56 protein-coding genes, 1 tRNA gene and 2 pseudogenes (1 of these 59 only partly in view) are annotated in these 56,370 nt (G+C 63.0%); 34 read left to right on the forward strand and 25 right to left on the reverse strand.

The annotated features are described in order from the left end of the window. Together EL22_RS09485 and EL22_RS09495 are read right to left on the reverse strand one after the other, a co-directional pair. Positions 1–309, reverse strand: a 309-nt coding sequence (locus EL22_RS09485; protein WP_304413705.1) for a 4Fe-4S ferredoxin N-terminal domain-containing protein, incomplete at its 3' end; no start/stop codon positions are given. A gap of 688 nt (positions 310–997) precedes the next feature. After that, complete coding sequence (locus EL22_RS09495; RefSeq protein WP_082146742.1) at positions 998–1,762, reverse strand: uracil-DNA glycosylase family protein; 765 nt, start codon at positions 1,760–1,762, stop codon at positions 998–1,000. On the opposite strand from EL22_RS09495, the gene EL22_RS09500 reads away from it, so the two are divergent. Together EL22_RS09500 and ileS are read left to right on the forward strand one after the other, a co-directional pair. Then, positions 1,761–1,988, forward strand: a complete 228-nt coding sequence (locus EL22_RS09500; RefSeq protein WP_050051281.1) for a hypothetical protein — start codon at positions 1,761–1,763, stop codon at positions 1,986–1,988. The genes EL22_RS09495 and EL22_RS09500 overlap by 2 nt on opposite strands. Positions 1,989–2,079: 91 nt before the next feature. Next, entirely contained in the window at positions 2,080–5,337 is a 3,258-nt protein-coding gene (gene ileS, locus EL22_RS09505; RefSeq protein WP_050051282.1) for an isoleucine--tRNA ligase, read from the forward strand. Between the two features lie 247 nt (positions 5,338–5,584). On the opposite strand, the gene EL22_RS09510 is transcribed toward ileS, so the two are convergent. From EL22_RS09510 to EL22_RS09525, 4 genes are all read right to left on the reverse strand, one after another. Further along, positions 5,585–6,649, reverse strand: coding sequence for a hypothetical protein (locus tag EL22_RS09510; protein ID WP_050051283.1), 1,065 nt, complete (start codon positions 6,647–6,649; stop codon positions 5,585–5,587). Positions 6,650–6,737: 88 nt separating this feature from the next. Continuing rightward, entirely contained in the window at positions 6,738–7,586 is an 849-nt protein-coding gene (locus EL22_RS09515) for a ribose-phosphate diphosphokinase (protein ID WP_050051284.1), read from the reverse strand. 98 nt (positions 7,587–7,684) lie between these two features. Further along, a complete protein-coding gene (locus tag EL22_RS09520) occupies positions 7,685–8,251 on the reverse strand; it encodes a hypothetical protein (protein WP_050051285.1) in 567 nt (188 codons plus the stop codon). A 48-nt stretch (positions 8,252–8,299) separates the two neighbouring features. Continuing rightward, positions 8,300–9,214, reverse strand: coding sequence for a hypothetical protein (locus tag EL22_RS09525; protein WP_050051353.1), 915 nt, complete (start codon positions 9,212–9,214; stop codon positions 8,300–8,302). A gap of 158 nt (positions 9,215–9,372) precedes the next feature. On the opposite strand from EL22_RS09525, the pseudogene glmM reads away from it, so the two are divergent. Next, positions 9,373–10,736: pseudogene (glmM, locus tag EL22_RS09530) on the forward strand (phosphoglucosamine mutase). 23 nt (positions 10,737–10,759) lie between these two features. Here the strand turns inward: glmM and EL22_RS09535 are convergent. The 4 genes from EL22_RS09535 to hisI all read right to left on the reverse strand — a co-directional run bounded on the left by EL22_RS09535 (position 10,760) and on the right by hisI (position 13,528). Beyond that, the gene (locus EL22_RS09535; RefSeq protein WP_050051286.1) at positions 10,760–11,254 is read right to left on the reverse strand and encodes an HPP family protein; all 495 of its coding nucleotides are present in this window, start codon (positions 11,252–11,254) and stop codon (positions 10,760–10,762) included. A gap of 168 nt (positions 11,255–11,422) precedes the next feature. Then, on the reverse strand, positions 11,423–11,824 hold the full coding sequence (locus tag EL22_RS09540) for a universal stress protein (protein WP_050051287.1): 402 nt from the start codon (positions 11,822–11,824) through the stop codon (positions 11,423–11,425). A gap of 75 nt (positions 11,825–11,899) precedes the next feature. Continuing rightward, a complete protein-coding gene (locus EL22_RS09545; protein ID WP_050051288.1) occupies positions 11,900–13,051 on the reverse strand; it encodes a hypothetical protein in 1,152 nt (383 codons plus the stop codon). 108 nt (positions 13,052–13,159) lie between these two features. Beyond that, a complete protein-coding gene (gene hisI / locus EL22_RS09550; RefSeq protein ID WP_050051289.1) occupies positions 13,160–13,528 on the reverse strand; it encodes a phosphoribosyl-AMP cyclohydrolase in 369 nt (122 codons plus the stop codon). 214 nt (positions 13,529–13,742) lie between these two features. Between hisI and EL22_RS09560 the strand changes: the two genes are divergently transcribed. Together EL22_RS09560 and EL22_RS09565 are read left to right on the forward strand one after the other, a co-directional pair. Then, positions 13,743–14,735, forward strand: coding sequence for an MsnO8 family LLM class oxidoreductase (locus EL22_RS09560; protein ID WP_082146743.1), 993 nt, complete (start codon positions 13,743–13,745; stop codon positions 14,733–14,735). Positions 14,736–14,876: 141 nt separating this feature from the next. Then, the gene (locus tag EL22_RS09565; protein WP_050051291.1) at positions 14,877–15,884 is read left to right on the forward strand and encodes a hypothetical protein; all 1,008 of its coding nucleotides are present in this window, start codon (positions 14,877–14,879) and stop codon (positions 15,882–15,884) included. Positions 15,885–15,951: 67 nt separating this feature from the next. Here EL22_RS09565 and EL22_RS09570 read toward each other — a convergent pair whose 3' ends face one another. Further along, positions 15,952–16,707, reverse strand: coding sequence for a hypothetical protein (locus EL22_RS09570; protein ID WP_231587920.1), 756 nt, complete (start codon positions 16,705–16,707; stop codon positions 15,952–15,954). 152 nt (positions 16,708–16,859) lie between these two features. On the opposite strand from EL22_RS09570, the gene EL22_RS09575 reads away from it, so the two are divergent. The 5 genes from EL22_RS09575 to EL22_RS09590 all read left to right on the forward strand — a co-directional run bounded on the left by EL22_RS09575 (position 16,860) and on the right by EL22_RS09590 (position 21,660). Beyond that, the gene (locus EL22_RS09575; protein WP_050051292.1) at positions 16,860–18,143 is read left to right on the forward strand and encodes a DUF563 domain-containing protein; all 1,284 of its coding nucleotides are present in this window, start codon (positions 16,860–16,862) and stop codon (positions 18,141–18,143) included. A 27-nt stretch (positions 18,144–18,170) separates the two neighbouring features. Next, positions 18,171–18,344, forward strand: a complete 174-nt coding sequence (locus tag EL22_RS17160; protein WP_156184090.1) for a hypothetical protein — start codon at positions 18,171–18,173, stop codon at positions 18,342–18,344. Beyond that, positions 18,341–19,786, forward strand: a complete 1,446-nt coding sequence (locus EL22_RS09580) for a lipopolysaccharide biosynthesis protein (RefSeq protein WP_050051293.1) — start codon at positions 18,341–18,343, stop codon at positions 19,784–19,786. The genes EL22_RS17160 and EL22_RS09580 overlap by 4 nt, the downstream gene beginning before the upstream one ends. 315 nt (positions 19,787–20,101) lie before the next feature. Then, complete coding sequence (locus EL22_RS09585) at positions 20,102–20,839, forward strand: fumarylacetoacetate hydrolase family protein (RefSeq protein ID WP_050051355.1); 738 nt, start codon at positions 20,102–20,104, stop codon at positions 20,837–20,839. 62 nt (positions 20,840–20,901) lie between these two features. Beyond that, positions 20,902–21,660 (forward strand): MBL fold metallo-hydrolase, encoded by a 759-nt coding sequence (locus EL22_RS09590; protein ID WP_050051294.1) that lies wholly within the window; start codon positions 20,902–20,904, stop codon positions 21,658–21,660. 36 nt (positions 21,661–21,696) lie between these two features. Here the strand turns inward: EL22_RS09590 and EL22_RS09595 are convergent, their stop codons facing one another. Next, entirely contained in the window at positions 21,697–22,131 is a 435-nt protein-coding gene (locus tag EL22_RS09595) for a hypothetical protein (RefSeq protein ID WP_050051295.1), read from the reverse strand. A gap of 166 nt (positions 22,132–22,297) precedes the next feature. Between EL22_RS09595 and EL22_RS09600 the strand changes: the two genes are divergently transcribed. Next, on the forward strand, positions 22,298–23,152 hold the full coding sequence (locus tag EL22_RS09600) for a polysaccharide deacetylase (RefSeq protein ID WP_231587921.1): 855 nt from the start codon (positions 22,298–22,300) through the stop codon (positions 23,150–23,152). Between the two features lie 25 nt (positions 23,153–23,177). Here EL22_RS09600 and EL22_RS09605 read toward each other — a convergent pair whose 3' ends face one another. The 3 genes and pseudogenes from EL22_RS09605 to EL22_RS09615 form a co-directional block, all read right to left on the reverse strand. Further along, positions 23,178–24,269, reverse strand: a complete 1,092-nt coding sequence (locus EL22_RS09605; protein WP_050051296.1) for a DNA topoisomerase IV subunit A — start codon at positions 24,267–24,269, stop codon at positions 23,178–23,180. After that, positions 24,266–26,722: a DNA topoisomerase VI subunit B gene (locus tag EL22_RS09610; protein WP_050051297.1), complete on the reverse strand. Its 2,457-nt coding sequence runs from the start codon at positions 26,720–26,722 to the stop codon at positions 24,266–24,268. The genes EL22_RS09605 and EL22_RS09610 overlap by 4 nt, the downstream gene beginning before the upstream one ends. A gap of 152 nt (positions 26,723–26,874) precedes the next feature. Continuing rightward, a pseudogene (locus EL22_RS09615) lies at positions 26,875–27,350 on the reverse strand (universal stress protein). A gap of 195 nt (positions 27,351–27,545) precedes the next feature. Here EL22_RS09615 and EL22_RS09620 point away from each other — a divergent pair. Together EL22_RS09620 and EL22_RS09625 are read left to right on the forward strand one after the other, a co-directional pair. Further along, positions 27,546–30,362: an AAA domain-containing protein gene (locus tag EL22_RS09620; RefSeq protein WP_050051298.1), complete on the forward strand. Its 2,817-nt coding sequence runs from the start codon at positions 27,546–27,548 to the stop codon at positions 30,360–30,362. A gap of 145 nt (positions 30,363–30,507) precedes the next feature. Then, entirely contained in the window at positions 30,508–31,761 is a 1,254-nt protein-coding gene (locus EL22_RS09625) for a glycosyltransferase family 2 protein (protein ID WP_050051299.1), read from the forward strand. Positions 31,762–31,823: 62 nt separating this feature from the next. Here EL22_RS09625 and EL22_RS17165 read toward each other — a convergent pair whose 3' ends face one another. Then, positions 31,824–31,997, reverse strand: coding sequence for a hypothetical protein (locus tag EL22_RS17165; RefSeq protein WP_156184091.1), 174 nt, complete (start codon positions 31,995–31,997; stop codon positions 31,824–31,826). 243 nt (positions 31,998–32,240) lie between these two features. Between EL22_RS17165 and EL22_RS09630 the strand changes: the two genes are divergently transcribed. The 3 genes from EL22_RS09630 (at position 32,241) to EL22_RS09640 (ending at position 34,391) form a co-directional block, all read left to right on the forward strand. Then, positions 32,241–33,419 carry an ATP-binding protein gene (locus EL22_RS09630; protein ID WP_050051300.1) on the forward strand — a complete coding sequence of 393 codons (1,179 nt, stop codon included), beginning with the start codon at positions 32,241–32,243 and terminating at the stop codon, positions 33,417–33,419. A gap of 78 nt (positions 33,420–33,497) precedes the next feature. Then, positions 33,498–33,836, forward strand: a complete 339-nt coding sequence (locus EL22_RS09635) for a DsrE family protein (RefSeq protein WP_050051301.1) — start codon at positions 33,498–33,500, stop codon at positions 33,834–33,836. Positions 33,837–33,965: 129 nt separating this feature from the next. Then, on the forward strand, positions 33,966–34,391 hold the full coding sequence (locus EL22_RS09640; RefSeq protein ID WP_231587922.1) for a CBS domain-containing protein: 426 nt from the start codon (positions 33,966–33,968) through the stop codon (positions 34,389–34,391). Here EL22_RS09640 and EL22_RS09645 read toward each other — a convergent pair whose 3' ends face one another. The 3 genes from EL22_RS09645 to EL22_RS09655 all read right to left on the reverse strand — a co-directional run bounded on the left by EL22_RS09645 (position 34,392) and on the right by EL22_RS09655 (position 38,047). Continuing rightward, a complete protein-coding gene (locus tag EL22_RS09645) occupies positions 34,392–35,633 on the reverse strand; it encodes a hypothetical protein (protein ID WP_050051303.1) in 1,242 nt (413 codons plus the stop codon). It abuts the gene before it with no gap. Between the two features lie 418 nt (positions 35,634–36,051). Then, complete coding sequence (locus EL22_RS09650; RefSeq protein ID WP_197075881.1) at positions 36,052–37,836, reverse strand: helix-turn-helix domain-containing protein; 1,785 nt, start codon at positions 37,834–37,836, stop codon at positions 36,052–36,054. Next, complete coding sequence (locus EL22_RS09655; RefSeq protein WP_050051305.1) at positions 37,829–38,047, reverse strand: hypothetical protein; 219 nt, start codon at positions 38,045–38,047, stop codon at positions 37,829–37,831. Before EL22_RS09655 ends, EL22_RS09650 begins: the two co-directional genes overlap by 8 nt. Positions 38,048–38,443: 396 nt before the next feature. Here EL22_RS09655 and EL22_RS09665 point away from each other — a divergent pair, with 396 nt between their 5' ends. Genes EL22_RS09665 through EL22_RS09680 form a run of 5 tightly spaced genes read left to right on the forward strand, consistent with a single transcriptional unit; the run spans position 38,444 to position 40,026 of the window. Next, entirely contained in the window at positions 38,444–38,977 is a 534-nt protein-coding gene (locus EL22_RS09665) for a hypothetical protein (protein WP_050051307.1), read from the forward strand. Then, positions 38,977–39,402, forward strand: coding sequence for a hypothetical protein (locus EL22_RS09670; protein ID WP_050051308.1), 426 nt, complete (start codon positions 38,977–38,979; stop codon positions 39,400–39,402). Before EL22_RS09665 ends, EL22_RS09670 begins: the two co-directional genes overlap by 1 nt. Beyond that, entirely contained in the window at positions 39,402–39,689 is a 288-nt protein-coding gene (locus EL22_RS09675) for a hypothetical protein (RefSeq protein WP_050051309.1), read from the forward strand. The genes EL22_RS09670 and EL22_RS09675 overlap by 1 nt, the downstream gene beginning before the upstream one ends. After that, positions 39,690–39,836 carry a hypothetical protein gene (locus EL22_RS17170; protein WP_156184093.1) on the forward strand — a complete coding sequence of 49 codons (147 nt, stop codon included), beginning with the start codon at positions 39,690–39,692 and terminating at the stop codon, positions 39,834–39,836. Next, on the forward strand, positions 39,829–40,026 hold the full coding sequence (locus EL22_RS09680) for a hypothetical protein (protein WP_050051310.1): 198 nt from the start codon (positions 39,829–39,831) through the stop codon (positions 40,024–40,026). Before EL22_RS17170 ends, EL22_RS09680 begins: the two co-directional genes overlap by 8 nt. 242 nt (positions 40,027–40,268) lie before the next feature. On the opposite strand, the gene EL22_RS09685 is transcribed toward EL22_RS09680, so the two are convergent. Continuing rightward, a complete protein-coding gene (locus EL22_RS09685; RefSeq protein WP_197075882.1) occupies positions 40,269–40,418 on the reverse strand; it encodes a hypothetical protein in 150 nt (49 codons plus the stop codon). Positions 40,419–40,675: 257 nt separating this feature from the next. Between EL22_RS09685 and EL22_RS09690 the strand changes: the two genes are divergently transcribed. Continuing rightward, positions 40,676–41,452, forward strand: coding sequence for a 23S rRNA (uridine(2552)-2'-O)-methyltransferase (locus tag EL22_RS09690; protein WP_050051311.1), 777 nt, complete (start codon positions 40,676–40,678; stop codon positions 41,450–41,452). A gap of 47 nt (positions 41,453–41,499) precedes the next feature. Here the strand turns inward: EL22_RS09690 and EL22_RS09695 are convergent, their stop codons facing one another. Further along, positions 41,500–41,676 carry a ribbon-helix-helix domain-containing protein gene (locus EL22_RS09695; protein ID WP_050051312.1) on the reverse strand — a complete coding sequence of 59 codons (177 nt, stop codon included), beginning with the start codon at positions 41,674–41,676 and terminating at the stop codon, positions 41,500–41,502. Positions 41,677–41,807: 131 nt separating this feature from the next. Next, the gene (locus EL22_RS09700) at positions 41,808–44,144 is read right to left on the reverse strand and encodes a twin-arginine translocase subunit TatC (RefSeq protein ID WP_050051313.1); all 2,337 of its coding nucleotides are present in this window, start codon (positions 44,142–44,144) and stop codon (positions 41,808–41,810) included. 175 nt (positions 44,145–44,319) lie between these two features. Between EL22_RS09700 and EL22_RS09705 the strand changes: the two genes are divergently transcribed. Then, complete coding sequence (locus tag EL22_RS09705; protein ID WP_050051314.1) at positions 44,320–45,222, forward strand: twin-arginine translocase subunit TatC; 903 nt, start codon at positions 44,320–44,322, stop codon at positions 45,220–45,222. 963 nt (positions 45,223–46,185) lie between these two features. Here the strand turns inward: EL22_RS09705 and EL22_RS18460 are convergent. Then, complete coding sequence (locus tag EL22_RS18460) at positions 46,186–46,497, reverse strand: winged helix-turn-helix domain-containing protein (RefSeq protein WP_050051315.1); 312 nt, start codon at positions 46,495–46,497, stop codon at positions 46,186–46,188. A 209-nt stretch (positions 46,498–46,706) separates the two neighbouring features. Between EL22_RS18460 and EL22_RS17175 the strand changes: the two genes are divergently transcribed. Genes EL22_RS17175 through EL22_RS09725 form a run of 4 tightly spaced genes read left to right on the forward strand, consistent with a single transcriptional unit; the run spans position 46,707 to position 49,238 of the window. Next, positions 46,707–47,303 carry a hypothetical protein gene (locus EL22_RS17175; protein WP_156184094.1) on the forward strand — a complete coding sequence of 199 codons (597 nt, stop codon included), beginning with the start codon at positions 46,707–46,709 and terminating at the stop codon, positions 47,301–47,303. Then, positions 47,300–47,470, forward strand: coding sequence for a hypothetical protein (locus EL22_RS17180; protein ID WP_156184095.1), 171 nt, complete (start codon positions 47,300–47,302; stop codon positions 47,468–47,470). Before EL22_RS17175 ends, EL22_RS17180 begins: the two co-directional genes overlap by 4 nt. Then, positions 47,467–48,234 carry a DNA cytosine methyltransferase gene (locus EL22_RS09720; protein ID WP_082146746.1) on the forward strand — a complete coding sequence of 256 codons (768 nt, stop codon included), beginning with the start codon at positions 47,467–47,469 and terminating at the stop codon, positions 48,232–48,234. Before EL22_RS17180 ends, EL22_RS09720 begins: the two co-directional genes overlap by 4 nt. Continuing rightward, positions 48,231–49,238, forward strand: a complete 1,008-nt coding sequence (locus tag EL22_RS09725) for a site-specific integrase (RefSeq protein WP_050051317.1) — start codon at positions 48,231–48,233, stop codon at positions 49,236–49,238. Before EL22_RS09720 ends, EL22_RS09725 begins: the two co-directional genes overlap by 4 nt. A gap of 114 nt (positions 49,239–49,352) precedes the next feature. Here EL22_RS09725 and EL22_RS09730 read toward each other — a convergent pair. Beyond that, positions 49,353–49,424: transfer RNA gene (locus tag EL22_RS09730), tRNA-Ala, on the reverse strand. A 311-nt stretch (positions 49,425–49,735) separates the two neighbouring features. On the opposite strand from EL22_RS09730, the gene EL22_RS09735 reads away from it, so the two are divergent. Genes EL22_RS09735 through EL22_RS09750 form a run of 4 tightly spaced genes read left to right on the forward strand, consistent with a single transcriptional unit; the run spans position 49,736 to position 52,417 of the window. Beyond that, entirely contained in the window at positions 49,736–50,203 is a 468-nt protein-coding gene (locus EL22_RS09735) for a 30S ribosomal protein S15 (protein ID WP_050051318.1), read from the forward strand. A gap of 6 nt (positions 50,204–50,209) precedes the next feature. After that, complete coding sequence (locus EL22_RS09740; RefSeq protein WP_050051319.1) at positions 50,210–51,451, forward strand: hypothetical protein; 1,242 nt, start codon at positions 50,210–50,212, stop codon at positions 51,449–51,451. Positions 51,452–51,470: 19 nt separating this feature from the next. After that, positions 51,471–51,779: a KEOPS complex subunit Pcc1 gene (locus EL22_RS09745; protein WP_050051320.1), complete on the forward strand. Its 309-nt coding sequence runs from the start codon at positions 51,471–51,473 to the stop codon at positions 51,777–51,779. Continuing rightward, complete coding sequence (locus EL22_RS09750) at positions 51,776–52,417, forward strand: 30S ribosomal protein S3ae (RefSeq protein WP_050051321.1); 642 nt, start codon at positions 51,776–51,778, stop codon at positions 52,415–52,417. The genes EL22_RS09745 and EL22_RS09750 overlap by 4 nt, the downstream gene beginning before the upstream one ends. 65 nt (positions 52,418–52,482) lie before the next feature. Here EL22_RS09750 and EL22_RS09755 read toward each other — a convergent pair whose 3' ends face one another. Further along, the gene (locus EL22_RS09755; protein ID WP_050051357.1) at positions 52,483–52,926 is read right to left on the reverse strand and encodes a plastocyanin/azurin family copper-binding protein; all 444 of its coding nucleotides are present in this window, start codon (positions 52,924–52,926) and stop codon (positions 52,483–52,485) included. 120 nt (positions 52,927–53,046) lie between these two features. Between EL22_RS09755 and EL22_RS09760 the strand changes: the two genes are divergently transcribed. From EL22_RS09760 to EL22_RS09770, 3 genes are all read left to right on the forward strand, one after another. Continuing rightward, the gene (locus tag EL22_RS09760; protein ID WP_050051322.1) at positions 53,047–53,802 is read left to right on the forward strand and encodes a protein sorting system archaetidylserine synthase; all 756 of its coding nucleotides are present in this window, start codon (positions 53,047–53,049) and stop codon (positions 53,800–53,802) included. A gap of 149 nt (positions 53,803–53,951) precedes the next feature. After that, the gene (locus EL22_RS09765; RefSeq protein ID WP_050051323.1) at positions 53,952–55,421 is read left to right on the forward strand and encodes a HEAT repeat domain-containing protein; all 1,470 of its coding nucleotides are present in this window, start codon (positions 53,952–53,954) and stop codon (positions 55,419–55,421) included. Between the two features lie 134 nt (positions 55,422–55,555). Next, on the forward strand, positions 55,556–56,370 hold the beginning of the coding sequence (locus EL22_RS09770; RefSeq protein WP_082146747.1) for a phosphatidylserine/phosphatidylglycerophosphate/cardiolipin synthase family protein. 1,183 nt of this gene lie beyond the right edge of the window; the window shows 815 of its 1,998 coding nt (coding positions 1–815); its start codon is at positions 55,556–55,558; the stop codon falls past the right edge of the window.

Raw genomic sequence — 56,370 nt, forward strand, 5'->3', positions numbered from 1 at the left:
CGCGCTCGGATCCAGGGCTTTCGCGAGTCCGCCACTGCCCTCGTCGCCGGACTCCATCTCGGCCAGCGCCGCCTCGGTGGGTCGATCGTCCTGGCCGAACTCCGCCATCACGTCCTCGTGATACCGCTCGTGGAACTCCGCTTCGGAGAGCGTTCCCTTGGTGACCGCCATCGCGTCGCGGGCCATCTCCATGCCGAGATCGACGTCGTACTCGGTCTCCTCGAGTAATTCCTCGAGTTCGCGTTCCCACTCCTCGCCAAGCGGGCCGCGGTCGACTCGCCGTCGTTTCGAGGCGACTGCATCACTCAGCCGACCAGCAACCGGCGAGCGACGTGAACCCGCGCGTTCTCCTCGAGCGTGCACTCAGCGCGGATGGGCGGTACACGGAACCGTTTCTTCGAGTAACAGCGTATTACGACCAGTTCCTCGGTGAGAACGTCCCGTTCGTGTAACCGTTTCACGAGTAATACAAAATTATCGTTCGAACCGCTCGAGGCAGATATATTAGAATTCGTGAATTGATGTGGAAAGTATACTGAACGAACGTTCCAATCGAAGCGTACGTAAGTTTATTTTATACATTTTTCCTTGGAAAGGTTTACTCAGACGATGGATCTTCCGCCGATGGAACGTCGATGGAATCTTCGTACACGATCGAATCGTTTGCAGAAATCTCGAGGAACAGTGTGTACGAATCACGCTCGTAATTGACGACCTGTAACTGATCTATTTGGGTATCGGTCCTCGATTCGGCGCGACCGAGACACCCGGTAAGTGCGAACGGAGAACATGTAGTCGCCCAGCAGAGAAATTGACGACGCGACCGTGCGAACATACGTGATGTCGATATAGTATAAATATACACTTTCCGAAAACTCTGGCAATAGAGGGGGACAATCACCCATCTATCAGAAGCGTCAAATCGTGTCACGAGGAACTCTCGGCTCGACTTCGCCGACGCGTTACCGAGTTAGCCGGTGCGAATTGTATCACACATTCACTCGAGCACGTCCGCGAGCGTCTCCCGAATCGCCTCGAGATACGCCGCGGGTTCGTAGCCGAGCCGGCCGACCCAGACGTCCTGGTACGACGGGTGCAGTATCGGCACCAGCCAGACGTCGAGTCCGTCATAGCGAATCGGCTCGAGAACGGTCTCGAGGAAGCCCTCGAGCGATCTCCCCTCCGCTTCGAGCACCGTCGCCGTCGCGTGTTTGCCGGTCGCGAGCACCGCGTCGGGGTCGACCGTCTCGAGTTCGGTCAGCAGGTGGGTGCGACAGGTCGCTCGCTCCTCGTCGGTCGGCTCCCGGTTAGTTGTCGGGTCGTCCGAATCCGCGGGAAAGCACTTGACCGCGTTCGTGAAATAGGCGTCCTCGCCGTAGCCGATTCGCTCGAGCATCGACCGAATCCGCCGTCCCGAGTGCCTCGAGGTGTAGGCTTTCCCCGTCCAGTTGCCGCCCCGCCAGCGATCGGTGTCGGGGTCGCCGAAGCCGGGTGCCTCCCCGACCACGACGATGTCCGCCTCGAGACTGCCCGTTCCCCACGAGATGCGCTCGCGGGAGTCGACCAGCGCCGGACAGCGCGCGCACTCGGCCTCGAGGACGTTTCGCCGCTTCGGAAACTCGGGATCCGTCCCGGAACTCGGATCGGGCACGCTCGAGGCGAGGCGGCGCTCGAATTTGACGCCTTCGCTCGACTCTCGCGGCGTTCGCTCGCCGATCCGATAGACAAGTTTACAGTCGCCCGGTGGGTAAGGGATCTCCATGAACGCAGAACTGGGGGTCGAACTCGTTACGCTGGTACTCTACACGATCGGCGCCGGCGTCCTCACCGCGGGCGGCATCGTCGTCGAGTACGCGAGTTTTCAACACATCGGTGCCGGCGAGGGAACGCTCGCGCTGTGGCTCGCCGCGATCGGCTTCGTGATGCTCTATGCGGGTATCTACGGCATCGGATATCAGAAATTGCTCGCGAACCTGATCCGAAACTGAGTTCGCCGCCACGTCGAGGCGTCCCGGAGTCGCTCTATGGCCGACCTGCGATATCGATTCCTCTTTACTTCCCCAGCGAATTAACACAGCCATGAGCAGGTTCGGCGAGGTCGACGACCAGTACGACCCCGAGGCGGTCGAGCAGCGGGTCTTCGAGTACTGGGACGACGTCGACGCCTACGAGCAAACGGTCGAGCATCGCGCGGACGGCGAGTCGTTTTTCTTCGTCGACGGGCCGCCGTACACCTCCGGGTCCGCCCACATGGGGACGACCTGGAACAAGTCACTGAAAGACGTCTACATCCGCTACCTTCGGATGTGCGGCTACGACGTGACGGACCGGCCGGGCTACGACATGCACGGCCTCCCGATCGAAACCCAGGTCGAGGAAAATCTCGGGTTCGAGAACAAAAAGGACATCGAGGAGTTCGGCGAGGAGAACTTCATCGACGCCTGCAAGGAGTACGCAGAAGAGCAACTCGAGGGACTTCAGGAGGACTTCAAGTCCTTCGGCGTCTGGATGGACTGGGACGATCCCTACAAGACCCTCTCGCCGGAGTACATGGAAGCCGCCTGGTGGGGCTTTTCGAAGGCCGCAGACCGCGGACTCGTCGAGAAGGGCCACCGCTCGATCTCGCAGTGTCCGCGCTGTGAAACCGCCATCGCGAACAACGAAGTCGAGTACGAGGACGTCGAGGACCCCTCGATCTACGTCAAATTCGACCTTGAGGACCGCGAGGGATCGATCGTCATCTGGACGACGACTCCGTGGACCATCCCCGCGAACACCTTCGTCGCCGTCGACGAGGACGGCGACTACGTCGGGGTTCGCGCATGGAAAGACGGCGAGCGCGAGGCGCGAAGCGCCTCGGATGGGTCGAGCGGCGATGAGCCGCGAGACGGGGAACTGCTGTACCTCGCCGAGGCCAAACACGAGGAAGTCCTCAAGGAGGGCCGCTACGAGGACTACGAGGTCGTCGAGGAACTGACCGGCGAGGAGCTGCTCGGCTGGTCCTACGAGCACCCGCTCGCAGAGGAGGTCCCCGATCACGTCGACGTCGAGGGCGCGCTCGAGGTCTACGCCGGCGACTACGTCGACACCCACGGCGACGGTACGGGGCTCGTCCACTCCGCACCGGGTCACGGCGAGGAGGACTTCGAGCGCGGGACGGAACTCGACCTGCCAGTCTTCTGTCCGGTCGGCGGCGACGGCGTCTACACCGACGAGGCGGGCAAATACGAGGGTCAGTTCGTCAAAGACGCAGACGAGGAGATCATCGCCGACCTCGAGGATGCGGGCGCGATGCTGTCGTCGGGGCACGTCCACCACAGCTACGGTCACTGCTGGCGATGTGACACGGGCATCCTCCAGATCGTCACCGAGCAGTGGTTCATCACGATCACCGACGTCAAAGACGAACTCCTCGAGAACGTCGAGGACAGCGAGTGGCATCCAGACTGGGCGCGGGATAACCGCTTCCGGGACTTCGTCGAGGACGCCCCGGACTGGAATGTCTCCCGGCAGCGCTACTGGGGGATTCCGCTCCCCGTCTGGACGCCCGAGGGACGGGACGACGACGAGGACATGATCGTTGTCTCCACGCGCGAGGAACTCGCAGAACGCGTCGATCAGGATGTCGACGCCGAGGCGGTCGACCTCCACAAGGACACCGTCGACGACCTGACGATCACCGAGGACGGCACGACCTACACCCGCGTTCCGGACGTGTTCGATGTCTGGCTCGACTCCTCGGTCGCCTCGTGGGGCACCCTAAACTACCCCGGCGAGGAGGAGCAATTCGACGAGCTCTGGCCCGCCGACTTCATTCTCGAGGCCCACGACCAGACGCGGGGCTGGTTCTGGTCCCAGCTCGGAATGGGCACGGCGGCGATGGGTGAGGTGCCCTACGACGAGGTTCTCATGCACGGCCACGCGCTCGACGAAGACGGCCGCAAGATGTCCAAGTCGGTCGGCAACGTCGTCGAGCCCGACGAGGCCATCGACCGCCACGGTTCGGACGCGATGCGGCTGTTCTTGCTCTCGGCGAACCCGCAGGGCGAGGACATGCGCTTCTCGTGGGACGAGATGGCGACTCTGGAAAACCAGCTTCGGACCCTCTGGAACGTCTTCCGGTTCCCGCTGCCGTACATGCGCTTGGACGAGTTCGATCCCACCGAGAGCGACCTCGAATCGCTCGAAGACGACCTCGAACTGGTCGACGAGTGGGTCCTCGCGCGCCTGCAGTCGACCAAAGCTGAGATGACCGAAGCCTTCGAGGAGTTCCGGCAGGACCGCGCGCTCGATGCGCTGCTCGAGTTCGTCGTCGACGACGTCTCTCGGTTCTACATTCAGGCGGTCCGTGAGCGGATGTGGGAGGAAGACGACAGCACCTCGAAAGAGGCCGCCTACGCGACGATCTACCGCGTCCTCCGGGAGACGGTCGCGCTTCTCGCGCCCTACGCACCGTTCGTCACCGAGGAAATCTACGGCACGCTCACCGGCGACGATGAGCACGACACGGTCCACATGTGCGACTGGCCCGCGGTCGAGGAAACTTGGAGAGATTCGGAACTCGAGACCGACGTCGCGCTCTTGCGCGCCATCGAGGAGGCGGGTGCGAACGCCCGCCAGCAGGCCGGTCGAAAGCTCCGCTGGCCGATCACGCGCGTCGTAGTCGCCGCGGACGACGAACGCGTCGTCGAGGCCGTGTCCCGCCACACCAACCTGCTCGAGGACCGGCTCAACTCCCGTGAGGTCGAACTCATCGAACCGGGCGAGCAGTGGGGCGAACTGGCCTACAGCGCCGAAGCCGACATGAGCGAACTCGGCCCCGCCTTCGGCGGGCGCGCCGGCGAGGTCATGACCGCGCTCAACGAGGCTCGCGTCGAAGAGCCGACCCTCGAGAGCCTCGAGTCGGCGGTCGACGACGCTCTCGAAGACGGCGAGGAGATAACCGACGAGATGGTCTCGTTCGTCACCGAAACCCCAGACGACATCGCCGGCACCGCGTTCGGCCTCGACGGCGACGACCGCGGCGTCGTCTACGTCGACGCCTCGCTCACCGAAGACATCGAGAGCGAAGGCTACGCTCGAGAGGTCGTCCGCCGGGTTCAGGAGATGCGCAAGGAACTGGATCTGGATGTCGAAGAGCGCATCGCGCTCGACCTCGAGATCGAAGACGACCGCGTCGCCGACCTCGTCGCCGACCACGACGAGTTGATCCGCGAGGAAGTCCGCGCCGACGAACGCGGGTCGCTCGAGGACGGCTACCGAAAGGAGTGGGATGTCGAAGGTGTTACGATGGAGATCGCGATCGAGTCGCTGTCGGTCGCGGAAGCCTCGGATTAGAACTGCCGAGCGGTGCGAGGCAGCTTTTTAGACCAGGTTTTTCGAGGAGTGGTGAGCGATAGCGAACCCGACGAGAAAAAGGTGGATGCCGAGATCGCGATCGCGTCGCTGTCGGTCGCGGAAGCCTCGGACTGATCGCCGTCGCGTGGAGGAACGCGACGGCTACCCGTCGCCGTTCTGTTGCGCATCGGACCGTTTCAAAACACGATTGTTCTTGCTCGAGATCGTTCGCGTCTTCGATCGCCCGTTAGCGATCGTCGGCGCCGCTCGCGAGGAAGGATCCGTGGGCCGTCCACAGCTTCTCTGTCTCGACGGAGGCGTCGACGACGAACGTCCAGCCGTCACGGTAGACGCCCTCGTTCTCGAGCGACCCCGATCCCGAGGTCGCCTGGCTGACGACGTCTACGACGGTGTCGACCGAGAGTCGGTCCGGATCGGCGACGATGCCGTACCGGAGCCGACTTCGCGTCGGGCCCGCCTGCAGGGCGACGCCGGTGGCCCGTGCGGCCCGAACCGCGGACCGAAATGCCTCCGGCGCGTCGGCCAGTCGATCACACAGCGCTTTTCGCGTCGCCGAATCCAGCGACGCACACGCGACGGCGTGTCCGGAGAGCAGGGACGGGAGCGAGCCGTACATCTCGTTCAGGTAGAGAGTCGCTTCGCTCGAGCGCGACCGGTCGTCGGCGACGAGCGCCGCGTCGACGTGGGTTCGGGCGTTGGCGGACTCGCTTCCGTACCCGACAGCGAGTGCCGAGTCGTCGAGACCGATAGCGTACGGCTCGTCCTCGGCGGCAAGCCGATCGGCCGTGGTCGGGTCGTCGGTGGTGGGCGTCGTAGTGGTACTCGAGCCGGTTCCCGTCAAACTCTGCGGGGCGCCGCCGGTCTCCATCCGGTGGTGGCCCCCGTTCGTGCCGACCTCGTGTAAGCCGTACGCCCTGGCTTCCGTTCTGATCGCTCGCCTGTCGAACGAGCCGGTTGCGACGGCACAGCCGCCGGTGATCGTTTCGCCGTCGAGCGCCGCACTCGCGCTGACGCGTTCGACGTCCGCGAGCGAGACCGACGAGTAGCGCCGACGGAGTTCCTCGAACGGGGCTCTGGCGGCCTCGGGAAGGCCGGTGATGTCCAGTACCGATCGATCGACGCTTGCGATAGTCGTCGTTTCGGCGTCGGCGATCGCCCCGGCGTCGTATCCGTACTGGGTTTCCAACGCCGCCGACCGCTCGTTCGGTGCGGCACCGGCTGTCCCGCTGGCGATGGCTCCGACGCCAGCGACTGCGAGGCCGTGACGGAGCAGCGACCGTTTCGATAGCATCGGTCGGGATAAGACGCGACTCTCTTATAAGTATGCTGTCGGATTTTCTCGACGAGAAACTACTCGAATCGCCTGCTATAGCCGTGCGTTACAGTTCCTCGGCGATCGCCGGCGCGACCGAGACCGAACTGACTGGTCGTTCGACCGTGTCAGTTCCGTAGATCGCCTCGACGCCCGCACTCGAGAGCTTCGTATAGGCGTTGTGGACCAAAAGCGGGTGGACGCAGGTGACGAACACGCGCTCGACGCCGCGCTCGGAGAGGACCGCGACGGCCTCGCTCATCGTCGACCCCGTCGCGATGATATCGTCCGTGACGACGACGTCCCGACCGGCGACCTCGACGTCGCTCGGGGTGATTTCGACCTCGGTTCCCGAGCGCCGCGTCTTCTCGAAGTAGTCCGTCTTGCCCGTACCGTAGGCGTCCCGGACCGTCTCGGCGAGGGCTATCGCCCCGGCGTCCGGCGAGAGGAACACGGGATCCTCGAGCGCGTCGGGCAACGGCTCTGCGAGGCGTCCCGCGGCATCGACCGCGGTCGCAGCCGGTTCGAAAAACTCGCAGACGTCGCGCTCGTGGGGGTTGACCGTCAACACGCGATCGGCGCCCGTCGAGATAGCTCGAGCGACCGCTCGAGCGGAGATCGGGTGTCCCGCCTCGAACGCGTCGTCCTGTCGGCCGTATCCCATGTAGGGGAGTACCGTGACGACTTCCTCGGCTCCCGCTTCGCGGACGGCGTCCTGCAGTTGCAGGAGTTCGACGTGCGCGTCGTTCGAGACGGTCGATGCGACGATGACTGCGCGCTCCCCGTCGAACTCCGGCACCGCGGCGAGCGTTTCGCCGTCCGGAAACCGGTCGTAGGTGGCGGTTGCGAGCGGTTCGTCGAGAGCGCGGGCGAGCGAGGCGGCGAGCGACTGCGAGGCGGATCCGCTGACGATCATACTCGCAGAGTCTGCCCGCTTGCTAAACCCGTTTTCGTTCTCCGTCTGATCTGTTCAGCGTCTCTGACCGTTCAGCGATGTAGCGGTCGTGCGTGTCCTCACTCCGCTTCGGTCGCGTCGTCGGCGTCGTCGTCGCCCAACCCGCAGGGGCCGCCGGAGGTTCCGCTCGCCATCGTCACACCGCTGTCGCCCCTGACGCTGATAAACAGGTTGAAACAGTCCGGATCGTTCCAGTCGGCCGGCGTCACTTCGCGCACCGATTCGCCGTCGAGACGCGCGACGACGCTGAACGAGCCGGGCTCGCTGGGCCAGTTCCGCTCGAGGGTCGTGCTCTCGCCGCTGGTCTCGAGGCTCTCGGTGGTCCAGTCTTCGATTTCGCCGTCGAACTCGACGATGACGTCGACCGTGTGGCTCGTCTCGTCCAAGTTTTCGACGGTGATGTCCCCGAGTATAGTGCCGGTCTGTGCAGCCGATCCCGATTCGTCTGTCCCACCATCGGGTCCGCCATTTTCGTCTCCACTGTTTTCGTCGCCGGTCGTTTCGTTCCCACCGTCGTCTGTCGCTCCATCGGGGTCGCCGTCGCCCGATCCCATGCACCCGGCGATCGCACCCACCGCCGTCGTACTCGCGACGGCCAGCATCTGCCGTCGTGTTCGATCTCCCATCGATCCATCCTATAAATTCCGTCACAGTAAGCCTTCGTCAGACGCGCGTCACACGTCGCCGTCGGCTTCGACCGGTGGGATCGCGATTCCCGTTACGCCGGTGACGCCGAGGACGTGAGGCCGCCAGCCGGTGTCGTCGGCCGCGAAAACCGTCCCGTCGCTCGAGACCGCGTAGACGGTGTCGCCGTAGCCGAACCCGACGATCGTATCGCTCGAGGTCGCGGGTCCGCCGCTGTCGTCCGATCCACTTGCGGTCGCCCACTCCTCGTCCCGGGCCCACTCTCCCGCCTCGTCATCGCCGGCCACGTATTCGTAGACGACTCCGTCGGAGACCGCGTGCGCCCGCTCTAAGTGTCCCGGCTCGCTGGCCGGATCGGCCGCGACGATTTCCGTGGAGCCGGGTCGAATCTCCATCCATCCGTTGCCGAGTTTGTACAGCCCCGACTCGGTCGCCGCGAGCGGGACCCCGGCGGCGGAGATGTCGCGAACGTCGCTCAGTCCCGCGTGATCGAGCCCGCCATCGTGGACGCGGTAGACGCCGCGGCCGGTTCCGAGCAGGTCACCGTCCATTGCCTGAACGTCGGCCTCGAGAGTGTCGGCCAGCGTCTCCCAGCCCTCGGCGTCTCTCCCACTGCCTCCGACGCAGCGCGCGACGCGACCGTCGGGCCCGACAGCGAGGAGCGTCTTTCCGTGGTAGCTCGCGGCCACAGCGGGGCCGAATCCGGTCTCGGCGAACGACTCGGGATCGGTCGGATCGGCCACCAGCACGTCCTCGTCGGTCGCGACGGCGATCAAACTGGGGCCGGCGGCAACGTCTCGCGTCTCCGATCGCTGACAGAGCGAGAACTCGCCGACGGCGCTGTCCGAGAGTTTCACGTGGACGAGCCCCATCGAACTCCCGACGTAGGCGTTGACTGCGCCCTCGCTGTCGCCGTAGACACGTTTTTCGTCGATCGTACTCATACTCGAGTCCTCGTCCGGGAACGTCGAAAACATTCTGCTTGGCGACGGCGCGTCGTCCATTCTACGTGGCGATGGGGCTGTGGTTGACTCGGCTGTGTGAAGCCCGATGGGCGCACCGTCCGGAACCACTTTGAGGCGTCCGTGCACAGTGTTCGTCGATGAAAGTGTTCGGATCGAGCGGGACCCGGGGCGTCGCCAACGAGGAACTGACGCCGGAGTTCGTCCTGCGCGTCGCCAAAGCGGCGGGAACAGCCTGGGACGTCGACCGGATCGCGATCGCTCGAGACACGCGCCACACCGGTCGGATGCTCGCCGATGCGGCCGCAAGCGGCATCGTCAGCACCGGGATCGACGTCGATCGACTGGGGGTTGTGCCGACGCCCGGCGCGCAGTTTTACGCCGAGCGCGAGGGCGTTCCGACGATCGTCATCACGGCCTCGCACAACCCGCCGCAGTACAACGGCGTCAAACTCGTCGGTAGCGACGGCGTCGAACTGGCGATCGACGACCTAGAGCGCATCGAGGAGGCGTTGCTCGCCGAGTCGTTCGACGTCGCGGCGTGGGACGAAACCGGCCGAAGTCGCGATGTCGACGGCGTGCGACGGGACTACATCGACGAACTGCGCTCGGCCGTCGATCGCGAGCGAATCGCCGACGGCGACTTGACCGTCGCCCTCGACCCGGGCCACGGCGCGGGCTCGCTCGTCAGCCCCGAGTTCTTCCGCGATCTCGGTTGTCGCGTTATCACCGTGAACGGACAGGCCGACGGCCATTTCCCCGGCCGCGACCCCGAACCGGTCCCCGACAACCTCGAGGACCTCGGCCGGCTCGTTCGCGCGACCGACGCCGACGTCGGGATCGCCCACGACGGCGACGCCGACCGGGCTATCTTCTTCGACGAAACCGGCGAGTACGTCGAGGGCGACGCAACGCTCGCGGCGCTCGCCGCGGCCGAACTCGAGCCCGGCGATACGACCGTCTCCGCGGTCAACGTCTCCCAGCGGCTGGTCGACGTGGTCAACGAAATCGGCGCGTCGATCGAACTCACGCCGATCGGTTCGACAAACATCATCACACGAATCGAGGAACTCGAGGAAAACGGTCGGCGCGTGCCGGTCGCCGGCGAAGGAAACGGCGGCATCTTCTTCCCCGGATTCCGCCTCTCGCGGGACGGGGCCTTCACGGCCGCGCGATTCCTCGAACTCGTCGCCGATCGGTCGGTGAGCGACATCATCGAACCCTACGGCGGCTACGCCAACGTGCGACGCAACATCGAGTACGATTCGACGGCCGAACGCGACGCGATGATCGACGCGGCGGCGAACCAGGCCAAAACCTCCGACGCGGAGCTCAACACGCGCGACGGCTACCGACTCGATCACGGCGACGCTGGGTACTCGCCCGCCCCTCCGGCACCGAACCGCTCGTCCGGATCTACGCGGAGGCCCGCGACTCGAGTCGCGCCGAGGAACTCGCGGGCGATATGTACCGGGCGCTGGCCGAGGCGAAAAACGACGCCTGATCCTCGCCACCCGCTTTTCTTCCTCACACACGGCGCGCTCCCCACCGTTCCGTCGCGAGCAACAGCCGGTGGGTGAGAACGAGGACGACCACGGCGAGTAGTATCAACGCGCCCTCGAGCACCGTCGGCAGTAGCCCGAGCGCGACGATCAGCGTGGTCGCACAGGCCGGCGGATGGCGGGTCTTCGTCGCGAGCATCCCCCCGGCAGTCAGCGTCGTCGCGAGCACGCCGCTGGCTGCGAGTCGCAGCCCTCCGACCGATCCCGGATCCATCGCCGCGGTCATCGCGATACCGCTCGCGAGCAGGTGGTAGGCACCCAGGCCGGCGAGGACGCCGATCGCGTGCCCGCCGATCACGCGCCGGGGCGAAGTCGCGTCGCTCTCCTCGAAAAGCGCCAGCACGAACGCCGTGGGGCCGAGACTCGGGAACAGCATCGAGAGTCCAGAGACCCACGCCAACGCGGCCGTCGTCGTGATGAGAAGCCCCGTGTGGAGCGTGCTCCCGACCTGGTCGTCCATCCTACCGGCGCGTTCGAACTCGAGCTACAAACGTCGTCGGGTCCGAATCGCGCGAGCGCCGATTCCGGTCGGACTCGAGAATCGCCGCCCCGTTGCGACCGCGACGTCCCCCGCGACGGCGATGTCCATCTCACGACGGCAACGCCACTCTCGCGACGGCAAGCTACTCTAGGGGACGACCGTCACCGGCACGTCAGCCTGTCGGGTAACCTGCTCGGCGATGCTCCCCAGTAACACCCGTGAGACGCCCGAGCGACCCTTGCTTCCCATGACGATGCCGTCGATTCCGTTCTCCCCGACGTACTCGAGGATGGCCTCGGCGGCCGTTCCGCCGACGACCCGCGTCTCGATCGTCGCGTCGTATTCCTCCGCGATTCGCTCGGCGTCCGCGAAAACGTCCGGCTCCGAACCCGCCTGCGCTGCGGACGGTTGGTCGGCGTATCCCGCCTCGAGGTCGTCGATCGCGTGAAGGGCCGTGATCTCGGCGTCTGGGAAGTACTCGAGCGCGTACTCGAGGGCCGCCCGCGCGGGGTCGGAGTCGTCCATTGGAACGAGGAGGCTGTGGCTCATGGGCGATCGTTCGTCCGCATCCGTGGAAAGTACTCCGCCGTCTGTTGGTTCGTATCTCCCGACGTGGAGAACCGACTACACCGGATCGTCAACATCGAGGGCCGCCGCTAACTGCTCTCGCTCGTTTCGAAGCGCCTCGAGTTCGTCCTTGACCCGCCCGTCGGCCAGCCGCCTGCGTTCTGCGGGTGTGAGCTGGTCGACAGCTTGGGCCGCCGTCTGCAGTCGGTCGTAGTCCGGATCGCGAGCGATCAATCGAACCTCCCGCAGCAAGGATACCGTCTCCTCGTCGGCGATCCGGTCGACGAACGGCCGGTACTCTCGTGTCTGCCGGCGGAGGACGCCCGCGGGTTCGGGCGGCCAGCCGACGGTCAACGGCTCGGCGTCGATGCCGTCGAGGTAGGTCTGCTGGGTGGCCACCTGTCGCTTGAGTTCGTCGGCGTCGTCGACGTAGTGAGACAGCTTCGAGCGGGTGTACTCGGCGTACTCGAGCAGTTCCTCGATCGTGTACTCGCCCGCGGGATTCGTCTCGACGTAGGACTCGAGGTCGGCGGGGGGTAGTTCGTACTCAACGAAGGGATACCAGCGCGTTCGATCCAGGAACGCGAACACCTCGCATGCGGCGGCCTCGCTACGGTAGGCCTCGAACGCCTCTCGAATCGCCTCGTCGTAGGCTTCGATCGGGTCTCGAAGCCGCTCGATCGGCGCGTCGAAATCGGCGTGGGAAAGCTCGAGCAATCGTTCTGTCTCCGCGAGTTCGTCGTCGATCTCCCCGAGGCGCTGGCTGGCGTTCGTCCGGGCCGCACCCAGCGCCTCGCGCGCGGCTTCGCGCTCGCCGATCAGGTCCGCGTACTCCTTTGCGGGCTCGAGTTCGGCTTCGGCTCGCTCGAAGTCGGACTCGCTGAGCCGGCGCTTGTCGATCGCGTCGAGCGCGGCCTCGAAGGCCTCCCGGCCCCGCAAATCGTCGTCGAGGCTGTCGACGAGCGAATCGAACTTCCCCTCGAGTTCGATGTAGGCCTGAAAGTTCTCCCGACCCGTGCCGGTCGCGCGGTCGACGTACGACTCCAGTAATTCGGTCGCGTTTCGGTAGGCCGCCGCCGCGTCTTCGACCGCCGTCTCGTCGCCGCCGCCCTGCCGTTCGATTCGTTGCTGTGCCGTCTCGAGTCGCTCGCGGGCGTCTCGCAGCTCCGCGAGCGCCTCGGCGTCCGCGCGATGAACGGATTCACTCATTGTGTTTGGAGTGTCGGTGTGGAGTTGTGCTGGTCGAGTACCGGTGTGGAGTTGTGCTGGTCGAGTACCGGTGTGGGGTCAGTCGCAGCGCTTCGACGCGACTCGACGTTACTCGTAGACCGCGTCGGGGTCGAACACCTGCTCGCCGACGTGCTCGCCGTCTACCGTTCGGTAGAAACACGACCGGTGGCCCGTGTGACAGGCGCCGCCCTCCTGCTCGACGAGATAGAGCAGCGTGTCGGCGTCGCAGTCGACTCGAACCTCTGTCACCTGCTGGGTGTGGCCGCTGGTCTTGCCTTTCTCCCACAACTCCTCGCGGCTCCGCGAGTAGTAGTGGGCTCTGCCGGTCTCTCGGGTCCGCTCGAGGGCGTCCGGAGAGACGTACGCGAGCATCAATACGTCGCCCGACTCGGCGTCCTGGGCTATCGCCGGCACCAGCCCGTCGTCGCCGAAATCGACGTCGATATCATCGTCCATACTCCGAGAAAAGTCCATCGGGAGCGATAGGTCTTTTGCTGCACTCGAGATTCTGGGAACGGTGGGACTCGATCCGCAGCCGGGCGGGGTGATCGGTCCGTGACTCGCCGTTTCGATCGACCTGTCGCTTCTCGAGGCGGCGGTACCGGCCGAAATATCCGGATCTAACCCCCGAGAACGTATCGTTCATTACTCGCTGGCTCCGATACCCGGTGTGGATCTATCGATCGTCGACCTCGCGCCGATACCCGAGGACGGATCAGCAACGGACGCGTTCGAGAACACCGTCGAGCGAGCGCAAAACGCGGAGGAACTCGGTTACTCGAGAGCGTGGGTGGCCGAACACCACGATTTCACCGACTCGCTTGCGAGTACGACACCCGAGGTGCTCATCCCGCATATCGCCGCCAAGACCGACGAGATCCGGGTGGGATCCGGGACGATCTTGCTCAACCACTACAGCCCGTACAAGGTCGCGGAGACCTTCAGCGTGCTCGACGCACTCGCTCCCGGCCGAATCGATCTCGGACTCGGCCGGGCGACCGGCAATCCGGTCAGCGACCGCGCGCTCCAGACCGACCGGAGCCAGCATCGGACCGGCTCCAACGAGGATCACCGGGACAAGGTAAACGAGGTCGCCGCCCACCTCTACGACGGGTTCCCGGACGACCACTCGTTCAGCCAACTCGAGCTGGCTCGCGCACGCGAGACCGTCCCCGACATCTGGGTCCTCGGCTCGAGCCCTTCGAGTGCAGCCATCGCCGGCCAGCTCGGGCTGCGGTACTGTTTTGCCGCCTTTATTCGACCCGGCCCCGCGGTTCGGGCGCTCGAGGTCTACCGGGAGAACTTCGAACCGTCGTCGTTCGGTGCCGGCCCCGAGGAACCCCACGGGATGGTCGCGGCGAACGTCACCTGCGCCGAGACGGACGAGGAGGCGGCCCGGCTTCGCGCGACGACCGAGGCGACCCACCAGCGACTCCGGCAGGGGACGATCGATCGCCCGCCGATCCGCTCGACCGAGGCCGCGATCGAGGAACTCGGGGACAGCGACTCCGATGGAGACGACGGGGACAGCGACTCCGATGGAGACGACGGGGACAGCGACTCCGATGGAGACGACGGGGACACTGATACGGACGGCTCTGACGCGGACGCCGACGGTGCCGACGCCGACGCCGACGGTGCCGACGCCGACGCCGACGGATAATCATCCTGCGTCCTCCGCGCCACTATTGGCGACGCCCCTCGTCGGGAGACCTGCGGACGTGGTTCCCCACTTCGTGGTCCGGTCTCGAGTGTTCGAACTCCCAGCAAGGCTTATGTGCTCGGTTGGAATGCGATGCTGTAGATGGGGCTGCTCCGAAACGCGGCGAACGTCTACGAGCAGCGGGGACTGACCGGCCTCTGTCGACGGTCGGTCGCGTTTTTCCGCGAGAACCCGGCGTTTCTCTCCCACGGGATCGCGAACGCGCTCTTTTATCTCCGGTACGGGTCCGGAATAGACGTCACGAGCGAAGACTGGGATAACTTGATCATCCTCGACGCCTGTCGCTACGACGCGTTCGCGGCCCGAAACACGATCGACGGCGACCTCCAGCGGCGGGTCTCTCGAGGCTCCTCGAGTCTCGAGTTCATCGAGGGGAACTTCGCGGACCGAGAGCTCCACGACACGGTCTACGTGACCGCGAACACGTACTACACCGCCGCCGGGAGCGAGACGTTCCACTCGGTTATCACCTGCTTCGACCACTGGGACGAGGATCTCCAGACGATTCCGCCTGCGGGCGTGATCGAGGAAGCGACGGCCGCGTTCGATCGAAACCCGAACAAGCGGCTCGTCGTCCACTTCATGCAACCGCACGCGCCGTACATCGGCCCGCGGGGACGCGAGCTTCGCGAAAAGATCGAAGACGAAGTCGACGTCAGAGGGATGAGTCTCGAGCGGGGACTGAACGACGACTGGGACGAGCGCCGAGACGGTGCCTCGGAGGCGATTCAGGCGATCGAAGCGCCGACCACCCCGGGCGTCGACGTGACCGACGCGGAGGTCAGAGCCGCTTACGCGGACAACCTGGACCTCGTTCTCGAGGCACTCAAGGAGCTACTCTCCACGCTCGAGGGCAAGACGGTTATCACGGCCGATCACGGCGAACTGATCGGTGACCGAGTTCCGCCGTTCTTTCGAAAGCGGTACGAACACCCGCTCTACCTCCATACGCCGGAACTGTGTCTCGTCCCCTGGCTGGTGATCGACGAGGGAGACCGGCGGACGATCACGTCCGATCCCCCGGAGCGGTACGACTCGATGGACGAGGACGACCTCGAGGAGAAACTTCGCGCCTTCGGCTACCGGTGAGCTACTGTTGCCTACTCGCCGCATTCAGCTTCCGCTGAACTACTGCTCCCGCCCTCGCCGCCTTCGGCTACCGCGAGCACACATCGCGGAGATCCGGATGGGGTGACGTTTCCGTCTCTTCGCCCCGCGCGATGCGGTCGCGTCGGCGCTGCCACCGGTCGTGTCGAACGACGACTCGAACCGGTATCGAGTCGAGCTCGAGCACTTTGGCGATCGATAACCGGTGGTTGCCACCGCCACAGAAGACGAGTTCGCCGTCCCGTCCGACGCTCACGCAGACCTGATCGAGCGACGACGCGATCCGCGAGTCGGTCCCCTCGTAGCGTTTCGTCGGGTCGTAGCCGTCGTCTCGAATGCTCTCGTACAGGCGATCGATTCGCTCGTATCGACGCTCGAGGTCCGTCCTCGAGAAGCAGCCGTCGGCTTCGCCCTCCTCGTCGATACGGCGACACAGTTTCTCGTAGACGTCCGTTTCGGTCCACTCCTTCCCGTCGACGTACCGCTGTTCGACCGATCGGTGTTTGATCGATTCGTCGTAGGGGTTCGTCCGCCGGTCCCACTCGCCCCCTCGAACGGCTCCCGTCGAGAGGTACTTGTCGATGGACCTGTTGGCCATCGTGATCTCGTTCGGATCGACCGATATGAGCGCGAAGGGGTCCGCGAGGGCGTCGTACGGCCCGATCGTCCGGTAGTACGCCAGTCGGCCTCGAGCGAGCGCCCGGACCACAAGCGGGTGATGATGGAGAAACGCCAGCCCGGACGAGACGAGCCCGCGAACGCCGCCCGAAGAGAGAACGGATCGCGCTCTCCCCAGCAGTGTCATTGGTCGGGATACGAACAGATCGGCTAAATAGTCCGTGATTCCGATCCGGACTGTCGACGAGTCGGTTCCAGCTATCTGCGGCTTGTCCCGAACCGCCTGCGAGTCCGAGCCGAACCGTCAGCGACTTATCCGCTGCTTCTGGAACGATTCGTATGCCACTCCGGCGAGTTCGACAGAAAGTACGCGACGTCGGAGTCCTCGAGTTGCTCAAACGCGGAATCGAAACCGGGGCCGCGCCGAGGCTGTTCGCGGCCAAACTGGCGCTCGATACCAGGATCAGCTATCTCGAGCGCGACGACCTCGCTCGAACGTCCGCTGCGGAGGTGTTCGCGTTCGGCTCCAAGGAATCGATCACGCTCGACGCGCCGCCGAACGCGCCGTCGGAACTCTCCCGGATGGCGGGCTCGTTCTCGGTCGATCGCCCGTTCGTCTGTCGACTACCGAGGGCTCGACTCGTCGGGCGGGACGCGCTTTCCGTCCGCCCAGACGGCACGGTTCCCCTCGAGACCTCGCTCGGTCGACGCGACAGGCTCGAGCGGTCGCTGCTGGCGGAGCCATCCCTGCTCGGGCGGGCGCTGTGGAACCAGTCCGCCCTCGGAACGCCAACGGCGGACGATCGGTACCGCGAGACGGTTTGCTCGCTCGTCGACGGCTGCCTCGGCGGCTACTCTCACTGGGTGTTGACCGCGCTGCCTCGACTCGAGGGGCTCCGGCGGTGGGAGGAACGGACCGGCGAGCAGGCGACAGTTCTCGTCCCGGCAGAGGCCCCGGGGTGGGTCCGCGAATCGCTCGATTTCTTCGGATACGGTCCGGATCGAGTCGCGGCGTGGGACGGCGAGCCGACGACGGTCGAGGGGCTGATCGTTCCCTCGGTTCGCTCCCCCGAACAGCCCCGGTCGGCCTACGCACACCGGTTTACGTACGACCTGTCGTACAAGCTCACGTCGCCGGCGGCCTGTCGGTGGCTCCGGTCGGCCGCTCGAGAAGCGCTGTCCTCGGGAGAAGCGACGTCCTCGGGGCGTTCCGAGAGCAGTTCCGAACTCGAGCCCCTTCCCGCGGGCCGCGGCCGTCACGTCTACATCTCGAGAGCGGACGCCGACCGCCGACGAGTCCGCAACCGCGACGAACTACTCGAGTCGCTCGCGGGGAACGGGTTCGAACAGTATACCCTCTCGTCGCTCTCGTTTCCCGATCAGGTCCGGCTCTTTCTCGAGGCGGATGTCGTCGTCGCACCCCACGGGGCCGGGTTCGCCAACCTTGCGTTTGCGAGCGACTGTGCGGTGGTCGAGCTGTTCGGAGCGAAGGTCAAACCCACCTACTGGCTGCTCGCCGGCGCGCTCGGCCTCGAGTACGAGTATCACGTGTGCGAGGCCGTCGGGGACGACCTGCGGGTCGACGTTGAGACTGTAATCGACTCCATCGAGGCGTTCCTGTGACCGCCGCGAACTCGTCGACGACGCGGTATGGACACCGCGCGAACAGCCGCCGACCTCGCGACGGTCGTCCCCGACGAGCAGGTCGTGTGCGAGGAACCTCGAGTCGATCCCGAACGTTTCGCACACATGATTAGACTGATAGGCGTGGCACCGAAAGACGGTCCCAGACGGGTGGCCGTCTCCACCTCGAGTCAACTATGAGAATCGGGCAAACGTCGTTCCTCCAGTTCGTTGCCGAAATCGCCGCCTCTGCGGTCGGATTCGTCGCGACGATCTACTTCGCCCGCGTCCTCGGCGCGGAAGTGCTTGGCTACTACTCGGTCGCGCTGGCTGTCGTCACGTGGCTCGGTATCAGCGGAAAGGTCGGCCTCTCGAGTGCGGTCACCAAGCGCATGAGCGAGGAAACCGATTCGTACGCGTACTTCTGGGCGGGCGCGTCGATCATCGGGTCGATATTCATCGTCCTCGCGATCGGCGTGTTCGTCTTTCAGAGCCGGCTGAACGCCTACATCGGCGAGGAGGTCCACCTCATCGTGATCCTCATGCTGGCCGCGGTTCTGTGCAATTCCCTTTTCAACGCGGCGCTGCAGGGCCAGCACAAGGTACACATCTACGCCGTCCTCAAGCCCCTGAAAATCGGCGGTCGGGCAATCGTTCAGGTGGCGCTCGTCGTCGCCGGCTTGCAGCTCTCGGGAATGCTGGTCGGTTACTCGTCGGGCTGGATGCTTTCGGCGTTCGTCGCGGCCGTCGTGCTCGCGCCGCCGTTCGAACGCCCGACGCGTCGTCACTACGAGCGACTCGTCGACTTCGCGAAGTACGCCTGGATCGGACGCGTCCAGGGCAAGACCTTCAGCGAGGTCGACATTCTCGTGCTGGGCGCGCTCGTCTCGAGCACGCTCGTCGGCGTCTACTCGATCGTCTGGGCGCTGTGTTCTTTTTTCCTGATTTTCGGGTACGCCGTCAGCACCGCGATGTTCCCCGAAATCAGCAAACGTGATACGAACGACGAGCGAGGGCGGGTCGGGACCCTGACGACGGAAGCGCTCTCGTTCGCGGGGTTCGTTCTCATTCCGGGAATCGTCGGCGGCCTTCTCGTCGGCGACCGCGTCCTGGCGATCTACGGAACGGAGTTCATCGAGGGCCAGTACGTCCTGCCGATCTTGCTGTTCGGCTCGCTGCTGTACTCGTATTTCGACCAGTTGCTCAACACGCTCAACGGGATCGACCGGCCGGATATCTCGTTTCGCGTCAACGGGCTGTTCATCGTCGCGAACGTCGTCGCGAACGTGGTTCTCGTCGAGGCGATCGGCTGGGCTGGTGCAGCCGTCGGGACAACGATATCGGCCGGAATGGGCCTCGTAGCTGCGTTTTACGCCCTTCGAGAGCGTCTCGAGTTCGAACTGCCGCTGGCCGAAATCGCCCGCCAGTGGGTCGCGGCCATCGCGATGGGCGCTGTCGTCTACCCCGTCACGACGTTCGTCGGCCCGCCTTCCGAGAGTCTCGAGTCGACGGCCGTTACCGCGGGCATCGTCGCGGGCGGCGCTGCGGTGTACGTCGTCGTCCTCTTTGCGATGTCGGCACACTTCCGGAACGTCGTTCGGAACAACGCGCCGATCGACATTCCGCGGGTCACGGGTCGATGACCGAGCGTCACAGCTCGAGCGCAACGGGTCGCTAACGAGAACGGATAAGATGCTCGAGCAACGGGGAAAACCCCTACGAGCGTCGCGGATCACCATCGAGGATGTCGTGAGTCGATGATTCACTGTCGATGCCGCTCGTAGAACTCGATCAGCGAACTCGTCGGGGACTCGGACAGCGAATTCACAGGGTAACTCGGTAGCGAACGACGATACGACATCGATTCGAGCGCGGAAAATCACAGCGAACGCAGGAAATTGCGGACGAATTCGAAGCGGTTCTCAACGTTTTTCTATCTCTACGGCAAACGTCCTCGTATGAAATACGTCAGATTCCGTGATCCCGCCGGCGCGGTCCGCCGAGGCGAACTCGAGGACGGAACCGTCCACTTCGCGAACGAGAGCTACGATTTCGACGCTGAGGAGATCGACATCCTCCCGCCGACCGAGCCGTCGAAGATCGTCTGTATCGGACGCAACTACGCGGACCACGCCGACGAGATGGGGTCGGATCTCCCCGATCGACCGATGCTCTTTCTCAAGCCGCCGAACACGGTCTCGAGTCACGGCGATACGGTGACCGTGCCGGCGGGCAAAGAGCGGATCGACCACGAAGCAGAACTGGGCGTCGTCATCGGCGAACAGTGCCGGCACGTACCGGTTTCGGATGCGAAGGACGTCATCGCTGGCTTCACCTGCGTGAACGACCTCTCGAACCGCGACGACCAGTCCGAAGAGCGCAACTGGGTCCGCGGGAAGGCCTTCGACGGCGCGGCGCCTATCGGACCGGTGCTCGCGACTCCCGACGAAGTACCCGACGATGCGGCAGTTCGGTCTCGAGTCAACGGCGAACTGAAACAGGACGGGACGCTCGATCAACTCATCTTCCCGATTCCGGAGCTGATCGCCGAGATCACGACCTACCAGACCCTCGAGGAGGGCGACGTCATCGCGACTGGCACGCCAGAAGGCGTCGGACCGCTCGCCGACGGCGACGAGGTCGAGATCGAAGTCGAGGGCGTCGGCACGCTCTCGCACTCGGTTCGAATCCCCTGAACCGGGCCCGACCAGTCGCGGGGAGACGAACGTTTTTCGACGCATCGGCCGAACGACCCTCCATGACAGTCAGCTACGGTGCCGTGGCGTTCGACTGGCTCAGCCGCGCGACGGTTCGACTCGAGTCCCAAACGGGCGTGGTGATCTACGTCGATCCCGATCGAGCGGCCGTCCCTGGGGACCCGACCCCTCGAGACGGCGATCTGGTGTTGGTCACCCACGAGCACCACTACGATCCGGACGGGATCGAACGGGTCGCACGCGACGATGCGGTAGTGGTGATCCACGAGTCGATAAACGGACGCGAGACCGACGCCCGCGAAGGCGATCGGTCGGAACGAGACCACGCCCCGCCAGCCGACCTCCCCTACGATGTCGAACGTGTTCGCGCCGACGAATCGTTCGTACTCGGCCCGCTAGATCTGTTCACGACGCCCGCGTACAACGAGCCGGACGGGCCACACACTCGCGACGACGGCTCGGCGCACCATCCCGAGGGGACCGGCTGTGGGTACGCGATCACCGTCGACGGCGTTCGGGCCTTTTTCGCGGGCCATACGGACGCCCTCGAGTACCACGAGGATCTCGATGTCGACGTTTTCGTTCCGCCGATCGACGGCGACACCACGATGGATCGACACGAGGCCGCGGCGCTCGTCGGGCGAATGGCACCCCGACTCGTTTGTCCGATCTACGACGAAGCGGCTTCGGTTGATACGGAGGCGTTCGTCGTCGACGTGGCGACTCGAGCAGTTCCAGTCGTTCTCGAGAACCGGAATACGTCGACTACTGGACTCGATGGCGAACAAACGACCGAGTAAGCACCGTCTACGTCCTCGGTGCCCGCCGTGCCAAGATCAGCGCAACGAGGGCGTCGTAGCATCGACGCTCGAGGAGAGATGGTGTTGGGTCTGGAGCCCCGTCTGGAACCGTTGTACTATCTTCGACTGGTGTTCGGGACAGGCCACGACGAGGACTGCTCCCTCACGGACCGGGATCACGGGCTGGGACGCGCTGTGCGGTGCGTGCTGACAGCCCGGACACCGAATGCCGCCGGCCGGCCGGTGGTCCAGCGTCTCGGCGTCGTCTTGGGTAGTTAATCCACAGACCGAAGCGAACTGCTCGAGGTGGTCCTCACAGCTGACGAGAGGAATCGTAAACTGGTCCAAAAGTAGAAACGAGATAGTCCGCCGGCTATCAGCTTCCAAGGCGGATCGGCACGCCTCACATTGGACGGGCGGATGGCCTTCGTCAGCACCCGGCTCCGAGTACTGAAGATCTGCTGCTGGCATTCGTCCCTATCGGCGGGTCGCCATCCACGTAAGTGGTTGGTTGTCGGATATTCACGCGCCGTCGCTACCGAACCCAGCACCATCGCTACCGGTACCAGCATTGCTACCGACTCCATCGACTCGCGGGCCGTGATAGCTATATTCACCTTCGGGTCGTCCGCTGTACATGGCGAGTGCAACGGTCTGCGTTTCGTATCACTTCGACGCCGTCTCGACGTGGCTCTGGGCGTTCGGCGCCTGGGACATGCCGACGCGACACTCCCGAGGCGTCTACGGCGCGGACGTCGGAACACCCCGGCTCCTCGACCTCCACGACGAACACGACCTCCCCTCGACGTGGTGTATCCCAGGACACACCATCGAGAGCTTTCCGGCGGCCTGCGAAGCGGTTGCCGACGCCGGCCACGGAATCCAACACCACGGCTGGACCCACCGCGGCCCCTCGAGCTACGAGAGCCGGGAGGCCGAACGGGCGGATATCGAGCGCGGCATCGAGAGCATCGTCGAACTGACGGGCGAGCGTCCGACGGGATACGCCTCGCCGGCGTGGGACTTTTCGGAACACACCCTCGACATCCTCCTCGAGTTGGGGTTCGAGTGGGACTCGAGCGTGATGGCCGCCGATTTCGAACCGCACTACCTCCGGCGGGGATGGCGTGCGCCCGCCGAAGCGCCGTACGAACGCGGCGAACCAACCGACATCGTCGAACTGCCCCCGTCGTGGGAGCGCGACGACTTCCCGCCGTTTACCTACACGTGGGCGGCCCCCCACCGGATGGGCTACACCGACGAGGAGATGATCTTCCGGAAGTGGCGCGACCAGTTCGACTGGATGTGCGAGCACGTCGACGGCGGCGTCTACGTCCTGACGCTGCACCCACAGGTAATCGGACAAGCGCACCGAATCGGCCGACTCGAGCAACTATTCGAGCACATGTATTCGCGGGAGGACGTCGAGTTCGAGCGGATGGAGACCGTCGCGAAGCGTTTCCGAGAACAGAATCCGCCGGAGGTACGGTGAGTTGCTCGGACTGGAGGGTGGCCGATTACAGAACGCCCATCGCCTCGAGGCGTTCGGGCAGGTACGTATCCGTCACGAAGTCCAGTCCGCGCGCCGCGAGGGACTGCTGTTCCGCTTTCTTTCCGATCTCGAGTTGGAGTTCGATCTGCTCTTCCCAGTAGTCGGTCTGGAAGCGCGGATCGGAGAGTTCGCTCTCTAAGGCGTTGATATCCGAATCTGAGAGCGGGTCCGTCGGCAGGTCGTACTCGACGATGTCGGCCGGCTGGATGCCGATGTATTTCGCTTCGGGCGTCGCGAGGTACTCAGAGAGGTGTGCGGACTTGATCGAGCCGTAGGCGACCGAGCCGTAGATGCGGTAGGACCACGGGTCGCCGTCGGCGAAGACCGTCACCGGAAGTTCGAGTTCGTCGTGGAGCCGTCTGATCAGTCGTCGCGTCGCCCGCGCCGGCTGGCCGCCGAGGTGGACGATCAGGGCGTCGTAGTCGGCGTCGAATCCGTTTTCGACCAGTCGGTCTCGCATCCCGCCGGTCTCGACGCAGAGGACGAAGTCGGCGTCGTTGTCGAGGAACTCGATCGTGTCGGGGTTGTTCGGGATCTGGTAGCCGCCCTGGCCCACGTCGAGCTGACAGTGGATGTCGCGTTCGCCGCGGTTCGTCTGCTCGCGGATGTGGAGCGGCCCCATCACCTTCGCGCCCGACTCCTCGGGGCGCATGTGAAAGTCCTCGCGGGTGACCTCCGAGACGATCTCTAAGTCCTCGATCAATTGGTTGGACTCGTCCTGATCGTTGAATTGGGCGTTGTCGTTGTTCCAGCTTTCGGAGAGGTAGTACAACTCACGCAGCGTCGACGAGCGGTCTTCCTCGAGTTGGTCCGCGAGGAACTCGATCGTGTAGACGGCCTTGAGAAGCTTCTGAGCACCGCGAACCGAGTTCGCAGATCGTGTCGATGTCCGGTCGCCGTAGACCCAGACGCCCTTTTCCTCGTCGTACTCGATGTTGCTTTTCGTCCGGGTCGGGAGCGTCATGCTCGGAATCTCTCCCCCCTCGAACTGATCGTAAAACTCCGCGGCGAGGTCGATCAACTGTTCTCTTGCTTCCTGATTGGTGTCCGTACTCATTGGTCTGTCACCGTCAGTTTCTCACTTTCGACGCCGCTCACATCGAGGTCGAACGACGCGTCTGCCTCGATTTCGTATTCGAGAGTCGCTTCCTCGCCGCTCGAGACGTCACCGTCCCACTTGATGAACCACTCACCATCCATTTCGACGACGTTCGCGCCGTCGGACAGTTCGCGCGGTTCGGCGGTGACGATGTCAGTCAGTTCGAACGACTCGGTCGTGCTCGTGTGGTTCTCGACGACGATCGAGACCGACTGTCCGTCGCCGTTTTCCTCGAGTTCGCGTTCGACGAGCACGTTGTTCATGATCCGGGCGACGGCGTCGTCGATATTCGGCTCGGGATTGTCGGTCACTTCGGCGACCTTCTCGGCCATCTCCGGTAAGATCTGGCCGAGAACGCTCTGCTTGCGCCGGCGTTTTTCCATCGAGCGGCGCTTGTTGAGGTAGCTCTTGAGCTCTCGAGCGGCCTCGCGGATGGCGAGTTCGATCTCGTCTTCGATCTCGGGGACGTTCGCCACGGCGTCTTTGGACTCGCTCGTAAACGGCACGTTCGTCGACGCCACGTGGACCATGATCACTGCGGGACCGTTTGGCACTCCGGAGCCGCCGGGCTGGTCGAGCCCGTAGTTTCGCCAGCCGATCTGTTTGACGACGTCGGTCGTCGCACAGGCACCGCGCTGGTAGACCAACGGCACGCGGTTCGCGAATCGGAGCACGTCCGCGCTTCCCTCCGCCTCGAGGTCGTCGCCGTAGGCGATTCCCGCCTCGACGATGAACGGATCGCCGCCGGAAACCCCCGCGTCGCGCGTCGCAGCGGCGTAGAAGTCGGCGTCGAACTCCTTTCGCAGTCCGGCTTCGATGAGTTCGTCGGTGATCGGCGAGAGACACCGCGTCGGCGGTGCCATGATGTCTGTCGCGCGCATCCCGTCGACGAGTTGGCTCGAGGCATCTCGGTCCTCCGTGAGTTCTCGAACCAGCGGCGGGTCGTCGGGAACCGTCCGCATAACGCCCCAGACGGCCTCGACAACGTTCTCTCGAGCGGTGTCACCGAACGCGGCGTCGTCGTACTCCTCTGTCAACTCGGCGGCGCGGTCGACGGCCGAGCGCAGCGCCGCGTGGGTAAAGCGGTGGCGCAGGTCCTCCGCGTCTTCGAACTTGCCCGCGAGGCGTTCGGCGAAGGCGTGGATAACCGCGTCGTCCTTTCGCGTGCTCGTCGCGTCGTCGGCCAGCGCGTAGAGATCGGCGACGATTCGGGAGTCGCCGTCTGACTCGGCCTCCGTGGAACCGCTCTCGTCGGATTCGTCCCCGACGAGTTCGGCCCACGCAGCCTCGACGGCGTTCTCTCGCACCGTCTCGCCGAAGGTCGTTCCGTGCTCGTCCTCGGCCGATTCGGCGGCGGATTCGACGATGTCGACCAGTTTGTGGTGACAGATCCGCTCGCGGTTTTCGACGGTCGTGGCGATGGTTTCTGCAAAGTCCGCCGTCGCGGTCGCTCCCTTGTTCGCCGTGGCGTCTTCGATCGCAGCGGCGACGGCGTCCCCGTCGTCGGCAGTCGGGGTTTCCCAGGACATCTCCCGACCGAAGTGGCGGTCGCGGAACTCGTCGATGACCGAGGTCGCGGTCTTCTTTCCGACGCGAGTGAACTCCTCCTGGAGGAACCCAGAGATGCTGTGTGAGTCCGTCGCCGAGAGCATCTTCATCACGGTGCCGAGTTCGACGCCGTGGGGGTGGGGTCGGATCTCTTCGGTCTCCTCAGGCAGTTCGTCGGTCGCCCGTTCGGCCTTGAAGTGTTCACTCGGCTCCTTGAGCTCGAGTCGGGCGTGGGGGTTGACGACCGCCGTGTGCTTGATGTAATCGTGAAGCTGGGCCCGCGCACGCATGTTCGCCTCCATCTCGAGTTCGATGCGGGTGCCGTGGGGACGGTCCCACGAGGCGGTCTCTTCGACGCTGATCTCGGGCTCGTTGTCGTCGGTGTCGATGATCAGCTCGAAGTATTCCGCCTCGCTCGAGCCTTGCGTGCGACTCGTGATCTTGGCGGGTTTCCCGCTGGTCAGTTGCGAGTAGAGGACGGCCGCGGAGATGCCGATCCCCTGCTGTCCGCGAGACTGTTCGCGAGCGTGAAATCGCGAGCCGTAGAGTAATTTCCCGAAGACTTTCGGCAGCGATTCCTTCGTTAGCCCCGGCCCGTTGTCTTCGACGATCAGCCGGTAGTAATCGCCCTCCTCCTGAATTTCGACGTAGATATCGGGGAGAATACCGGCTTCCTCGGCGGCATCGAGCGCGTTGTCGACGGCTTCCTTGACGGCCGTCACGAGGCCTCGAGCACCGCTGTCGAAGCCGAGCATGTGCTTGTTCTTCTCGAAGAACTCGGCGATGGAGATCGCGCGCTGGTTTTCGGCCAGCTCTTCGGCGATCCCCTCCTCCTCGCCGAGTGTCGACTGGAACGACGTCATCGTTTCCCCTTATTAGCGGCGGGGCTAAAAGCTGTGTGCTACCGCGGTGAAAGTGATTGGTGCTCTCGGCCCGGCATCGTGAACCGGTCAACAGCCCTCACTCCGAGACTCGAGGACGGTTCACCAGCGAATCCGATCACCGGATACCGAGGTCACTCGACCGTCGCCCGGGGGTCGGCGGGCGCGGATTCCTGCTCGTCCGAGTCGAGGTGGACCGTCAATACGGGTACCGGCGACCGGCGAACGACCCGTTCTGCGACGCTCCCGAGCAGGAGTCGGTCGATCCCGCCTCGGCCGTGGGTCCCCATCACGACGAGATCGCAGTTTTCGGGCGCGGCCTCGTCGACGATGACCCTGCTGGGGGAGCCCTCGAGCACTTTCGTCTCCACGTCGACATCGGATGGGGCGAGTTCTTTCACCCGTTCGACCGCCACCTCGCCTTCCTCTCGGAGGGCGTCGGTGATGCCGTCCCACGCCGTCTCCATCGCGAGACGCCGTAACTCGCGGCGTTGACGACATACACCGCACGGATCGTCGCATCGTGGGTTCGGGCGAGTTCGATCGCGTACTCGAGCGCGTGCTCGCCCTCGGCCGAACCGTCGGTCGGAACGAGGATTCGATCGTACATCGTGATATGTTATCATACAACGCGCAGCAGTAATAACTGTGTTGTTCACCGTTCCGACGGAGTCCATCGTACAAACGTAACCATCGTGGCGTTCTGTCGAGTCTCGAGTGCGGTTTCGGACGGTATTGAGCATCTCCGACGGCCGGGTCGACGGCGACCGATAGCATTTTTCGCCACCGACCCGTTCACGGATCCGTGAACGTACGCGGGAGCGTCGCAGGCGAGGTCGACGTGCGAACGGTGACGACGAGCTACGGCGAGAGCGACCTCGCGGAAGTTCCGCTGCGGTTCGATCGACGCGAGGATTCGATGGCCCCAGCCGACACGTCCAGTTCCGGGTCCGACGGTGGGTCCCGTTCCGGGTCCGACGATGGATCCGGTTTCGAGTCCGACGATGGGTCCGATTACGAATCTGCGGATGCGTCCGACGGTGCGTCCGCGGGTGCGGGCGACGGGCGGGACGCCACGACGGTCACGTTGTGGGGCAAGTGGACCGAATCGGCGGAGCTACTCGAGCCGGGGATGGAACTGCTCGTGACGAACGTCGACGAAGACGAGTACCGGGGCGAGACGCAGTACTCGACGACGGGCGAGTCCTACGTCGTCGTCGAGCCGAGTTTCCTGGTGAACGTGACGGACGTCCGCAACTGGGTCGAGTGTCCGCGTCTGTACTACCTCAACAAGCTCTCGGGAGTGCCGCTGAACTATCCGGTCCTCAAGGGGACCATCGTCCACGAGGTCTTCGGCGACCTCCTTCGGGGACGGGACCTCGAGGCGGCGATCGACGAGCGGATCGACGAACGGGGCCTCGAACTCGGCTTACTGGGCGAAACACCCGAAGGCGTCGCCGAGGACGTTCGGGACAACGCCGCCGCGATCGAGGGCTGGCTCGAGCAGGGTCGCCTTACAGAACAAGATAGCTGGCGCTCGGAGCAACTGCTCATCAGCGAGACGTTCGGCATTCGCGGGCGCGCCGACGCCATCCGACGCGGTGCGCCGGTCGAACTCAAGACGGGCAAGAACCTGCGGAAGGATCCGCGATTCAAGGACAAGATTCAGGCCGCTTGCTACGCGCTCTTGCTCGAGGAACACGGTGGCGACGTCGACATGGGCACCTTGCTGTATACGAAAAACTCCGCACTCGATCGGAACGAAGAGACCGGCGACCTCACACCGGCGAAGGAGTTCACGATGGGCGAAGGTCTCCTGAAGTTCGTCGTTCGCGTGCGAAACGAGATCGCGGCGATGGAAGTCGCCGGCGACGTGCCGACGGGGTACGAAGGCGACGCCAAGTGCGAGTACTGCTTCGAACAGGACACCTGCATGGTCGTCTCCGGGCGACTGGACCAGGAGTCGAAGGCGGGCCAGATCGGCCAGTCGCTCCCGCCGGCGGAACTTGAGTACTTCGAGCGACTCTACCACGCCATCGAGGAGGAGCGCCGCGAGATCCACGCGGAGTACGCCAAACTCTGGGAGCAGGACCCGGAAGAACGCGCCGAGGACGACCGGGCGATCATCGACCTCGAGTTCGTCGAACGCCGGGAACTCGAGGGCGGCCGCTGGGAGCTGCGGACCCGCCAGCGCGGCGCGTCCACCTCCAAACTGCGCGAGGGGGACCTCGTGCTGGCAAGCGACGGCCACCCGGTGAGCGGCAACTCGGAACTCGCACGGATCGAGCGACTCGACGATGAGATCGTCCTCACGGCCGACGAACCCGTCGAGGTCACCCGGCTCGACGTCTATCCGTCCGAACTGACCACCGACCGGTTGCTCGTGGCGCTTCACGACGCACTGTTGAAAGGTGGCGACCGTCGCAAGGACGTCCTCTTCGGACGCGTCGACCCCGAATTCGACGATCCGGCTGAGACGTTCATCGACAACAACGACGCGCAGAACGAGGCCGTTCGAAAGGCGGTCGGGGCACAGGATTGCGCGTTGATCCATGGCCCGCCCGGCACGGGAAAGACCTACACCATCGCTCGGGCGATCCGCGCGATGGTCGAGCGCGGCGAGCGCGTGTTGCTCTCGGCGTTTACCAACCGGGCGGTCGACAACGCGCTCGAGGCCTTGCTCGAGCAGGGGATCGATACGACCGACGTGGTCCGGGTCGGCTCCGAAAGCGGCGTCCGCGAGGACATGCAGGCCCACCGGCTCGACTTCGCGGGCGATCCCGAAGAGCGCGTCGCGGAGCTACAGAACGCGCAGGTCGTCGCCGCGACGACCGCGACCTGCGGCTCGCGGGTCATGAAAGAGCAGGCCTTCGACGCGGCGCTCGTCGACGAAGCCGCGCAGTTGACCGAGCCGGGGACTTACGCGGCGATCAATCTCGCCAGTCGGTTCGTCCTCGTCGGCGACCACGAACAGCTTCCGCCGGTCGTCCAGGCCGAAAACGACCTGACGACGTCGCTGTTCGAGCGGCTCGTCGAGCAACACCCCGACGCCGGGATCATGCTCGACCGGCAGTACCGGATGAACCAGCGCATCCAGGCCTTCGCCTCGCGGGAGTTCTACGACGGCGAACTCCGCCCCGCGGAGCCGGCCGTCGCGACGCGGACGCTCGACGACCTCGAGGGCGTCTCCCGGGGAGAATTGCCTCCCGAGCTTCGGGATCCCGTGAGCTTCGTCCCGGTGGCGGGCGACGACAGCCAGTACACCGACGACGCCGAGGCCGCCCGGATCGCGGAGCTGATCGAACGGTACGAAGCCGCGGGCCTCGAGCGGTCCGATATCGGCGTCATCGCGCCGTTTCGCGCGCAGGTATCGAACATTTCGAACTACGTCCCCGACGATGTCGCCGTCGACACCGTCGACCGGTTCCAGGGCTCGAGCCAGGAGGTCATCGTCGTGTCCTTCACCGCGACCGGAACCCTCGAGGGACCGATATTCGAGGACTACCGGCGAATCAACGTCGCGTTGACGCGGCCGAAACGCGCGCTCGTGCTGGTCGGTGACGCCGACGCGCTCGAGACCGATCCGGTGTACGGCCGGATGCTCGAGTGGGCGCGCCAGTAGAACGTGTGATTTCAGCAATTTCATTTCTGCACTCAAGGCAGTGCTAAAATTTTCCATGAAGGCTGATTCGCCGTAGGAGCGGCGTTGATAGCCATTGTGGCCGAAAGGTACAACCGTCAATATAAGAAGAAACAGAGAAAGAAACATGATTGTCTTCGTGCAGGAAAACCCACTGGCGGGAGCGATTCTCGTTTTGCTCTGGATCGGCCTGCTCCTGTACCTGCTGTCGGCGTGCTGGTGGTTGCTCGAGACGGTTGTTCTGGCTCGCGGCTGGAAGACCGATTCCACCGACATCGAGTGGGGGTTCGACGATATTCAGGTGCGGATTCTGACGATCGACGCCGAGGAAGTCGTCCAGACGACGGTCGACGCCATCCCCGACGCAATCGAGGACGTTCGCGTGATCGCCGAGGCGGACCTCGAAATCGACGGTGCGACCGTCCACGTCGTCCCCGACGACTACGGCTGTACCGCGACGAACAAGGGACGAGCGGTCGAGTGGGCGCGCCGACACGTCTTCTGTGACAAAGAGTACGTCCTGTACTTGGACGAGGATACGCTCATGGCGGGGTTCAACGGGCTGCCAGACACCGACGTGGTTCAGTTTACCGAGAAACCGATCTACACCGGCTCTCGACTCTCCTATCTCAGCGAGGTATTCCGGATCGGCTACCAGTTCGAGCAGTTCGGATTCCACCGGCTCACCTACCCTCTCTACGCGTGGGGAGGCGGCATCGCCATCCGATCGTCCATCGAAGACGACATCACGTGGGATGTCGCGACGATCACCGAAGATACGAACTTCCTGTGGCGAGCGGCCAATACTCGAGACCTCTCCTATACGCTACTCAACGCTCGCTTTCGAAACCAGGCACCGCCGTCTCTCCGTGCGATGATCCACCAGCGCCGTCGCTGGATCTCCGGAACGATGGCGGACGGTCACATTCTCCCGAGGTGGTACCAACCGCTCTACTACACGCGGATCATCGCGTGGGCGTTTTCACCGCTCGTCGTGGTTCTCGCGCTCGTCGCGGCGATGCTCCCGGGTTCGATTCCGACGCTCGAGTGGTACACGCTGTTCTCGATCGGACTGGTTGGCATTCTGTTCGTCTACATGGCCGTTGGTCTCGTCGGCTATCGAAAGCACCCCGTCATCTGGCCGCTGTTGCTCGCGCTTACGCCGATCGCGGTCGCCGCCCACTCGATCGGTGCGCTGTGGGGGATCCTCAGCCCGGTCGAAACGTTCGAAGTGACCGAGAAGGTAACGCCGGACACGATCGAGACAGTCCACAGCGAACTCGAGACCGGCGATCTCGCGAAACACGATGGAACGGAGCGACTCGTCCGGGACTCCGAGAACGAGTTCGATATGAACGCGAATATCCTCGATGACGACTGATGCCTGAACTCGAGTTCACGTCGGCACTCGCGGACGCCTCCAGAACGCGGTCGCCACACTGGTTAGTCCCACTGCCGAAGGGACACGACCGCATCGCACCGAACTGACAGCCACGCGTCCTCGGCGGCGTGCTCGACGAGTCGAAACCGAGGGACGGTGTGTCCGTGATCGATCGTCGCCCGAACACAACCTGGCTTGTCCGTGTCCGTCGATTCTCGAGGCTCGTCTCTGCCCATACTTGTGCCATGATAGCATTGGACATAAACACACCGTGTGAATGCCTCGAGTCGTCCGCACCAACTTGCAAATACAACTCGAACGGGCGTAATCGGTATGAGAAATACGAAGCTATCACAATTAGACGGATCCTCCCGATAACCCGGACACATCTTGCATTATATCCCAGATAGTCAGCAGAGAGTGACGATCCGTTCAAATTCATACAAAGGTCTATAGCGATCCCTTTCCCAGTAGCGACAATGGGCCTCGTTCGGCCGCTCGCTTCTCGAGTCAGCGGACGCCCGCTACTCGCACTCATCGGAGCGGTGTACGTCGCGTTGGCGATCGGCTGGACGATCGGACAGCTGATCGACGGCGAGATGCTCGTGAACCTCCTGGTCGTGCCGCTGATGGTCGGTACTCCGGGCGTCGTGCTCATACTCGGGGCGTATCGACTCCCCCAGACGGACATCGATTCGGACTTCTACCGAGTCGTCGGCCGATGGTGTCTCGCGAGTATCGGTGCGATAATCGGCGTCCTCGTCGTCTACCACGTCCAGCCGGCCGACGACCTTAGCAATCCGAGGCGGAGTATCCTCATTCTCTCGGCGTTGAGCAGCGTCGCAGGCTTCGGCGTCGGCATTCACGACGCGCGAGCGAAGACGCGAGCGCGCGAAGTGGCAAAACGGAACCGGGAACTGCGGCGGGTGCGGGCCGAACTCGAGCGCTCTAACGAACGCCTAGAGCAGTTCGCCTACACCGCCTCTCACGACCTCGAGGAACCGATCCGGATGGTCACCAGCTATCTCTCCTTGCTCGAGGACCGGTACGCGGACGACCTCGACGAGGACGCCGAGGAGTTCATCGAGTACGCAGTCGACGGCGCAGAGCGCATGAAGGCGATGATCGACGCACTCCTCCAGTACTCCCGGGTCGAGACGCGAGGGGAGCCTCTGGAGCCGGTTGACCTGGATGAGGTGCTCGCGACCGTCAGGAAGAATCTCGAGGTCCAGATCGAGGAGAGCGACGCCAGCATCGAACCCGAGGCGTTGCCGCGAGTGTTAGGCGATCGGGGACAACTCCAGCACGTCTTTCAGAACCTGTTGAGCAACGCGATCGAATACAGCGAGGATGAGCCGCCTCGCGTTACCATCTCCGCTGACCGCGAGGACTCGATGTGGACCGTCTCCGTCCGAGATCGCGGTATCGGAATTCCCGCGGAGCATCAGGAGAGCGTCTTCGAGGTTTTCGAGCGCCTGCACGCACACGAGGAACACACAGGTACCGGTATCGGCCTCGCACTCTGCAAGCGGATCGTCGAGCGCCACGGCGGGGACATCTGGGTCGACTCCGAACCCGGCGAGGGCGCGACGTTTTCGCTCACGCTCCCCGCCGTGTCCACACGGCACGAACTCGAGCCGAGTCATTGGGGGAACTGACGGGACCCGTCCCACCTGACCCGCCGACTCGCTGTTGCAAGCACTAGTTACTCACCGCAGATACGCATCCGTCAACGCATGCGAACCGTCGTACACATTCCCTCGGGAGACGAAGCCGAACAGGAGACCGGACTCGCCATCGCGCGCAACTTACTCGAGGACGAAACCGACAGTATCGATGATGTCGCCCTCGTCGCTCAGGGCGGTGGGATTGCGACCGTCAGGGCCGACGGCGACACCGTCGACGAGATCGAAGCGCTGCTCGAAGACGGCGTCGCGGTGAACGCCTGTTCGAATACGCTCGAGATGATGGATCTCGAGGAGTCGGATCTCGTTTCGGGCGTCGAAACCGTTCCCGAGGGCGCGGTCGAAGTAACCCGTCTGCAGGACGAGGGGTACGCGTACGTGCGGCCGTAGGGTGGGTTGCGGACGCGACGAACCGGTGTTGATCGAGGCAGAGTCCGGATCGACTCGTCTCGACGGGCCACGGCAGTTAAACGACAGCGGTGCGAAGTATGTGGTATGGGTACTCGAGTCGTGGACGCCATGACTGAAGACGTCGTTACCTGTGGGGCCGACACTGCACTCGAGGCCGTCGCAGAGCGGATGCTTCGCCACGGAATCGGCAGCGTCGTCATCACGACGGAGGGGAACTCGTACGGAATCGTCACGGAGACGGACGTCGTCTTCGCGACCTACCGAACGGGGGCGTCGCTCGCGGAGATTCCGACGCGAACGGTCGCGAGCCATCCTGTCGTGACCGTCGAACCCACACAGACGCTTCGATTCGCAGCGAAGCGGATGCGCGAGGAGGAAGTCAAGAAACTCGTCGTCGTCGACGGCCTCGACATCACGGGCATCCTGACGACGCAGGACCTGATCAGCCACTACGGCGAGCTGACGAAGGAAGTCGAAGATATTCGACGGAACAGCAACCGACGGACGAACAAGTGGCCGCGTGAGGAGTTCTGATTACTGCTCGGTGATACTGATTCCGTCCGGCTCGAGGCGGACGCCGACGCCGTTAGGTTTCGTCTGGAAGACCTCCGCGTGGGAGTCGATGTCGTCGACGCCCGCACCGACTTCGAACTCGCCGCTGTCTGGCAAGCATCTGAACTCGCGCTGTTCGCCGTCGGCCAGGGTGAGATCCTCGAGGAAGACGACCTCGTCCGAGTTTCGCACCCGGAGTCGAACCGTCGCATCCCGCGAGAGGCCGTTCTCGACGACGACCGTATTACCGCCGCCGACGATGCCTCCGACCGTCTGCTGTGCTCTGGCCGCGATAGCCGACGCGCGCGAGCGGAACGCCTCCCGGTTGTTCTGGTAGACGAGGAGGATGCCGACGAGCGCGAGCAGTCCGAGCACCGCTGCACCGAACTGAATCGGCGAGATCCGATCGAGCAGTCCCTGGCTAGACGACCCCTCGATAGTAGCGCTCCGTTCGACAGCCGACGAAGCGTTCAACGACTCGTTGTTGGTCGTGATCCCGTACGTGTACTCGCCGCTCTCTTCGGGCCGTTCGAATTCGGCGGCGACGGCTTCGGTCTCGGACGACTCGAGCGTGAGTTCCTCCTCGAACATCGTCTCACCGTCGAGTACGAACTGGACTGTCTGGGTGTCGGTCAGATCCCCGACGTTCGTTATGTTCCCGGACATCGACACGTTCGAGCCCGGATCCGACGCCCCGACCAACTCGAGGTCGCTGGCCTCGAACATCGACCGGTTCGCCGTCACGTTTTTCGAGACGTGGCTCGTGTTCGCGGTGAGTTCGACGCCCGAGGACGCGTTTGCCGTCAGGTCGAACGAGAACGTTTCTTCGGTTCGTTCCGATGCGTTGAGCAGGAATTCCCGCGTCTGTGTCGCGTTCGAGACCACGTTGTCCGGGTCCGTGACACTCACGGTGAGATTCTGTGACTCCGGCACCTCGCCGTCGTTCTCGACACGTACCGTCGCCTCGAGCGGTTCGCTCGAGGAGACCGTCTCGTCGAACTCCTCGAACTCGAGGTTTAGGTCTCGGTGGATATCGGTCACGTTATCCCCACCAGGTGTTCGGATAGAGACGTTCTCTATCGGCACGGTGCTCTTGTTGAGTTCCAAAGAAAACGTTTCCTCGTACGGCGATTCATCGATTGTCACGTCTCGTTCCTCAATAACGGTCCCGTTGACCAAGAATTCGGCCGGGATGTCCGTCTCACCGTTCAGAAAGTCAGACAACGTCGTTTCGTCGCCGTTATATTCGAACTCACCATAGCCATTTCAATCTTGTTGCCGATTTGACATGGATATTCGGAGTGGAAATCTGCAGTAGTGGCCGCTACCAGCGACAAAGGTGATAGGAAAACGCCAGGTGAGCTTGTATCGACATGGGGGAAGTCAATACAGACTGGCGCAAGTTGACGTTGTAGTGCCACCCATATCAATCTCGTGTCGGTATCAAACGGTAAAAGCGTCAGGTGGGGATAACTGGTGGGTATGGAAATGTCCACGCAGACCTGACGCAGTCACACCTACTATGGCATTCACAATCATAATGTGGGGTGGCAAACACCTTTCGTAAATTCGGCTTTAAGATCGAACGAACCCACCACCCAGCCCCGACTTGCAAAATGCCGGGATCAAACTATCGAGTAAACTACCCGACCTGTTGTTCGGCCACCTGAATCCGGCGCTCGAGAAAGTCCTCGTCGAGCGCGTACGCATGGGCACGCCCATCCGATTCTCGTCGAACTACGCCGGCTTCGAACAGCGCTTTGCAGGCCTGCCGAACCGTTGTCTCGGAACCTTCTGTCAGCGGTTCGATCTCGCCAACTGACAGCGGCCCGCCGTCTGAACTCGCAAGGACGGCCAGCATCCGATCGACATGCTCCCCGGAACGATCGCAGTTATCCTTCGCGACGTCGACGGCGCTTTGGACAGCATCATGTTGGACCAAGCTTCCAAGGTCGGTTGGTCCGTCGACATCGTTCGTCTCCTCGAGGCGTTCCTTCTCGTGTTGTAGCTGTTGGATCGTCTCCTGTGCATCCTGAAGCCGGCTGCGAAGCTCCGCCACTTCGTCGTCGACGTCCTGGTCGCCGACCGTCGCGAACAACTCCTGGGCTTTCTCGTCGGTGTCCCGCAGCGCTGCCGGAGCCGAGGCGAACCAGGCTTCGATCTCGTTCATTCGGTCTTCGATTCGCTCGGCTTCGTCGACGCGGTCTTCGATCCCGCGGAGTCGTTCGACCTCGGTCGCGAGTTCGTCCCGTTCGTTCTGGACATCGGCCAGTTCGTCCTCGAGGCCGTCGACGCGATCGCGAAGATTAGCAATCTCTTCGTTCTTGCTCTCGAGTTGGTCCTCGAAGTCCTCCGGAACGCCGACGTCGTCGGTGTCTCCACCTGAGAGTGCTTCGGCCAGTTGCGTCGCCGCGTTGCTGACGTCCTGGGCCTGATCACGCTCCTGTTTCAGCTCCTCGATGCGATCGTCTTTCTCCTCGAGGCGCTGCTCGAGGCGGGCAACCTCGTCGCGACGCTGATCGGCCGCGTCGGAGATCTCCGCGAGCTCGTCGACGAGGTCCTCGTCGATCGACTTGAGATCGGGGCGGTCGACGTCATCCAGTCCAGGCGTCGCGCCGGCATCGAACGTGCGCTTTCGACGGAACTGGACGGTTTCGACATCCGTCTCGTCCCAGTCAGCTTGCACGAATGCCTCGCCATCCTCGAGACTCGAGACCGCGTCGGCGTGTTCGGCACCAATCACGTCTCGGACAACGTCGACGTCGTTGCCCCAGGTGAGGCGATGCCAGACGAGACAATCGGCCTGCGTGATGAACGCCTTGTCGACGTCCGCGGGGCGCTGCGAGAAGCCGGCAATCCCGAGCCCCCGTTTCCGGCCACGCTTGGCGATGCGTGTGAGGACATCACCGACGTCGCCGGCGCTGCCCTGCTGGGGGATGTACTCGTGGATCTCCTCGACGAGAAGCAAGAACGGTTGCATCGCCTGCTGCTCTTTCGCGAAGAGTTCGCGGGCTGTCTCCCGAACCAGGGCGTCGGCATCGTCGCCGTCGACGTACCCCGAGACGTCTAGGACGATCGGGACGTGCTGCTCGAGTGCGAGCTCGGCAAGCTTCCCGGCGTGGTCGGCGGTCACTTGGAGATCGCACTCGTCGGTCGCGCCGACGTGGAGGACCTCGTAGGTTTCTTTGAGGCCCCAGTACTCGCCGTCGACGTCGACGATCAGGAGTGGATGTCCGCGCTCGAGGAGTTCCTCGGCGATCACGCTCCCGGTGTTGGACTTCCCAGCGCCGGACTTGCCGGTCGCGAACAGCCGGCCGGTGAGGATGTCCTCGACAGGGAGTTCGTAGGGTTCGCCAGCAGTGGTCTCGCCAACGGTAAGCGTCTTCTCGGGTCGCTCGCCACCGTCTGTGGCCTGGGCGCTACTCATCGTCTCCCCCTCCACAAACGATGTCCTGCAACTCTTCGTACAATCCTTCGTGGTGATCCTCGAGGACTTCGACATCGTCCTCAAGTGCGTCCATTTTCGTCCTGATACGGCTCACGACGCGGTAGCGGTAGTTATCCGACACGTCCGCGTCACCGGAGAGAATCTCGCGCTCGCGCTCGGTGAGAAGACCCCGGTATTGATCATCAGCCATCGTTGGCTGTTGGTTCTTCGTCGCCATACATTACTGTATTCAGTCGCCACTACCAAATAGTTACTGGATACAGTACTGTGACTACAAGCAGTAACCTTTATGTGACTGCATATAGTAAGTACTGATAGAGACACGGGGTGGCCGGGAAAACGATTCTCGGCCGGGTGCTCTAACACCCGACCTGTGTCCTGTAGAAGGACAATGAGTATTCAAACGCAGACCCACGAAAGCGTATCGGAAATCGAATCGGAAACGGAAACCGCAGACCGTCAGCTAAGTGCTGTCGCTGGCGAGCACACATCGATGACCGATGAGCTCCCAGATTTCGACGTCTTCTGTGCCGCACGAGAGTTCGCGACCGACGCCCTCGAGACCACGGTCGCGGAGGCGATCTAGATGAGCATCACCGCTGCGGACATTCGCGACCAGGACGCCGACCCGCGTCGGGAAGACCAGCACCGTGCGGAGGCACTCGAGATCGAACGCGCCCGTGCGACGACTGCACCGGAAGTCCGGTGTGACGGCGGTGAGTCAGATCACGCCGAGTTGCGCGAGTGTGAGACGCGAGACGACGACAACGCCCACGCCAAAGGGAACCTGGAGCAAGCGAAGATCGCCGAAGCCGAGCTCGAGTATCCGCCCGTCGACGTCGGCGATCACGTTCAGGACCGGGAAGACAACAGTGAAAAGACAATGGTCGTCGTTCGAACACCACTCGAGCCGGCGAACGCGATCGACGCTCGCGACGGGGAGACGGTTGCCGAGTGCAACCCCAAATACCCGGCTGACGATGACGTCATCGTGGTGAAGTTCCCAGAGCGGACGAGTACCGATCTTGGATCGCTGCAGGGCTATGCGTTCCCACGGACTCGCCTCGAGGTCGTTGCTCACGTCCACGATCGCGACGGCGACGATGGAGGTGCGGAGTGATGTCGGGGTTCGAAACGAAGATTTCCTCGCTGCAGCCGGAGTACTGCCAGCGCGATAACCGCGGTCACGGCGATCGAATCGAGCTCCAGTCGATAGACGTGACGACGCGAGTTACGAAACGTATCTCCGGTGACCGATCGTACAGCTGGCAGTTCGAATTCGACTTCGGCGTGAGTGAGGAAGGCGTCGTTCAACTGCAGTCGTTCAAGTGCAAAGAAGGCGACCGGGGGATGGACGGCCACGTCGCCATGACGCGGTTCGTTCGCGCCCAAGCCGCCGCCGAGTCGGCTGTCGCGGACTGGATCCGACGCGAGGACGCCTCGAGGCTTGCACTGCGGTCGTTCCATTCGATCGTCGAGAACTTCTCGAGTCGCGCCGAGACGCCCGACGTCGGACTTCGACCCGAAACGGAGGGGGTCGAGTGATGTCGGTCGCCAAGTCCGTCCAGGACGACGTCGACGAACGCGATCGCCGCGCTGCCAGTGAGGCGATGGTCGTCGTTCCCAACGGACCGGGGCTCTACAAGGTCCACTCCGGCGAGAAATCGATCTACACCGTCGACCTCGTCGGTGGCGCGTGTGAGTGTGCCGATTCGCGATACCGCGACAGCATCTGTAAACACACGCGGCGGGTCGAAATGGCGATCGGTGAACGGGAGATCCCCGCGGGCGTGCGCGTCGATCCGACGCTACGGCTTCGGAGGGAGCTGTAGATGTCCGGAAGCGGGCAAGACGGTTGTCCGTACTGCGGGGACACGGACGCGCCGACCACGTCCCACTATCCCCCGTTCTGCAGCCTCTATCACAAGGAGAAGTTCCAAGAGCAGATCCAAGACGGCGATACGGACACCGATGACTGACGATCGCGAGGAGTTCGTGATCCGATACACGCCGCCGCGTGGCCCAGCCCGCAAAGTCGTCTTCGCGCCTCGAGCGGTCGGCGGCTACGATCGCGAAACCTACGAGCGCCGAAACGGTGAGTGGCGCTGCACCGGTCGGGAGATCGTCGCGCACGTCTCGCTCGAGACCCCCGACGGGATCGCCGGGTAAAATAGCGGTTCGTCTTTTTCTCCATTCGAGACCACCAGATCGTGCAAATACCGATCAGCTACTGTTGCTACCGCTGGATTTGGGACCTCTCCACAGGGGAGACACAATGTATAAGACTCTCGTCGGTACTGTTGATACCCATGGGAGTGAACCGGGACGCACAGCGCAACATGGACCAGGACGGAGAGGAGAACAAAGAACTGTACGAGGCGCTTGCGGGCAGTTCTGACGACGGCGAGTAATTAGTCCACAAACTCCGCTGGTGATACCGCACCGTTTTCTTGAAGTTCCGAATCGAAGGTGACCAGGACCCCGTCCGTTTCTTCGGCTGTCGTGAGGAGAAGACAGTCCATCGGGTACAACAGCGTGTTTTCTTGGACCGAGTTGAACATATGCGACGGCTACGAACGGTCCGCATAAAAAGCCACCTTTTGCGGTCGACCGGAGCCGCTTCCGGTCTGCGTTCGGCGACATCTCGAGGCCCGTCATCCCCGCGGTGAGGGCGACCAGTGTGTCTCCCGCTTGTCGTCGACGATCGCTGTCGGGTGATATCCGATGTCCCTTTCCGGTTCGGCCACTTCTCTCGAAGCATGAACGGATCATCGTCAGTTCACGCCACCTCGTCGAAGTTTACACGGGTGGTCGAAAAATGACCGGCAAAGACCACTACTACAACAAATCCAAACAGGAGGGCTATCGCTCTCGAGCGGCCTACAAGCTCAAACAGCTGACCGACCTCGAGAGCGTCATCGACGGGGGCGACACGGTCGTCGACCTCGGAGCCGCGCCGGGCGGGTGGCTGCAGGTCGCCGCCGAGCGCGTCGGTCCCCAGGGAACCGTCATCGGCGTCGACCTCCAGCGAATCAAATCGCTCGAGGGCCACGACAACGTCGAGACGGTCCGCGGGGACATGACCGAGGATCGAACGCGCGATCGGGTGACCGACACGGCGGGCGGCGATGTCGACGTCGTCGTCTCGGACATGGCACCGAACATGACTGGCGAGTACCACCTCGATCAGGCGCGTTCGCTGCACCTCGCCCGGCAGGCGTTCGAAACGTCGTTAGAACTGCTCGAGACCGGCGGCGACTTCATCGTGAAGGTGTTCGAAGGCCCCGACGTCGACGAGTTCCGCTCGGACGTCGAAGACGAGTTCCAATACGTTCGCGCGACGAGTCCGAAAGCGTCCCGCGAGGCGTCCTCGGAGATCTACCTCATCGCGAAGGGGCGACTCACCGCGCCGGTCGAGTCGGGCGACGAACTCGAGGTCGACATCGTCGATGTCGGCACGGAGGGGGATGGCATCGCCTCGGTCGAGGGGTATCGACTGTTCGTCCCCGACACGACGGAAGGCGAGACGGTGACGGTCCGGGTCGAGGATGTCAAACCGAACTTCGGGTTCGCACAGCGGCTCGATCGCGACTGATCGGCGTGACTGGCTGAGTGGTTGTCGATCCAACCGCCCGCGTCGTCTCACTCCTCGGTCTCGAGGCGATCGTGTCGGTCGTCGATCTCGTCGAGGATGTCGAGGTTTTTGCGGATCGACGAGCGGATGGCGTCGCTTCGGTTGACGAACTTGCCGTCGTCGCCGACGTGTGCATCGAGATCGTCGAGTAATTCCTGCGGAATTTCGACGCTGATTTTGGGCATGGCTGTGGGTTCACAACAGCGTTCCTTAACAGTTGATAGCTCCTCGCCTCGCGTTCGAAACTTCGATTCGAGCGCCTGCAGTTCGTGATCGCGAGGGCGCGAAAAAAGCGCTTGCAGTCCCGTCGCGGCCCTTACTCGGGAACGGCCGCGGTTTCGGAGTCGGCTCGCCCGCCACCGCCGCCGCCGAACAGTCGCCCGCCGCCGGTGAGGAGGTACAGTATGCCGAGTCCGAGGACGTACGTGAGCGCGATCGGCGTCGCGAGCGCGAGCATCGTCAGGATGCCTTTCGGACTCGCGACGGCCGCGATCACGAAGATGCCGACGACGACGGATCGCCATCGCTCGAGCATCGTTCGATAGTTGACGATGCCACCGACGTGGAACATCGCCATCGTGACGATGATGTTAAAGAGGAAGCCGACGCCCAGCGTCGCGTAGATCACGAGCCAGGAGAAGCTGTTGATCCGATAGGTGACTTCCATGCCGTTGTTGACGGCGTCGGTGATGAGATAGGAGATCACCGCGGGTGCGATCCAGTAGAATCCGAGGAAGAGCCCAACGGTGAAGCCGACAAGCAAGAGCCCGCTCCAGACGAGTATCACGCGAGAGTTCCCGCTGACGAGTCCGCGCTCTTTAGCGGCCGGCCAGGCCCAGTAAAGCACCAGCGGGAGGACTGCGAGGAACGCCAGAATCGTACTGATCTTGATCATGAAGATCAGCACTTCCACGGGATCGAGCGCGATGACGAAGCCGGCCTCACGAAGCAACTCCGTCGTCGATTCGGTGCCCGCGACCTGGGCGTCGTTGGCCGCTGCGACCTCCGCTAGGACGTCGTCGGGCACGCGGTCGACGAACTGTGCGAGGATAACCGTGAACCCGCCCCGATACAGCGCGAAGAACGACGCGCCAAGGACGAGCATGAACAGCCCGACGATGTAGATTGCCTTCGAAGTGAGGCTGTTGAAGATGAACGCGAGGTCGTAGGCGTAGCCGCCGATGTCGTCTTCGGTCGTTTCGTCCTCGGTGAACGGGTCGAGCATTCCCGCAGCCGTACTCGAGAGGAGGCCACCCTCTTCTTCGGGGGCCTCATTCTCGGCGACGGCGTTCGCGGTCCCGCCCGCGTCTGCTCCCTCGGCGGTCGCATCGTCGTCTGCAGCCTGCATGGCCTGCAGCGAGTCGAACCGGCTGAGAACCGTTTCGGCTTTCTCCTTGTCGTCGTCGTACATCGCCTGCCGGGAGATCTCGAGGGCCTGCTCCTCGTCCATCTTGCGGAAGACCTGCGCGGGCACGTTTCCGATGTCCTCGGTCTCGAGGGTCTGGAAGTCGACGTCGTCGGGGTCGGTCGCGTTGCGAAGGTCGCCTTCTCGCGGGTAGATCGGGGACCGCAGGATAGCGATCATGTAGCCGACGAGGATCACGAGGCCGACGCCGAGAGCGACCAGCAAGCCGACTGCGATGTCGCCGAGTGTTCCGTACTCGATTGCGATCGACTCGAGGACGGTGGTGCCGCCGGGCTCGAGGCCCGACGGGAGCAGGGGAAAGACCGACTCCTCGAGGCGGTCGAAGCCATCACGGTTGACGAAGACGGCCGTCAGCGCGGAGACGCCGAGCAAGATGCCGCCGAACTGGAGCACCCGCCGTTTCATGAATCCGGTTCCGGTATCGAGTTCGGCCGCGCCGCGCCGGCGGATGTTGGCAACGATCTTCGCGAGACCGAGGCTGAACGCGTACAGGCCACACAGCGGGAGCGCCCACATGATCTGCGTGATTGGATCCGGCGGCGAGAAGACGGCACCGAAGACGGTGATGATGACGATGGCGTGGCGCCACTTGTTTCGGAAGGTTTCGTAGGAGACGATCTCGGTGTAGGAAAGGACGCCCATGATGAGCGGTAACTGGGCCGCGAGCCCGAACGAGATCGTCAACAGCGCCATGAACTGCGTAAATTCCGTGATCCCCCAGCTCGGGTCGACGCCCGCCGTGAAGGCGACCCTCGCGAGGAATTCGAACGTAAACGGGAAGAAGACCACGAACGCGTAGGCCAGTCCCAACCAGAACAGCACGAACGCGATCAGCGCGAACCCGGCCATGTACCACCGCGAGATGGGAACGACCGATCGGAGCCCGCGCTTTCGAAGCGCGTCTCGAGAGTAGTACAGAATTGCCGGAATCGCGACGATGACGCCGACTATCATCCCGATTTTCGCCTGTAGGAGGATCACTTCGAACGGCGTCCGGGTGATGATGTTCGTCGCCTCGGAGAGGCTCTGGTTCATCCCCGTCCGAGCCGTCTCCTCGAGGAAGTCCCAGATGAAGACCCGAAGCGCGTAGAAGGCTCCGACGAAGCCGAGCAGAAAGACGATGAACACCCGCTGGAGGTTATCCTGTGCGCTGGAGAGGACGGCGCCGATCGTCTCCCGACCGGTGTTGATGGCTCGGGCGGTGTCTTCGCTGACCGCAGAACTCATTGCTGACAGTGGCTAACTTGCATCCAGTTATCAACCTTTCGAGTACGGAAGTCGGCGGCCCACCGGACGAGTCGTTCTCGACCGCTCGCCGCTCCGATCTCGACTGGGTTTCGCTGTCAACGCATGCTCGTAAGAAAAAGGCCTATAACCAGTGGCGGATCTATGTCACCATAGAATGTCGGACGACTCGGCTGGCGATGCAGACGCTGGATCCACAGGTCACTCCACCGAGCCATTGCCAACCACATCCGACGAGACGCCGGAAGCCAAAACGGACGGCGAGGGGTACGTCGGCGACACCCCGGACCGCGAGGAGGAGTATCCCGACCCGGACGACGATATCGGCGGTATCTCGACGCCGCCGGACGACGAGGAGATGCCGCTCGCGGATCACATCGAGGAGATGGTCCTCCGACTCGCAGTGGTCTTTCTGTTCGGTGCCGCAGGAACCGCGATCGGAATCCTCTGGGCGTCGGAGGGAATCTCGTTCATCTGGACAGACGTCGTTCCACAGGCCGCAGAGCGCCCGCCGCACCTGTACAGCCCGCTCGAGTTGTGGCTGACGCGGATCAAGCTCTCCGCGCTGTTGGGGATCATGATCGCGTTGCCGATGTTGATCTATCAGTGTTACCTGTTCATGCGACCGGGGCTGTACCCGAACGAGCGCAAGTACTATCTCGCCGCCGTCCCGACCAGCGTCGTCCTCGGCGGGCTCGGCATGATCTTCTCGTATCTCATCGTCCTGCCGGTGTTGTTCTCGTACTTTACTTTCTATTCGGAAGGGAGCGCCGAAATCGCGTACGCGCTCGGCGAAACGTTCAACCTCGTCATCACGCTGACCGGCTTCCTCGCGATCGTGTTCCAGATTCCGCTGTTTATCCTGCTGGCGATCATGCTGGGGGTGACGACTCGACAGTGGCTCGCACAGAAACGGCTCTACTTCTGGACCGCCTTCGCGGGCCTTTCTTTCATGTTCACGATGGATCCGACATTCATGGCCCCGATCTTCGTAGCCATTACGATGATCCTCCTGTTCGAAGGAACCCTGCTGATCGTCAAGTGGACCGGCCGGGGATAGTCACCCGCTCGAACTGAGTGTCCCGTCTCGCACAGTTAGTCCATCGATCGAATCGGTGTTCGGTTTTCGACGTTCGTTTTCCCGCGTCCGAACGGTTGCTCCGACACTGATCGGCGTGAGCGTCTATCGCCGCACAGAATCTGATAGATCCCCTCCGACAACTGGAATATCTGTCCTTATATTACGCCAGTTCAGAAGATGGAAGCTCAGGTGATGGTGGGCTCGCAATCGGAGGTGGCAACGAAGAAAATTGTAGAACGGAAACGACTGTAGAGGAAGAGACTCTCGTAGATGAATGGAGAGATTATTCTGCAGGTGTAGAGGACTCGTACAGATTTGATCTTGAAGAGGGGCATACACTTGAGGTCACTGCCCGACAAACTGGCGGCGAAGCACGGCCTGCTGTTGAGATAGAAGATCCATCGGGAGCGACTATTGCTGATATTGGTCCCAAAGAACACATCTCACGGGAGTTTAGTGCTTCAGAAGAAGGTAGGTACTACATCACCTTTGAGAATGAAGCAATAATTAACTCTGGCGAGTGGGATGTTTCGATTGTTCAAAAGGTCGAAGTCGAAGAAGAGGTTTGTGACTGATTAGTTAAATCAACTTCCATAAGTGGACTATAGACCTTCGAATTAAAATTGATCCGTTCTTCGAATAGCCGCTGAGACTATCCCTGAATAGCCCGGGGAGAGGGCCGAGGCCGATTCTCAGCGTCGAGCCGGCCATTGAGGTATTCCTGTCCGTTGCTGGTAATCTCGTACATGTTACTGCCCTCAAAAATTGGAGCAAGGAAACCCGCGTGAGAAAGCATTTGACACCGCTCTTTGACCCGCCCACGCGAAGCGTCGAATTTCATTACTCGAGACATGTGGCGCGGCGTCGACCAGGAATCTTCCGCAAGGTGTTCTAAGATCCGCTCATCCAGCGTACACATCCAGCGGGCAGGCTTTCGGCTCATTATGATTCAGAGGTTTCACTGGCGCTCGGACCACTGTTCGAGTTACCCTGATTAAGGAAAACTTCATTTTCAGCGTCGTACTCCTCATCAAGATAGGCTTTCCCCACGTCCGTAATGACGTATGCACCATTTCCGATAGGCGTCAGTAATCCGTGTTCTGCAAGCTTCTTACATCGGCGAGAAACATGCGCGTTCGAGACTCGAATACTCTCACTATCGGTGAGTTCGCCTACTGTGGCCCCCTCATTCTCACGAAGATACTCGAGGATGCGATCGTCCCATATTGTCATCCACGTTCCCGATTCTCTCATTACATTCTCTTAGGGAGACACTCACCTTTTTGTTCGGTTTTCTACCTAAACGAATCTATTATCCTGATTAGGAGTACCGTTACATATATGTAATATCGGTTCTTTGTGCTGAGCACGGAGCTACCAACGCGGGTGAAGATGACTCTTGTTGGTATGTGAGACCGGGCGGCGTCTCAGCGCCGCCCAGAAGGTAGCTCCGGTGATCAGGAATGAATCTCGGAACTTCCGTGGGGGCTGTACCCCACGCACGACAAGAAGCATCGCCCACGAATAATTCTGACGCAACGCGAGCAACGTGCGTCTGCGGCGCTCGGGCAACCGGATACGACGCCCGGCTCGAGGCGGCAGTCTGTGGCCGCTGTGCGCGGCTCCGCTGTGACGGTGGCGGACAGAAGCAACTTCCGGAGCACGTCCTCGAGGCTACTTCTGACGACGTACTCGAGCAAGGCCGTGTGATGGCCCTCTACGAGTACGAGAAGAACCACATCTCGATCGAGCACGAGGAACGCGAGTGTCGCGTCTGCGAGGGCGAGACCTACCACCGAATCGAAACCGACGACTACCGTTCTCGGACAGCTTCGGTGTGTGGAACTTGCGGTGAGACCACCGTGACCCTCACCGATGGCGGTTCCAACCTCTACACCTGTGACACGCCCCAGTGCGACGGGTGGAAAGAGGTCGTCACGCCGGACGGCTACGTTTGTCACGACTGCGCGGACAAACTCGAGGAGCAGTACCAGAACACAGGCCAAGACGCGAAGCTGCTCACTGACGGCGGCGTTCCAAACTCTGGTGGTGAGCCATGAGCAAACCGCAGAAGTTCTGGCTCGAGGGCGAGATTCAGTTTTCAAACCAAACCGATCCAGATGGTGCGTTCGATGCGCTCGCGGATGAACTCGACGACAGCACCTTTCGGGCGGTCTACGACGCGACGAACGCCAAATACCTACTGCTCAGTGAGGTAGTCGAATGACTGAGACCGAATCGAGGGCCCAAGATAGGGAAGTAGGCGGTCAATCTGTGAGCGATACAGAGCGAATTAGTCTCGATCTCTGTGCCGGTCTGGGGGGCTTCTCGTCTGCCTTTGAGGACGCCGAGAACTGGCGAGTTGTCACCGTTGATATAGAGGAGGAGTTTGACTCCGATATCTGCGCTGACGTGCTTGACCTCCGGCCGGCAGATCTGCCAGCCGCCGACGTCGTCCTCGCCAGTCCACCATGCACGACCTTCTCAAAGGCGTGCCCAGTCGAGAAGTACTGGATCCCGGGGACGAAGGAACCAGACCATCCGAAGACTCGGAAGCACATCACGCTCACGCACCATGTTGTTGGGCTCATCAAGGCAATCGCGCCCGACTACTGGTTCCTCGAAAACCCGGTTGGTCGGATGCGTTGGATCCTCGGTCAGCCGGCTGGCACGGTGAGCTACTGCCAGTACGGAAAGGACGTGATGAAACCAACCGACTTGTGGGGCAACCATCCGCAGGGCTTCGAGTATCGGTGGTGCGGCTACGCCGACGACTGCCACAAGTCGAACACGCACGGCGGCTGTGCGAATACGGAAGATCCATATCCGCGTGACCCAGCGGAGAGGGCAAAGGTCCCATATGAACTGTCTGAGAGCATCCTTCAGGCCGTTGAGGGGCGGCAAGAACAGCAGACTCTATCAGCAGTCGTAGATGGGGGAAACGCCCGGTCAGTAGATGCGAACACTGACCGAACAGGTGAGAACCGATGAGCGACGATCTCGAGCCGCTCTCACCTCAGGAGGCCGTCGACCTCTACGTAGCCCACCGCGAACTCGAGGTGAGCGCAAAGACGCTCCAGAACCACGAGTATCGACTCAACGCGTTCGTGGAGTGGTGTAACGAGGTTGGGATCGACAACCTCAACGACCTCTCCGGGCGCGATCTTCACCGATACCGCGTCTGGCGACAGAAAGACGTCAATGTCGTCACCCTTCGCGGCCAGCTCGCAACACTGCGCGTGTTCCTCGAGTTCTGCGCGTCGATCGACGCCGTCGAGCCGGGAATGCGCGAACGCGTGAAGCTTCCCGATGTCGACCGAGCCGACGAAGCTCGAGACGTGATGCTCGACGAAGATCGTTCCCAAATGCTACTGAGTTACCTCGAGCGGTACAGCCGCGCGAGTCGGAGTCACGTTATCGTCGCGATTCTCTGGCACACGGGAATCCGTCTCGGCGGTCTTCGAGCGATCGATCTCGACGACTACGAACCGGACGAACAGTGCGTTTGGCTACGCCATCGTCCTGAATCCGAGACGCCACTGAAGAATCAAGGGCCCGCTGAGCGCCCCCTCGCGTTGGACGACTACTATACCGACGTGATCGACGAGTACATTCGATTTCACCGGCACGATGTCGTCGACGAGTACGGACGCGAACCACTCGTAACGAGTGACCGAGGGCGGCTTAGTTCCGGTCAGATTCGGTCGGAGGTGTATCGACTGACACAGCCTTGTCTCTACAAGGACTGTCCGCACGATCGCGACCCGGACGACTGCGAGGCTCGAGTCTACGGTCACTATTCAGAGTGTCCGAGTAGCCTCTCACCGCACACGATTCGGCGAGGTTCGATTACCTACCAACTTCGCGAGGACATCCCCGAGGAGATCGTCAGTGATCGCTGTGACGTTTCCTCAGATATCCTCGAGCGACACTACGACCGACGAACAGACCGCGAAAAGATGGAACAGCGACGCGACTTCATCACCGATCTTTAAAAGGAAAATGACCCACACGAAACGCGGAGTTAGCACTCCTACGAAGAGATGCATCGAAAAAGTCCGAGGGAACGGAACTCAGGCGGTAGAGGGCCTGAAACACTTAATTACGTATGGACTCGCCGGGATTTGAACCCGGGGCCTCTCCCATGCCAAGGGAGTGATCTACCACTGATCTACGAGCCCTCGTCGTACATACGGATTTCCGGTGGGCATAGATAAACCCCTCGAATTAGACGGAACCGCGCGACGGCCCACACTCGAGACGGCCCCAACCCTCGAGTACGCTCCCGACACAGCACCCAGACCGACGAACACAGCGCACGCGATCGGAGGTAGAAACGCTTTAGTCGCTGACCGAATAGGTACCAGTGGGAACCGCACGGCCGCAAATCTGACCCCGTCGCCCGCTCTCTTTGGGCGACTCGAGATTGCGGAAGTGCAACCCGGCGAGAGCCGGACATCTGCGGCGGTCAGTGCGTTTCCTATCCTCAACAATGGCACGAATGCATACGCGCCGCCGAGGCTCGTCCGGATCGGACAAGCCCGCGGCAGACGAACCACCGGAGTGGAGCGACGTCGACTCAGAGCAGATCGAACAGCGAGTCGTCGAACTCGCAGAACAGGGCCACGACCCGAGCCAGATCGGCATCAAGCTGCGTGACGAAGGCGTCACCGGCACGCCGATTCCGGACGTCAAGCTGGCGACCGGCAAGAAGCTCACCGAGATTCTCGAGGAAAACGACGCGAAGTCCGAACTCCCAGAGGACCTCCGAAGCCTAATGCAACGCGCGATCCGCCTGCGCGAGCACGTCCAGGAGAACCCACAGGACTACCAGAACAAGCGCGCGCTGCAGAACACCGAATCGAAGGTGCGCCGACTGGTCGATTACTACCGTGGGAAGGAAATCGAGCCCGAGTTCACCTACTCCTACGACGTCGCGAAGACGCTGCTCGAGGAGTAACCCGTCATGTCCACCGAGGGTCGTTCGATCGACGCCGCAACCGCCACCGCCGACCTCGAGAGCGCGAGCTTCGTCCGGCTGGTCACGCGACCGGCCGGCGACGCGTTCGCCGCCTGCGGGGTGGTCGTGGACGCGCTCGCCGAGCGGGAGATTCCGTATCAGGTGAGCGCCGTCCGGACGGTCGGCGAGCGAACGACCCTCGCCGAGGAGAGCCAGGAGCGGGGCCCAGCCGATCGAACGCTCGTCGTCGGCGCGGTCGACGGCGATGCGACGCGACTCGGTTCGGCGGACCGGCCGGCTACCCTCGAGGCCTGCGATCTCGTGCGAGAACTGGGTTCGACGCCGAACCCGGTGCTCGCGCTCGCGGGCGTCGTCGCCGCCGGCGTCGAACCCGGCGCTGGCGAAACCGAGTGGCTTCTCACGGACGCCCTCGAGCGGAATCTGCTCGAACAACGACCGGGCGTTTCGGTGCCGATCGCGGACCCAATCGACGGGCTCGCTCACTCGACCCGCGTGCTCGCTCCGTGGTCCGGCGACCGCAAGGCGACTCGTGATGCGGTTTCGGACCTCGTTCCCGACGCAGGGACCGACGCCAAGTCGGCCACGCTGGAGCGGGAGACGCACCGAAAAATCAGCTCGCTCGTCGCGATCGACGCCGTCGGCGCACCGAACGCCGTCGACAGCGCATCGCACTCGGTCACGCGAGCGCTGAGTCCGTACGTGCGACCCGTCGGTTCGGACGACGCACCCGAATCGACTCGGCAGACTCGCCCCGATCGCAGCTTCGAGACCATCGGCGGCTACGCCGACGTCCTCGAGGCGACCGCGCGCGTCGAGCCGGGAACCGGTATCGCGCTGGCGATCGGCCACGACGCGCGCAAACCGGCGCTCGAGGCGTGGCGGGAACACGGTCGCAGCGCCCACGACGCGCTCGAGTCCGGATCGACCGGCCGCTACGACGGCGTCTTCGTCGTCGATGTCGACGACGGTCCCGTCGAAACCGTCGCTCGGCTCGCGACAGCCTACCGGTCGCCGGAGCCGACTGTCCTCGCGGTCGGCGACGGCGAGGCCGGGATCTCGACGCGCGAGGACCGCACCCTCGGGTCGACGCTCGAGGCGGTCGCACGGGATCTCGACGACGACGGAGTCGAGTGCGGCTACGACGTGGGTCGTCGCCGGGGCTACCTGACCTACGACCCCGACGTGGACGATTCGACGATCATCTCGGCAGTACGAGGGAACCTATGACGATCGCAGGTGGGCACCGATGACGAGACACGCGACGATTCGGACGACACATGACGATCCGGAGCTCCTCGCCCGGGCGCTCGAGCCCGATAACACCGAGGAGATGGAGACGACCATCGAGGGCGCTCGAACGCTCGTCACGCGGATCGAACGCGAGACGACAGGCGGGTTACAATCGACGGTCGACGATTACGTCGTCAACCTCGACGTCGCCTGCAGTATCGACAGACAGACACCCAACCCGTCGGATGCAAACTCGAGCGCGGACGGACGCGGCGTCTCGACCGCGGCGAGATCCGACACGAACCACGAACCTAACACACAATGAGTGAACGATCAGTTTCACGCGCGAAACAAGAAAAGCGGTGGTACACCGTCCACGCCCCGGCGCAGTTCGACCGGGAAGTGCTCGGTGAGACACCCGCAGACGAACCGGACAAGGTCTACGGACGGACCATCGAAACGACGCTCGGCGACCTGACAAACAGCGCCAGCGAAAACAACACGAAGCTCACGTTCAAGATCACCGACGTGGGCAGCGACAGCGCCTACACGGACTTCGTCGAACACTCGCTGACGCGGGATTACCTGCGCTCGCTGGTTCGACGCGGTGCCTCGAAGATCGAGGCCTACGTCACCGTCCTGACGACGGACGACTACCGCGTTCAGATCCAGCCGGTCGCGTTCACGACGAAGAAAGCCGACGCGAGCCAGGAGAAGGCCATCCGCGAGAAGATGGTCGAGATGGTCGAGGAAGCGGCTCAGGAGCGAACCTTCGAGGACCTGATCGACGGCGTCGTCGAAGGCCGTCTCTCCTCTGCGATCTACGGCGAAGCGAAGCCGATCTACCCGCTTCGCCGGGTCGAGATCCAGAAGACGACCCTCGAGGCACATCCGGAAGAAGTCGCAGAAGAGCAGGCGACGGCCGTCAACGTCGACGAAGAAGACGTCGCGACGGACGACTAAACTCGAACTGGCGCGATTCGATTCGAGTATCGGTTGGAAGTCGTTTTTTCGACGCGAAATACGGCTTATTCAGTGACTTCGATAACGCCAATCATACCGCCCTCTTCGTGCGGCAAGCAGGCGTAGTTGTACGTTCCGGGGACCTCGAAGGTGTGTTCGAACGTTTCTCGAGTGTGGAGTGCGCCGTTGTTCTCGTTCCAGAACTCCTCGTGTGCCGTTTCGAAGTCGTCGTAGTCGCCCGTCGAGAAATACTCCGCTCCCTCGTCCTCGAAAAGCGAGGAGTCATACGCAGTAACCGTGTGGATCGCTTCGCTCGTGTTCTTCCAGACGACAGTATCGCCGACGGAGATCTCGTACGTTTCGGGGACGAACTCGGTCCGAGTCATCCCAATGTCGCAGTCGTTCCCGCTACAAGGCTCGCCTCTGAGCGTTCCGGTGACCGTTGAACAACCCGCGACCCCGACTGTCGAGACCGTTCCCAGGGACGCGAGATAGGCACGGCGGTTCATAGACGGGGGTTGGGAGAGACCGAATATAAGCCCCCGGTTCGATTCCCACTCGTCGTTTCTCGAAGTGTGGCCGTCGAAAAACGAAAACACGTAAGGTAACTGCCCATCGAATGCCGGAGTATGCTTCCCCGGTTCGTCGGTCGGCTCGGCGCCGCCGACGCAGTGACGATCGCGAACGGAGCGCTGGGCTTTCTCGCGGTCGTCATCGCGTTCGTCGACATCGATCTCGCCGCTCGACTCATCCTCTTTGCTGCGATCGCTGACGGACTCGACGGCATCCTCGCTCGCCGGTACGGCGGAACCAAAGCGGGACCGTATCTCGACTCGCTGGCCGACGTCGCCTCCTTCGGTATCGCCCCCGCCGTTCTCGCGTTCGTCGTCGTCACGGACGGGTTCGGTATCGGGTTCGAGACGATATCGCTCGAGTTGCTCGTCGTGACCGGCGTCTGTGCGCTGTTCGTCGCGATGGCCATCGCGAGACTCGGGATGTACACTGCCTACGATACGGCGACCAATTACACGGAAGGGATTCAGACGACGCTCGCCGCGACGATCATCGGATCTGCAATCCTGGCGCACAAACCGGCCGCCGAGCCGTGGCTCGTACTGACGATTACCGGCCTGTTCTGTTATCTCATGGTCTCGCGGATCCAGTACCCGGACCTGCTGGTTCGGGATACCCTCATCATGGGCGTCGTCCACGCGCTCGCGATCCTCATTCCGGGCTTTGCCGGCCGAACGTTTCCCTACGCCCTTCTCACGCTCGGAATCGCGTACATGACGCTCAGTCCGTGGTTTTACTGGCGCGAGGATACCCACGCCGATCCGGCCGACGCCGAGGAGCCCGAGGGTGCGGAGATGCACAGAAACGTCTGACCGGACCCGCTTACGTCTACCCACCTGTTTTTCGAACTGGACGGATTCGTCCAGACGCTCTGCATGGAAACGCTTAGGAGCGTCCTGACACGATACCTTCGTATGAACGCAGTCAGGAGACAAGCGGCGGCACCTCGCCGGGTGGTGGGATGAGCGACGAGGACGCTCCCGACTCCGAGCAGACACGGGATCTCGAGGAGCGCGCCGACGATATCCGCGAGGAGTTCGCGTCGATCGAAGCCGACCTCGAGCCCATCCGCGACGACCTGGACCCGATTCGAGACGAGATCGAACCGGTCCACGATACCTTCGAGGCCGCCGAGACCGAAGACGACCTCGACGACGTCGAAGCGGAACTCGAGCCGGTTCGATCGGATCTCGAGGACGTTCGCGAGGAGTTTGACGCCGTCCGCGAAGAGTTCGACGAGATCGAGCTTCCGGAACCCGAAACGGACGAGGACGAAGACGAGGAGGAAGCGGGCGATGGGGAAGACGACGCTCCCGACGGACCGATCGAGGAACTCGAGGCCGAACAGGAGGCGCTCGAGGAGACACTCGACGATCTCGAGGGAGAAATCGAGGATCTCGAGGACGAGGTCGACGACATCCAGTCCGATGTCGACGACCAGCGAGGGCCGTACGCGACGGATGTCATCGACGAAGTCGGTAGCGCCAAAGGGGACATCGAGAGCACCCGTTGGACCGAAGAGGGCGAGGAAGAACTGCGAGAAGCGGTCGAGGAGGCACTCGAGGACAGCAACGCCGTGCTTGGAACGTCGATTTCGATTCCAGCGGATGACTCCCTGCTCGACGCACTGGTGGAGGCGCTCGAACGCCTCGAAGAAGAAATCGAGGCCGCGGAACTGGATCCCGACGAGGACGACGAGGATATCGCCTCGCTGCTCGAGATCACCGACGCGTTACAGTCCGGCGTCGACGACGCGACGGCCTGGGAGAACCTGCAGGTGCGCGAACAGCTCCGACGCGAGGGGTTCTACGACGTCCTCGATCACGTCAAGGACTTCCCGCCGGAGTGGCACGCGCTGAAAGTTCACGAGAAACGCGGCAACACCGACATGGTCCTGCTCGCACTCGAGTCGCTGGGCTCGGACTTCATGGAAGAACACTGCCTCGAGTCCTTAGAGCGGATGGGTCCCGAGGAGGCGACCGAACCGATGCTCCAGCGTGCGAACCGTCGGGATACGACCGCGATGTCGATCCTCGGCAAGATCGGCAACGACGACGAGGACGTCGTCGAGACGCTCCTCGAGTACGTCGATTCGAACCCGCAACTGCAACGCCCCGCGATGCGAGCGCTCGGCGAAGTCGGCAGCGAAGACGCGGTGCAGCCGATCGCGAACCAGTTGGTCGCCGACGAATCGGTCGTTCGAAGCTCCGCCGCCCGCGCGCTGGGACTGATCGGCGATACCCGCGCGATCGAGCCGCTCGCCGAGCGGATCGACGAGGACGACGAAGACACGGTGCGTGCGAGCGCCGTCTGGGCGCTCACCCAGATCGGAACCGAACGCGCCCTCGAGGTGGCCGCGGGCGCAGCCGACGACCGCGCGTATCTCGTACAGGCTGAAGCCGAGAAGGCGAATCTCGAACCCGCCGCGTAGGTAGGTGAGTGGGTAGGGTTCTGTTGCGTAGGGGGATTTCTGTTCGTGCGGCAATTCGGAGACGGTATTTTCACAGGATATCGCCGTCCTCGACGGCCGAGGGTTTACATACCGAGACGCGGCCAGACCGCCCAATGCGTGCTAGGGTCCTCCTCGTTGCGGTTCTCGTCTGCGGACTCGTCGCCAGCGCGTGTGCCGTCGGGTTCGTCGACGCGCCCCCGAGCACCGACGTGCGATCGGCCGCTCCCGGCGAATCCGCCTCGAGTGAACGGACGGTACTTTCCACAGCATTGAAGAGCACGCCGGGAGGCGGATCCGCTGCCCAGACGCTCGCGTGTCCGGTCGCCGCGCGGTCGGACGACGGCCACCGCAACGCATCCGAGTCCCGGATCGTCGAACTGTATCCGAATCCGACGACGCCGGAGAACGTCGGCGAGTTTTTCGTCCTCGAGACGCCGCCGGAGACCTCGCTCGAGAACTGGACGGTCACGGACGGTCACACGACCGCGTCGTTTCCGAACGAAACCGTCTCGGGCGCGGTCGCCGTCACGGTCGATCCCAACGAAACGGCGTCGCTCACGGACGAACCAACTCTCGAGCTCGAGGGCCATCTCCGCCTCGCGACGGATGGGGATCGCCTCGAGATCCGAAACGGCTCCGACCGAATCGACGCGGTCAGTTACGAGGATGCACCGGTCGGCGAACGGTGGTACCGAAGCGAACGGACGAGCGAATCGGGCAAGCAGTCGAACTCGGGCGCGAGCGCACCCTCGAGTGGGGACGCGACCGGCCGATGGTGGCCCAAGGGCGCGACCTGTCTTCCGTCGACGCGCGTCGCCGCGGAGAACGCGACGACGTTCGTCCTCCCCGATAGTCCGGAGGTTCCGCTGGAGACGATCCGAAACGCAGAGGAGAACCTCTCACTGGCTGGGTACACGTTCACGTCCGA

Source organism: Halostagnicola sp. A56 (genome assembly GCF_000691505.1).
GTDB lineage: Archaea > Halobacteriota > Halobacteria > Halobacteriales > Natrialbaceae > Halostagnicola.

Coding starts and splice junctions, on each gene's coding strand:
- EL22_RS09510 (WP_050051283.1), bottom strand. CDS start 6,649: ATGCTATCGAAACGGTCGCTGCTCCGTCACGGCCTCGCAGTCGCTGGC.
- EL22_RS09760 (WP_050051322.1), top strand. CDS start 53,047: ATGCTTCCCCGGTTCGTCGGTCGGCTCGGCGCCGCCGACGCAGTGACG.
- EL22_RS09600 (WP_231587921.1), top strand. CDS start 22,298: ATGGCGAGTGCAACGGTCTGCGTTTCGTATCACTTCGACGCCGTCTCG.
- EL22_RS09755 (WP_050051357.1), bottom strand. CDS start 52,926: ATGAACCGCCGTGCCTATCTCGCGTCCCTGGGAACGGTCTCGACAGTC.
- EL22_RS09545 (WP_050051288.1), bottom strand. CDS start 13,051: ATGAGTGAATCCGTTCATCGCGCGGACGCCGAGGCGCTCGCGGAGCTG.
- EL22_RS09495 (WP_082146742.1), bottom strand. CDS start 1,762: ATGGAGATCCCTTACCCACCGGGCGACTGTAAACTTGTCTATCGGATC.
- EL22_RS09675 (WP_050051309.1), top strand. CDS start 39,402: ATGTCGGTCGCCAAGTCCGTCCAGGACGACGTCGACGAACGCGATCGC.
- EL22_RS09650 (WP_197075881.1), bottom strand. CDS start 37,836: ATGAGTAGCGCCCAGGCCACAGACGGTGGCGAGCGACCCGAGAAGACG.
- EL22_RS09685 (WP_197075882.1), bottom strand. CDS start 40,418: ATGTTCAACTCGGTCCAAGAAAACACGCTGTTGTACCCGATGGACTGT.
- EL22_RS17180 (WP_156184095.1), top strand. CDS start 47,300: ATGAGCAAACCGCAGAAGTTCTGGCTCGAGGGCGAGATTCAGTTTTCA.
- EL22_RS09670 (WP_050051308.1), top strand. CDS start 38,977: ATGTCGGGGTTCGAAACGAAGATTTCCTCGCTGCAGCCGGAGTACTGC.
- EL22_RS17160 (WP_156184090.1), top strand. CDS start 18,171: ATGGACACCGCGCGAACAGCCGCCGACCTCGCGACGGTCGTCCCCGAC.
- EL22_RS09575 (WP_050051292.1), top strand. CDS start 16,860: ATGCCACTCCGGCGAGTTCGACAGAAAGTACGCGACGTCGGAGTCCTC.
- EL22_RS09700 (WP_050051313.1), bottom strand. CDS start 44,144: ATGAGTTCTGCGGTCAGCGAAGACACCGCCCGAGCCATCAACACCGGT.
- EL22_RS09565 (WP_050051291.1), top strand. CDS start 14,877: ATGGGGCTGCTCCGAAACGCGGCGAACGTCTACGAGCAGCGGGGACTG.
- EL22_RS09695 (WP_050051312.1), bottom strand. CDS start 41,676: ATGCCCAAAATCAGCGTCGAAATTCCGCAGGAATTACTCGACGATCTC.
- EL22_RS09680 (WP_050051310.1), top strand. CDS start 39,829: ATGACTGACGATCGCGAGGAGTTCGTGATCCGATACACGCCGCCGCGT.
- EL22_RS09640 (WP_231587922.1), top strand. CDS start 33,966: ATGACTGAAGACGTCGTTACCTGTGGGGCCGACACTGCACTCGAGGCC.
- EL22_RS09515 (WP_050051284.1), bottom strand. CDS start 7,586: ATGATCGTCAGCGGATCCGCCTCGCAGTCGCTCGCCGCCTCGCTCGCC.
- EL22_RS09625 (WP_050051299.1), top strand. CDS start 30,508: ATGATTGTCTTCGTGCAGGAAAACCCACTGGCGGGAGCGATTCTCGTT.
- EL22_RS09520 (WP_050051285.1), bottom strand. CDS start 8,251: ATGGGAGATCGAACACGACGGCAGATGCTGGCCGTCGCGAGTACGACG.
- EL22_RS17170 (WP_156184093.1), top strand. CDS start 39,690: ATGTCCGGAAGCGGGCAAGACGGTTGTCCGTACTGCGGGGACACGGAC.
- EL22_RS09635 (WP_050051301.1), top strand. CDS start 33,498: ATGCGAACCGTCGTACACATTCCCTCGGGAGACGAAGCCGAACAGGAG.
- EL22_RS09705 (WP_050051314.1), top strand. CDS start 44,320: ATGTCGGACGACTCGGCTGGCGATGCAGACGCTGGATCCACAGGTCAC.
- EL22_RS09580 (WP_050051293.1), top strand. CDS start 18,341: ATGAGAATCGGGCAAACGTCGTTCCTCCAGTTCGTTGCCGAAATCGCC.
- EL22_RS09610 (WP_050051297.1), bottom strand. CDS start 26,722: ATGACGTCGTTCCAGTCGACACTCGGCGAGGAGGAGGGGATCGCCGAA.
- EL22_RS09725 (WP_050051317.1), top strand. CDS start 48,231: ATGAGCGACGATCTCGAGCCGCTCTCACCTCAGGAGGCCGTCGACCTC.
- EL22_RS09570 (WP_231587920.1), bottom strand. CDS start 16,707: ATGACACTGCTGGGGAGAGCGCGATCCGTTCTCTCTTCGGGCGGCGTT.
- EL22_RS09525 (WP_050051353.1), bottom strand. CDS start 9,214: ATGAGTACGATCGACGAAAAACGTGTCTACGGCGACAGCGAGGGCGCA.
- EL22_RS09665 (WP_050051307.1), top strand. CDS start 38,444: ATGAGCATCACCGCTGCGGACATTCGCGACCAGGACGCCGACCCGCGT.
- EL22_RS09740 (WP_050051319.1), top strand. CDS start 50,210: ATGTCCACCGAGGGTCGTTCGATCGACGCCGCAACCGCCACCGCCGAC.
- EL22_RS09655 (WP_050051305.1), bottom strand. CDS start 38,047: ATGGCTGATGATCAATACCGGGGTCTTCTCACCGAGCGCGAGCGCGAG.
- EL22_RS17165 (WP_156184091.1), bottom strand. CDS start 31,997: ATGGGCAGAGACGAGCCTCGAGAATCGACGGACACGGACAAGCCAGGT.
- EL22_RS17175 (WP_156184094.1), top strand. CDS start 46,707: ATGAATCTCGGAACTTCCGTGGGGGCTGTACCCCACGCACGACAAGAA.
- EL22_RS09750 (WP_050051321.1), top strand. CDS start 51,776: ATGAGTGAACGATCAGTTTCACGCGCGAAACAAGAAAAGCGGTGGTAC.
- EL22_RS18460 (WP_050051315.1), bottom strand. CDS start 46,497: ATGAGAGAATCGGGAACGTGGATGACAATATGGGACGATCGCATCCTC.
- EL22_RS09585 (WP_050051355.1), top strand. CDS start 20,102: ATGAAATACGTCAGATTCCGTGATCCCGCCGGCGCGGTCCGCCGAGGC.
- EL22_RS09745 (WP_050051320.1), top strand. CDS start 51,471: ATGACGAGACACGCGACGATTCGGACGACACATGACGATCCGGAGCTC.
- EL22_RS09540 (WP_050051287.1), bottom strand. CDS start 11,824: ATGAGCCACAGCCTCCTCGTTCCAATGGACGACTCCGACCCCGCGCGG.
- EL22_RS09630 (WP_050051300.1), top strand. CDS start 32,241: ATGGGCCTCGTTCGGCCGCTCGCTTCTCGAGTCAGCGGACGCCCGCTA.
- EL22_RS09765 (WP_050051323.1), top strand. CDS start 53,952: ATGAGCGACGAGGACGCTCCCGACTCCGAGCAGACACGGGATCTCGAG.
- hisI (WP_050051289.1), bottom strand. CDS start 13,528: ATGGACGATGATATCGACGTCGATTTCGGCGACGACGGGCTGGTGCCG.
- EL22_RS09590 (WP_050051294.1), top strand. CDS start 20,902: ATGACAGTCAGCTACGGTGCCGTGGCGTTCGACTGGCTCAGCCGCGCG.
- EL22_RS09605 (WP_050051296.1), bottom strand. CDS start 24,269: ATGAGTACGGACACCAATCAGGAAGCAAGAGAACAGTTGATCGACCTC.
- EL22_RS09595 (WP_050051295.1), bottom strand. CDS start 22,131: ATGCCAGCAGCAGATCTTCAGTACTCGGAGCCGGGTGCTGACGAAGGC.
- EL22_RS09690 (WP_050051311.1), top strand. CDS start 40,676: ATGACCGGCAAAGACCACTACTACAACAAATCCAAACAGGAGGGCTAT.
- EL22_RS09720 (WP_082146746.1), top strand. CDS start 47,467: ATGACTGAGACCGAATCGAGGGCCCAAGATAGGGAAGTAGGCGGTCAA.
- ileS (WP_050051282.1), top strand. CDS start 2,080: ATGAGCAGGTTCGGCGAGGTCGACGACCAGTACGACCCCGAGGCGGTC.
- EL22_RS09735 (WP_050051318.1), top strand. CDS start 49,736: ATGGCACGAATGCATACGCGCCGCCGAGGCTCGTCCGGATCGGACAAG.
- EL22_RS09500 (WP_050051281.1), top strand. CDS start 1,761: ATGAACGCAGAACTGGGGGTCGAACTCGTTACGCTGGTACTCTACACG.
- EL22_RS09535 (WP_050051286.1), bottom strand. CDS start 11,254: ATGGACGACCAGGTCGGGAGCACGCTCCACACGGGGCTTCTCATCACG.